At 46.5% G+C, this 57671-nt stretch carries 49 protein-coding genes and 1 pseudogene (1 of these 50 only partly in view); 38 read left to right on the top strand and 12 right to left on the bottom strand.

What is annotated here, in order from left to right:
- The first annotated feature begins 100 nt into the window (after nt 1–100).
- The 4 genes from QT987_RS06600 (at nt 101) to QT987_RS06615 (ending at nt 7455) form a co-directional block, all read left to right on the top strand.
- Complete coding sequence (locus tag QT987_RS06600; RefSeq protein WP_333238362.1) at nt 101–709, top strand: PadR family transcriptional regulator; 609 nt, start codon at nt 101–103, stop codon at nt 707–709.
- Between the two features lie 265 nt (nt 710–974).
- Entirely contained in the window at nt 975–2756 is a 1782-nt protein-coding gene (locus QT987_RS06605; protein ID WP_333238364.1) for an efflux RND transporter periplasmic adaptor subunit, read from the top strand.
- Between the two features lie 180 nt (nt 2757–2936).
- Nucleotides 2937–6140 (top strand): efflux RND transporter permease subunit, encoded by a 3204-nt coding sequence (locus QT987_RS06610; RefSeq protein ID WP_333238366.1) that lies wholly within the window; start codon nt 2937–2939, stop codon nt 6138–6140.
- A 286-nt stretch (nt 6141–6426) separates the two neighbouring features.
- On the top strand, nt 6427–7455 hold the full coding sequence (locus QT987_RS06615; RefSeq protein WP_333238368.1) for a hypothetical protein: 1029 nt from the start codon (nt 6427–6429) through the stop codon (nt 7453–7455).
- A gap of 781 nt (nt 7456–8236) precedes the next feature.
- Here QT987_RS06615 and QT987_RS06620 read toward each other — a convergent pair.
- Nucleotides 8237–9055 (bottom strand): carbohydrate ABC transporter permease, encoded by an 819-nt coding sequence (locus QT987_RS06620; RefSeq protein ID WP_333238370.1) that lies wholly within the window; start codon nt 9053–9055, stop codon nt 8237–8239.
- A 263-nt stretch (nt 9056–9318) separates the two neighbouring features.
- Entirely contained in the window at nt 9319–9486 is a 168-nt protein-coding gene (locus QT987_RS06625; RefSeq protein WP_333238373.1) for a hypothetical protein, read from the bottom strand.
- Nucleotides 9487–9550: 64 nt separating this feature from the next.
- Here QT987_RS06625 and QT987_RS06630 point away from each other — a divergent pair, with 64 nt between their 5' ends.
- The 8 genes from QT987_RS06630 to rdgB all read left to right on the top strand — a co-directional run bounded on the left by QT987_RS06630 (nt 9551) and on the right by rdgB (nt 17765).
- Complete coding sequence (locus QT987_RS06630; RefSeq protein WP_333051511.1) at nt 9551–10243, top strand: aldehyde oxygenase (deformylating); 693 nt, start codon at nt 9551–9553, stop codon at nt 10241–10243.
- 149 nt (nt 10244–10392) lie between these two features.
- Nucleotides 10393–11418, top strand: coding sequence for a long-chain acyl-[acyl-carrier-protein] reductase (locus QT987_RS06635; RefSeq protein ID WP_333051513.1), 1026 nt, complete (start codon nt 10393–10395; stop codon nt 11416–11418).
- A 269-nt stretch (nt 11419–11687) separates the two neighbouring features.
- A complete protein-coding gene (accA, locus tag QT987_RS06640; RefSeq protein ID WP_333238375.1) occupies nt 11688–12668 on the top strand; it encodes an acetyl-CoA carboxylase carboxyl transferase subunit alpha in 981 nt (326 codons plus the stop codon).
- A 241-nt stretch (nt 12669–12909) separates the two neighbouring features.
- Nucleotides 12910–13635 (top strand): SDR family oxidoreductase, encoded by a 726-nt coding sequence (locus QT987_RS06645; RefSeq protein WP_333238377.1) that lies wholly within the window; start codon nt 12910–12912, stop codon nt 13633–13635.
- A 218-nt stretch (nt 13636–13853) separates the two neighbouring features.
- Nucleotides 13854–14588, top strand: coding sequence for a GTP cyclohydrolase I FolE (gene folE, locus QT987_RS06650; RefSeq protein ID WP_333051519.1), 735 nt, complete (start codon nt 13854–13856; stop codon nt 14586–14588).
- Nucleotides 14589–14794: 206 nt separating this feature from the next.
- A complete protein-coding gene (locus QT987_RS06655; RefSeq protein ID WP_333238379.1) occupies nt 14795–16219 on the top strand; it encodes a phosphoglucomutase/phosphomannomutase family protein in 1425 nt (474 codons plus the stop codon).
- 322 nt (nt 16220–16541) lie between these two features.
- Complete coding sequence (locus tag QT987_RS06660; RefSeq protein ID WP_333238381.1) at nt 16542–17162, top strand: hypothetical protein; 621 nt, start codon at nt 16542–16544, stop codon at nt 17160–17162.
- A 15-nt stretch (nt 17163–17177) separates the two neighbouring features.
- Nucleotides 17178–17765, top strand: a complete 588-nt coding sequence (gene rdgB / locus QT987_RS06665; protein ID WP_333238383.1) for an RdgB/HAM1 family non-canonical purine NTP pyrophosphatase — start codon at nt 17178–17180, stop codon at nt 17763–17765.
- A gap of 141 nt (nt 17766–17906) precedes the next feature.
- Here rdgB and QT987_RS06670 read toward each other — a convergent pair whose 3' ends face one another.
- The gene (locus QT987_RS06670) at nt 17907–18245 is read right to left on the bottom strand and encodes a P-II family nitrogen regulator (RefSeq protein ID WP_006633346.1); all 339 of its coding nucleotides are present in this window, start codon (nt 18243–18245) and stop codon (nt 17907–17909) included.
- A gap of 350 nt (nt 18246–18595) precedes the next feature.
- Between QT987_RS06670 and QT987_RS06675 the strand changes: the two genes are divergently transcribed.
- The 9 genes and pseudogenes from QT987_RS06675 to QT987_RS06715 all read left to right on the top strand — a co-directional run bounded on the left by QT987_RS06675 (nt 18596) and on the right by QT987_RS06715 (nt 26917).
- Nucleotides 18596–19894 (top strand): MFS transporter, encoded by a 1299-nt coding sequence (locus tag QT987_RS06675; protein WP_333051525.1) that lies wholly within the window; start codon nt 18596–18598, stop codon nt 19892–19894.
- A 454-nt stretch (nt 19895–20348) separates the two neighbouring features.
- Nucleotides 20349–20525: pseudogene (locus QT987_RS06680) on the top strand (RNA-guided endonuclease TnpB family protein); the annotation flags it as partial.
- 72 nt (nt 20526–20597) lie between these two features.
- A complete protein-coding gene (gene ilvB / locus QT987_RS06685; RefSeq protein ID WP_333238385.1) occupies nt 20598–22433 on the top strand; it encodes a biosynthetic-type acetolactate synthase large subunit in 1836 nt (611 codons plus the stop codon).
- A gap of 338 nt (nt 22434–22771) precedes the next feature.
- Nucleotides 22772–24169 (top strand): serine/threonine-protein kinase, encoded by a 1398-nt coding sequence (locus QT987_RS06690; protein WP_333238388.1) that lies wholly within the window; start codon nt 22772–22774, stop codon nt 24167–24169.
- A 105-nt stretch (nt 24170–24274) separates the two neighbouring features.
- Entirely contained in the window at nt 24275–24529 is a 255-nt protein-coding gene (locus QT987_RS06695) for a type II toxin-antitoxin system HicA family toxin (RefSeq protein ID WP_333238390.1), read from the top strand.
- Nucleotides 24529–24738: a type II toxin-antitoxin system HicB family antitoxin gene (locus tag QT987_RS06700; protein ID WP_333238392.1), complete on the top strand. Its 210-nt coding sequence runs from the start codon at nt 24529–24531 to the stop codon at nt 24736–24738. Before QT987_RS06695 ends, QT987_RS06700 begins: the two co-directional genes overlap by 1 nt.
- Before the next feature lie 215 nt (nt 24739–24953).
- Nucleotides 24954–26270, top strand: a complete 1317-nt coding sequence (locus tag QT987_RS06705) for an FGGY-family carbohydrate kinase (RefSeq protein ID WP_333238394.1) — start codon at nt 24954–24956, stop codon at nt 26268–26270.
- Nucleotides 26271–26375: 105 nt separating this feature from the next.
- A complete protein-coding gene (locus QT987_RS06710; RefSeq protein WP_106146328.1) occupies nt 26376–26720 on the top strand; it encodes a hypothetical protein in 345 nt (114 codons plus the stop codon).
- Nucleotides 26717–26917: a hypothetical protein gene (locus QT987_RS06715; RefSeq protein ID WP_333238396.1), complete on the top strand. Its 201-nt coding sequence runs from the start codon at nt 26717–26719 to the stop codon at nt 26915–26917. The genes QT987_RS06710 and QT987_RS06715 overlap by 4 nt, the downstream gene beginning before the upstream one ends.
- A gap of 353 nt (nt 26918–27270) precedes the next feature.
- On the opposite strand, the gene pcrA is transcribed toward QT987_RS06715, so the two are convergent.
- Complete coding sequence (gene pcrA / locus QT987_RS06720; RefSeq protein ID WP_333238398.1) at nt 27271–29619, bottom strand: DNA helicase PcrA; 2349 nt, start codon at nt 29617–29619, stop codon at nt 27271–27273.
- A gap of 209 nt (nt 29620–29828) precedes the next feature.
- Nucleotides 29829–30212 carry a YkvA family protein gene (locus tag QT987_RS06725; RefSeq protein ID WP_333238400.1) on the bottom strand — a complete coding sequence of 128 codons (384 nt, stop codon included), beginning with the start codon at nt 30210–30212 and terminating at the stop codon, nt 29829–29831.
- Between the two features lie 125 nt (nt 30213–30337).
- On the opposite strand from QT987_RS06725, the gene QT987_RS06730 reads away from it, so the two are divergent.
- Entirely contained in the window at nt 30338–31078 is a 741-nt protein-coding gene (locus QT987_RS06730; protein WP_333238402.1) for an SIMPL domain-containing protein, read from the top strand.
- A 295-nt stretch (nt 31079–31373) separates the two neighbouring features.
- Here QT987_RS06730 and QT987_RS06735 read toward each other — a convergent pair whose 3' ends face one another.
- On the bottom strand, nt 31374–32633 hold the full coding sequence (locus QT987_RS06735) for a hypothetical protein (RefSeq protein ID WP_333238404.1): 1260 nt from the start codon (nt 32631–32633) through the stop codon (nt 31374–31376).
- A gap of 695 nt (nt 32634–33328) precedes the next feature.
- On the opposite strand from QT987_RS06735, the gene QT987_RS06740 reads away from it, so the two are divergent.
- The 7 genes from QT987_RS06740 (at nt 33329) to proB (ending at nt 41032) form a co-directional block, all read left to right on the top strand.
- Nucleotides 33329–34510: a F420-0:Gamma-glutamyl ligase gene (locus QT987_RS06740; RefSeq protein ID WP_333238406.1), complete on the top strand. Its 1182-nt coding sequence runs from the start codon at nt 33329–33331 to the stop codon at nt 34508–34510.
- A 191-nt stretch (nt 34511–34701) separates the two neighbouring features.
- Nucleotides 34702–36027 carry a GNAT family N-acetyltransferase gene (locus QT987_RS06745; protein WP_333238408.1) on the top strand — a complete coding sequence of 442 codons (1326 nt, stop codon included), beginning with the start codon at nt 34702–34704 and terminating at the stop codon, nt 36025–36027.
- 260 nt (nt 36028–36287) lie between these two features.
- On the top strand, nt 36288–36746 hold the full coding sequence (gene ruvX, locus QT987_RS06750; RefSeq protein WP_333238409.1) for a Holliday junction resolvase RuvX: 459 nt from the start codon (nt 36288–36290) through the stop codon (nt 36744–36746).
- Nucleotides 36747–37059: 313 nt separating this feature from the next.
- Entirely contained in the window at nt 37060–37638 is a 579-nt protein-coding gene (locus tag QT987_RS06755) for a DUF3727 domain-containing protein (RefSeq protein ID WP_333238411.1), read from the top strand.
- A gap of 247 nt (nt 37639–37885) precedes the next feature.
- Nucleotides 37886–39010, top strand: a complete 1125-nt coding sequence (mltG, locus tag QT987_RS06760; RefSeq protein ID WP_333238413.1) for an endolytic transglycosylase MltG — start codon at nt 37886–37888, stop codon at nt 39008–39010.
- A 149-nt stretch (nt 39011–39159) separates the two neighbouring features.
- Nucleotides 39160–39681, top strand: a complete 522-nt coding sequence (locus QT987_RS06765) for a YqeG family HAD IIIA-type phosphatase (protein WP_333035333.1) — start codon at nt 39160–39162, stop codon at nt 39679–39681.
- A gap of 241 nt (nt 39682–39922) precedes the next feature.
- Nucleotides 39923–41032: a glutamate 5-kinase gene (gene proB, locus QT987_RS06770; protein WP_333051567.1), complete on the top strand. Its 1110-nt coding sequence runs from the start codon at nt 39923–39925 to the stop codon at nt 41030–41032.
- Between the two features lies 1 nt (nt 41033).
- Here the strand turns inward: proB and QT987_RS06775 are convergent, their stop codons facing one another.
- Nucleotides 41034–41792 carry a hypothetical protein gene (locus QT987_RS06775; RefSeq protein ID WP_333238415.1) on the bottom strand — a complete coding sequence of 253 codons (759 nt, stop codon included), beginning with the start codon at nt 41790–41792 and terminating at the stop codon, nt 41034–41036.
- 740 nt (nt 41793–42532) lie between these two features.
- Here QT987_RS06775 and ndk point away from each other — a divergent pair.
- Nucleotides 42533–42982, top strand: a complete 450-nt coding sequence (ndk, locus tag QT987_RS06780; protein WP_333238417.1) for a nucleoside-diphosphate kinase — start codon at nt 42533–42535, stop codon at nt 42980–42982.
- 311 nt (nt 42983–43293) lie between these two features.
- Here ndk and QT987_RS06785 read toward each other — a convergent pair whose 3' ends face one another.
- Nucleotides 43294–44040: a creatininase family protein gene (locus tag QT987_RS06785; protein WP_333238419.1), complete on the bottom strand. Its 747-nt coding sequence runs from the start codon at nt 44038–44040 to the stop codon at nt 43294–43296.
- A gap of 534 nt (nt 44041–44574) precedes the next feature.
- On the opposite strand from QT987_RS06785, the gene QT987_RS06790 reads away from it, so the two are divergent.
- Complete coding sequence (locus QT987_RS06790; RefSeq protein WP_333238421.1) at nt 44575–45315, top strand: response regulator transcription factor; 741 nt, start codon at nt 44575–44577, stop codon at nt 45313–45315.
- Nucleotides 45316–45441: 126 nt separating this feature from the next.
- On the opposite strand, the gene QT987_RS06795 is transcribed toward QT987_RS06790, so the two are convergent.
- The 4 genes from QT987_RS06795 to QT987_RS06810 form a co-directional block, all read right to left on the bottom strand.
- Nucleotides 45442–45642, bottom strand: a complete 201-nt coding sequence (locus QT987_RS06795; protein ID WP_333238423.1) for a hypothetical protein — start codon at nt 45640–45642, stop codon at nt 45442–45444.
- Between the two features lie 52 nt (nt 45643–45694).
- Complete coding sequence (locus QT987_RS06800) at nt 45695–46450, bottom strand: 4'-phosphopantetheinyl transferase superfamily protein (RefSeq protein WP_333238425.1); 756 nt, start codon at nt 46448–46450, stop codon at nt 45695–45697.
- Between the two features lie 122 nt (nt 46451–46572).
- Entirely contained in the window at nt 46573–47886 is a 1314-nt protein-coding gene (locus QT987_RS06805) for a dihydroorotase (protein ID WP_333238427.1), read from the bottom strand.
- A 216-nt stretch (nt 47887–48102) separates the two neighbouring features.
- Nucleotides 48103–49464 (bottom strand): histidine phosphatase family protein, encoded by a 1362-nt coding sequence (locus QT987_RS06810; RefSeq protein WP_333238429.1) that lies wholly within the window; start codon nt 49462–49464, stop codon nt 48103–48105.
- A gap of 215 nt (nt 49465–49679) precedes the next feature.
- On the opposite strand from QT987_RS06810, the gene QT987_RS06815 reads away from it, so the two are divergent.
- The 7 genes from QT987_RS06815 to QT987_RS06845 form a co-directional block, all read left to right on the top strand.
- Nucleotides 49680–51272, top strand: a complete 1593-nt coding sequence (locus tag QT987_RS06815) for a CPBP family glutamic-type intramembrane protease (RefSeq protein WP_333238431.1) — start codon at nt 49680–49682, stop codon at nt 51270–51272.
- 352 nt (nt 51273–51624) lie between these two features.
- Nucleotides 51625–51837, top strand: coding sequence for a hypothetical protein (locus tag QT987_RS06820; RefSeq protein WP_333238433.1), 213 nt, complete (start codon nt 51625–51627; stop codon nt 51835–51837).
- Nucleotides 51838–51931: 94 nt separating this feature from the next.
- Nucleotides 51932–52279, top strand: coding sequence for an NINE protein (locus QT987_RS06825; RefSeq protein WP_333035309.1), 348 nt, complete (start codon nt 51932–51934; stop codon nt 52277–52279).
- Nucleotides 52280–52465: 186 nt separating this feature from the next.
- Nucleotides 52466–53206, top strand: a complete 741-nt coding sequence (locus tag QT987_RS06830) for a helix-hairpin-helix domain-containing protein (RefSeq protein WP_333238436.1) — start codon at nt 52466–52468, stop codon at nt 53204–53206.
- Nucleotides 53207–53342: 136 nt separating this feature from the next.
- Entirely contained in the window at nt 53343–53825 is a 483-nt protein-coding gene (locus QT987_RS06835) for a DUF29 domain-containing protein (protein WP_333051598.1), read from the top strand.
- A 294-nt stretch (nt 53826–54119) separates the two neighbouring features.
- Complete coding sequence (chlG, locus tag QT987_RS06840) at nt 54120–55130, top strand: chlorophyll synthase ChlG (RefSeq protein ID WP_333238438.1); 1011 nt, start codon at nt 54120–54122, stop codon at nt 55128–55130.
- A 239-nt stretch (nt 55131–55369) separates the two neighbouring features.
- Nucleotides 55370–57671 carry the 5' portion of a penicillin-binding protein 1A gene (locus QT987_RS06845; protein ID WP_333238439.1) on the top strand. 254 nt of this gene lie beyond the right edge of the window, so 2302 of the gene's 2556 nt are visible here — the first part of the coding sequence; it begins with the start codon at nt 55370–55372; its stop codon lies off the right edge, out of view.

A 57671-nucleotide genomic window follows, 5' to 3' on the forward strand; every position in this document is an offset into this window, starting at 1 on the left:
AATCGAAAATCGAAAATCTAAAATCTAAAATCGATTGACCCGATCGCGCTTGAGTCCGATATAGTGATATAATCCAGACTATAATATCAACTTGATATAAATGCTTGAATTATCAGCACTTGGACTGCTACAGTTGCAACCCATGCACGGCTATCGGCTAAAGCAAAAACTGGAGCTGTTTATGAGCAGTTGCATCAGCGTCAACTATGGAGCGATTTACCCACTCCTGAAGCGCTTGGAAGAGCGAGGCCAGATTGCGACAATTGCCGAAGAAGCCGGAGATGCGGGCTGTCAGCGCAAAATCTACGGAATTACCGCCCAAGGGCGCGAACTCTGGCGGCAAAAAATGCTCGAACACCCTCAAGAAAGCTGGGTTAACAGTGGTTCCCGGTTCCAAATTAAGTTTTTCTTTTTTGGCGACTTAGAACCAGCAGAACGGCTGAAGCTATTGGAACACCGCTTGCGAGCCTGTTACACCCGTCAAGACTACATCGAAAGCCTCAAGAGCGAATATCCACTAACGGACGACTATCAATTTGCTTCTCGCGATCGCTGCGAGTCAGTGCTGGCGTCAGAGATTGAGTGGTTAACCGAGCAACTAGCCAAGGAAAAAAGTGCGATCGCCCGAGTGCGTGACTCCCCAACCTCCGCTGAATCCGCTGAATCCAAGGGAAAATCCTTCCAACTCACCCACTCAGGTGACTCGTAAGAAGGATGTGCAATCATTCCTGCCATCGTAACTTTTGAGAAATAACAAGAAGCTTTCCTAAAAATAATCACCCCTAGGCTTGGCTAACTGTGATGAGACTAAAGCCCTGCACATACCCCAACCCCATTAAAAAGAGACTTTCCCGATTCCATCCTGTTTAAAATCCCTTGTCATTATTCCCCCTTGTTGGAGGGGAACGCCGGAGAATCAAAGATTTCGCCCAAGTCTCAGTCAGAAGTTAAAAAAAATCTAAGTGGTGCTGCCCATGAGTTATTCTAAATCCCCAGAATCCGTCGTTGAAACAGAAGAGCAAAAACCTGCCACACCCGAACTGCACCCAACCGATGCAGACAGCGATCTACCAGAGGATTTTCCCGCCGTTGTCGATCGCCCGGAACCTGTTGCTAAACCACGATCGCGCTGGCCTCTAATTGCCGCGATCGCGATCGCCACAGGCGCAGCAGGTTTCGGCTGGTACTCGTGGCAATCAGGCCAGACTCGCGCACCGCAACAGGCAGCCGCCGCCCAACCCCCAGGCATACCAGTCAAGATCGCAGCCGTACAAACCAGCTCAGTCGAAGATGCTTCCGAATTTGTTAGCAGCTTAGAAGCCAAGCGTTCGGTACAAATCAAACCCGAAGCAGAAGGGCTAGTCACGGAGATTTTTGTCAAAGCCGGCGACTTCATAAATCAAGGGCAAGCCATCGCCCGCATGAAAAGCGACAGCGCCCAAGCTGACTTGAGGCAATCCCAAGCCAACCTGATCCGCGCTCAATCCCACTTAGCCGAATTGCAAGCAGGAGCCAGGCCCGAAGAAATCGCCCAAGCTCAAGCCCAAGTCGCCCAAGCCCAAGCCAACCTCGCTCAACTGCGATCGGGCTCTCGGCCAGAAGAAATTGGTCAAGCCCAAGCCCGCGTTAGCCAAGCTGAAGCCGACCTCGCCGATGCCGAAACAGGTAGCCTCTTAGAAGAAATCGCCCAAGCAAGAGCGCAAATAGAAGCAAGCACAGCCGAAGCAAAGTTAGCCAGCCAGCAACTTGCCAGATATGAGGCCTTGGCAAAAGAAGGCGCCGAATCCGCGAACACCCTTGAGCAATACACCCAAAAAGAAGGCAGCGCCAAAGCCAATCTCCGAGAAGCTCAAAGGCGGTTTGAGCAGCGACAAAAGAACAGACAAGCCGAGATCGAGCGTCGCACAGCAGCCTTGCAACAGCAGCGGCAAGCTTTGCGACAATTGCAAAACGGTTCGCGCCCAGAGGAAATAGCCAAAGCCGAAGCAGAAGTCGCACAAGCCAAGAGTAGATTAGCCCAGTTAGCCAACGGCACTCGCCAAGAACAGCTCGATCAAGCTGAAGCGCAAGTTGCCCAGGCCGCCGCTCAAGTGCGCGGCTTTGAAGTACAACTACAAGAAACTGCGGTCACCGCGCCCTTCGCAGGAGTCATCGGCGACATACCAGTGAAAGTAGGTGATTACTTGCAAAAAGGCAACGCTATCGCCACCCTGACAGAGAACCAATTGCTAGACTTGCGGTTATCAATTCCTTTGGAACGGATGCCTCAATTACGCTTAGGGTTGCCAGTACAAATGCTCGATGCTCAAGGTAAGGCGATCGCCCAAGGTCAAATCAGCTTTATCTCCCCGAACGTCAGCGCCAATTCCCAAACAATTTTAGCTAAAGCCACCTTTCCCAACCCCACCGGCGAACTGCTTAATCTCCAGTTTGTAAAAGCTAAAGTCATCTGGAAACAGAACCCCGGAATTTTAGTTCCAGTAACAGCAGTTACTCGCTTAGGTGGGGAAACTTTTGTCTTCACAGCTCAAAAGCCGGAACAGCCAAAACCTGGAATGCCACCTTTAGTAGCGCGGCAAAAGCCCGTGAAATTGGGAGCCATTCAGGGGAATAATTATCAAGTTATCGAAGGTTTGAAAGCCGGCGAAAAAATTGTTACCGCAGGCATCCTTAACTTGACAGACGGCGCTCCCATTATGGCTCAAGAGGAAGGGAAAGGAGCAGGGGAAAAATTACCATTAGCAAGCCAAAAATAAGGTATGTTGTTGCGCTTTAGCGCTCTTAATAGGTAAATTAAGAGCGCTAAAGGGCAACTACGTACCTTACGTGAAACTACTTGATTGCTCCGCTCTAAAAAAGGGGGCTATTTTAATTTTTGACGCAAGTGCAATTAGGAATTAGCAATTATCAACTAACAACTACCCATTACCCAAATAATGTTTGCAGATTTCTTTATTAAACGACCAGTCTTTGCTAGCGTCTGCGCCTTAATTATTGTTTTGGTAGGCGCAATAAGCATTCCCACATTGCCGATCGAACGCTTCCCCGACATCAGCCCCACCCAAATCAACGTCACAGCCAACTATAGCGGTGCCAATGCTGAAGTTGTCGAAAATGCGGTAACAAACATCCTAGAAAGGCAAATCAACGGCATTGAAGGACTGAAATATCTAACTTCCAGTAGCACTAACAGTGGAACTAGCACCATTACAGCCACCTTTGATACTTCCCGCGACAAAGATATCGCCGCCGTCGATGTGCAAAATCGAGTTGCAGTCGCTCAGCCACAACTCCCCGATGCCGTACAACGCACAGGAGTTACAGTTACAAAACAATCTAACAGCCTACTGCTGGCTATAGGATTATTTACCGAAAATAAAGAATACGATACCATATTTTTAAGCAACTACGCCGATCTCTATTTAGCAGACACTTTAAAGAGAGTAAAAGGCGTGGGCGACGTGCGAATTTTTGGGGAAAGACGCTATGCTATGCGCCTGTGGATCGACCCCAATAAATTAGCGGCTCGTAATCTAACAATGCAAGATGTAACAAGAGCAATTAACGAACAAAACTTGCAAGTTGGAGTAGGAAGAATTGGTCAAGAACCCGCCCCAGAAGGGCAAATGTATCAGATTGATTTGAGTGCAGAAAGTCGTCTCAAAAGCCCCACAGAATTTGAAGACATAGTTATTAAAAGCGAAGCAAATGGAACTTTAGTTAAGTTAAAAGATGTCGGTAGAGCAGAATTAGGAGCAGAAAATTATAACTCTTTCCTGCGATTCCGAGGTAATGACGCGGTGGGTTTAGGGATTTACCAATTACCCGGAAGTAATGCTCTAAATGTTGCCCAAGCCGTCAAATCAAAAATGGAGAAATTAGCGAAAAACTTCCCTCCGGGGGTGATACATAGAACCGCACTAGATACGACTCAATTTGTCCAAGAGTCAATGGCAGAAGTAGTCAAAACTCTGTTTGAAGCAGTCTTGCTAGTGGTGATAGTTATTTTTGTTTTCCTGCAAGATTGGCGCACTACGATTATTCCCACCATCACAATTCCCATTTCCTTGATTGGGACATTTGCCTTTATCAAAGCTTTCGGATTTACGATTAACAGTTTGTCTCTATTTGGTCTTACCTTAGCAACAGGTTTAGTGGTTGATGACGCTATCATCGTAGTCGAAAATATTGACCGTCTAGTCCGCCAAGGTATGAATGCCCGCCAAGCAGCTTCCGAGTCAATGCGGGAACTTTTTAGTGCTGTAATAGCCACTTCCTTAGTATTGATGGCCGTGTTCATACCAGTGGCATTTTTCCCAGGGACAACGGGAGCACTCTATAAACAATTTGCTCTGACAATTGCTTTTTCAGTGCTCATTTCTACCTTTATGGCGGTTACTCTTACTCCCTCACTTGCCGCTATATTACTGCGCCCAGGTAAGAAGTTTGGTGGCCCGTTGGGTTGGGTGTTTAACCGCATTAACATTTTTCTTGATTGGATACAAAAGAAATATAGAGAGTCCTTAATATTCTTAACAAGATTTAAAACCCTTGTTACCCTGTTGTTTATTGCTTCTCTGGGATTCACCGCTTGGCTTTATTTAGCAGTACCCACCGCATTTATCCCAGAGGAAGACCAGGGCTATTTTCTGACAATTATTCAAGGGCCTCAAGGCGTTTCGCTGCAATACACTCAGAAAGTAATGGATCAAGTAGAACAAGAAATCCTCAAACTTCCTGAAGTTGTCGGGACTTTTTCAGTGGGTGGCTTTGGTTTTAGTGGTAATAGTTCCAATCAGGGGATTATATTTACTACCCTTAAACCCTGGAAAGAAAGGGAAGGTGAAGATCAAACTGTACAAGCGATTATTGGTAAATTGCAGGGTAAGTTTTTCTCGATTCCAGAAGCTAGAATTTTCCCTGTGAATCCGCCGGCTATTCAAGGTTTAGGTCAATTTGGAGGCTTCCAATTTCAATTGCAAGACCGCAAAGGTAACAGCGGTTTAGATTCTCTAGTTCAGGCGATGGGCGGGATTTTAAAGCAGGCGAATCAGACGCCCGGATTGCAGGCGGTATTTAGTACGTTTGCGGCGAATACGCCTCAGTTAGTTGTGGAAGTTGACCGGAATCGAGCTAAGGCTCTAGATATTCCGATTAATGATGTTTTCAGTACGTTACAAACGGCTCTGGGTTCTCAGTATGTGAATGATTTTAATCTGCAGCAGCGCAATTATCGGGTGTATGTTCAGGCGGATAAACAGTTTCGTGATAACCCTGAAGATATTAGTAAGTTGTATGTCCGCTCTGGAAAAAATGAAATGATTTCTTTGAGCAATTTGGTGAAAATAACCCCGGTGGTGGGAGCGCAAACTGTTAACCACTACAATTTATATAGGTCAATTGAAATTAGTGGCTCTCCGGCTCCGGGATCGAGTTCTGGACAGGCGATAAAATCGATGGAAAAGGTGTCGGCTCAAGTTTTGCCGTCGGGTTTTGGGTATGAATGGTCGGGGAGTTCTTTAGAAGAAATTGAGTCGGGGGGTCAAGCACCCATTATTTTTGGTTTGGGGCTGATTTTCGTGTTCTTGGTGTTGGCTGCTCAGTACGAAAATTATGTCGATCCTTTCATTATTTTGCTGTCGGTTCCTCTGGCGATTTTAGGTGCACTTTTAGCTCAGTCGTTGCGGGGGTTGGCGAATGATGTTTATTGCCAGATTGGTTTGGTGATGTTGATTGGATTGGCAAGTAAAAATGCGATTTTAATTGTGGAGTTTGCTAACCAGTTGCGGGAGCAGGGATATTCAATTACTAAGGCAGCAGTTGAGGCGTCTCAAGAGCGTTTACGGCCGATTTTGATGACTTCTTTATCATTTATTTTGGGGATTGCTCCCCTAATTAACCCGGAAGGTGCGGGGGCCGCAAGTCGTAGATCGCTAGGGAATGCGATCGCGGGGGGGATGGTTGTTTCTACTTTCTTGAGTTTGTTTATGGTGCCGGTGCTGTATGTGGTCATTGTCTCGACTCGCGATCGCTTTCGGAAGCGCGATCGATTAACAAATCTACCCGGTGATGGTACAACTTTGAACGGCAAAACGACTCCAGGCGAGGAGGTTGAACGCGATAAAGTATCGCCGCTGTAGTGGGTAATTAGTTCCTTTAACTATCCGGTTAGTGGTTCTTGTTGCAAAATATCCGACTATCTGTGCCACGGGCTTTTTGATTGTTGCGACGCTGTGCGGTCACTCTCGGAGAAGATTTTTTGTACAGGTAGCGATCGCCCCCCATCGTGCAATAATGATATGACTTGCACAAAAGCTCTATTAGTAGGTAAATCTTGCCTACCTTACCGCTACATATAGCGTCTCAACTGTCAACCCGTGCAAGTTCCAAATTAAACCGGCTGTTGCACTACACAATTTTTTCCTAATGGCTGAAGTCCCCCTAAATCCCGCAGAACTTGCAGAAGCCCTCAACGGCTTTACCGATATCAATTTCCAATTGCCAGACCCCGAAGACGAACAAATACCAGACTTTGATTTTGACAATCAGGTTGACAATGCCTGGAAAGTGTGCGATCGCTTCGACTTGCAAACCGACATTTGGCGGGGACGCATTCTCCGAACAGTTAGAGACAGAGAAAAAAAAGGTGGCGAAGGACGAGGCACTGGCTTTTTGAACTGGCTCAAAGAAAGAGAAATTGGCAAAAGTCAAGCCTATTCTTTGATAGAATTAGCTAATAGTGCCGACACTCTGATTCAGCAAGGAGATTTAGACCCAGATTCCATTAGAAACTTCAGCAAAAGAGCCTTTGTAGAAACCGCCAAAGCATCACCCGAAGTGCAGCAAATGGTAACAGATGCCGCAGCAAGTGGCGATCGCATCACCCGCCGCGAAGTCAAACAACTCTCCGACGAATGGATGGCAATGAACTCAGATTTATTGCCAGAAGAAGTCAAAGAAAAAGCATCTACCGGTTCTCTACCTTCCCGCTACCTCGCTCCTTTAGTGAAAGAAATGGAGAAACTCTCCCCCTCTCACCAAAGCGAAATTCAAAAAGAAGTAGCAGAAAATCCCGACGTAGATACTGTCAAACAGCTAACATCCGACGCCAAGAACTTATCAAAATATCTCGACGCCGCCGCCCAAGTGCAAGCTCTAAATCAGTCTCACTTAGATATGGAAATGGCCTTAGAAGAATCTTTGCGAGTAGGCTGTTTGGGAACCACCGCCGACGTTGTCAAACAAGCCGCACAGCTAGAACAAGCAGTAGTCAAACTCTACACAATATGGAAGCGTTTAGGCAGTTTGGCAGATAGATTGTACGTGGATACAGGAGCAAGCACACCCAATTTGCGGTTGCTTTTGGGATGCTTGGACAGTCTTTCGGGAGAAAAAATTGAAGTGGATTTCGGAGACGGAGAACGCTCTATTCGCTTGCAGATTTTCAGCGAATAGCTCAACTTTGACCGCAGATAAAAGCCAACATCACGGCTCATTATCTGCGTCGATTCCTGTTCATCTGCGGTTAAAATTTCTGAGTTTTTTTCCACAGATATCAGGGATACAAATAACGCCGATATTTGGTCAATAGTTCTTTCCCCAACAGCTAAAACTACAGATAAAGTAGTTTTTTGGGTAATGTCCAGCGGCAGGAATGGCACAACAAATAAGACTGCCAACCACGGTAGAAAAGATAGGATAAATAAAAATAAACCGAGTTTTTGCATAGATTCACATAATACAGCTTTGATATCACCTTTATCTGTTAGTCCGCTTAAAGTGAACTTCGTTTGTAGATAGCAATCCTTGGAAGAGTCGTAAATGTTTTACCCCACCCCAACCCTCCCCTTGGTAAGGGGAGGGAGTATGAAATTCACACATGATTTAGGATTGCTATATAGCAATCCTAAATCAGTTTCAATAACTGGTTAACTGGTTCCCAAGCTCTGCCTGGGAACCGATGTCACTCTTGCTCTGCCTCGGCTGCGACAATGGAGGCAGAGCCTCCGGATATGCGTTACCAGGCTCTGCCTGGTAACGAGTATAATCATTTAGGATTGCTATAGTAGCGATTTCAATCGCCGAGTGACTACAAACTCACATCTTTAACCAATGTCAGCAACAGGCAAAATGTCTGTTCCACAAATACTAAATGTTCTTGTGGAACAGGCATCTTGCCTGTTCTAGAGAATGGTTCAACAAATGACTACAAACTTAATTGCCAAGCATCTCCACCTCAATTCTTAATCCCCGTTGCCGCAATCCCTCGAATAAACTGTCGCTGACCGGCCAAAAACAGCAACACCACCGGTACAGTTCCAATTACCACCGCCGCCATCAACAACTGCCAACTGCTAGTAAACTGTTCCTGAAACTCAGCCAAAACCAACTGCACAGTCCGCAACTGGGGCCGCGTCGTAAACACCAGCGGCTTAAACAAATCATTCCACTCCCCGATAAACGTAAACAAAAACAGCGTCACCAAAGCAGGGCGGGCCAAAGGTAACATCACCTGCCACAAAACCTGCCAGCGGTTAGCCCCATCCAGCATTGCCGCCTCCTCTAACTCCGCGGGAATTGTCATAAAATACTGGCGCAGCAGAAAAATCCCAAAACCGTTAGCCGCCGTCGGCAAAATCAGCGCCCCGTAAGTATTCAGCAGATGGCCCCACTTCAAAACCAAGAAAATCGGAATCACCAAAAGCTGAAACGGAATTACCAGCGTCGCCAAAACCCCCAAAACTATGGCCTGTCGTCCCCGAAACTTCAGCCTGGCCAAGGCGTAACCGGCCAAAGCAGAAGTTACAACCTGAAAACCCGTCACTGCGATCGCCACTAGAGTAGAATTAAAGAATGCCAATAAAAAATTGCCCCGTCGCCAAGCCTCCTGATAGTTCGCAAAAGTCAGGCCTGTGGCCTTGACACCGACACCCGATGGTGATATTGAAACCAAGAATACAGCAGCCAGTGGCAGCAGCACCAGCGCAGCACCCGCCAGCAACAAAATAAAACTCAGCAGTTCCAGCGCATGAGACCTGTCAAAGGATTTACCCATAAATTTGTGAATTAACCTAAAATAATAAGCCTGTGACGTTCTCCAACCCGATCGCATCCCAGATTCCCATACAAGAACATAATAGTAGTAGAGGGAAAGAAGGAGTACCTAGGGAGGAAGTTGTGATTAGGATATAATGTTATAGATAGAGTTGGTACTGTAAAACCCTGAAAGGTGGAGACATAGACCGTATTTCTATCATCTATTTCCGGGCAAAAGATCGACTAACGACTAATTCAAGTAATTAGTAAATAGATAGCATTCTAGCGATAGTCTTTCTGGAGTGTTCGACGGCAAAAGTCCGGCAAACACGCACGCTTGACGCCAGTTTTTCCCGGAACGTCAAAGAAAAGTTCTTTGTCGAAAGCATCCTCAGCTATAATCTGTGATTTAGATGGGGTGCTTTCAAAATAGGTAAAGTGTACTGTCACTGACCCCCCATTTTAAAGGGGTTTCCCAACATCCCGCAAGCTTATATAAGGAGACTACATATCTATGCCCCAGCTTGAGGCCAGCCCAACAATTGACTTTCAAACCGAAACTTACAAAGATGCTTACAGCCGCATCAACGCCATTGTGATTGAAGGCGAACAAGAAGCTCACGATAATTACCTGACACTGGCCGAACTGTTGGCGGACAAAAAAGCAGAGTTAGTTGGCTTGTCCAAGATGGAGAACCGCCACATGAAAGGCTTCCAAGCTTGTGGCCGGAATCTTAAAGTCACGCCCGACATGGCATTTGCCAAGCAGTTCTTTTCGGAATTGCACAGAAACTTCCAAACGGCAGCGGCCGAAGGTCAGATTGTAACTTGCTTGTTGATTCAATCGCTAATTATCGAGTGTTTTGCGATCGCAGCTTACAACATCTACATCCCCGTCGCCGATGACTTTGCTCGCAAAATCACCGAAGGCGTCGTCAAAGAAGAATACAGCCACCTCAACTTTGGGGAAGTCTGGCTGCAAGCTCACTTTGAGGAATCCAAAGCCGAACTCGAAGCTGCCAACCGCCAAAACCTGCCCATCATCTGGAGACTGCTAAACTCTGTCGCAGACGATGCCCGCGTCTTGGGAATGGAAAAAGACGCTTTAATCGAAGACTTTATGATTGCCTACGGCGAAGCCCTAGGCAACATAGGCTTTAACAACCGCGATATCATGCGGATGTCAGCACAAGGCCTCGCAGCCTAGTTAACTTGGAAATAAGGAATGGGAAAAAAATTAAAAATTAAAAATTAAAAATGGGATAACTCATTTTAAAATATAAATTTTTAATCTTCCCATCTTCCATCTTCCATCTTCCATCTTCCACCTTCCATCTTCCTTCATTTGACAACTTAATGTTTGGTCTAATCGGTCACTTAACCAGCTTAGAACACGCCCAATCAGTAGCTAACGAGCTGGGCTATCCAGAATATGCCGATCAAGGTCTCGATTTTTGGTGCAGCGCACCGCCCCAAATAGTTGATCAGATCACGGTAACAAGCATCACTGGACAAAAAATAGAAGGTCGCTATGTCGAGTCCTGTTTTTTGCCAGAAATGCTAGCAACTCGCCGGATTAAAGCAGCTACTCGCAAAATCCTTAATGCGATGGCACACGCTCAAAAAAACGGGATTAACATCACTGCTTTGGGCGGCTTTTCTTCGATCATTTTTGAGACTTTCAACTTGCAGCAAATTAAGCAAATTCGCAATCTCAAGTTGGAGTTTGAACGCTTCACCACTGGTAACACTCACACAGCTTACATCCTCTGCCGCCAAGTAGAAGAAGCAGCCCCTAAATTGGGGATTGAACTTTCAAAAGCCACGGTAGCGGTTTGTGGTGCTACTGGCGATATTGGCAGTGCTGTGTGTCGCTGGCTCAATGTTAAAACAAATGTAGCAGAATTGTTGCTCATCGCCCGCGACAAAGAACGATTGCAAGATTTGCAATCAGAATTGGGTCGAGGGAAAATTATGGACTTGGAAGAAGCCCTGCCCCAAGCGGATATTGTAGTCTGGGTAGCCAGTATGCCCAAGGGAGTAGAAATTGACCCTAAGACATTGAAGCAACCATGTTTATTGATTGACGGTGGCTATCCGAAAAATTTGGCAACTCAGGTTCAGCATCCCGGAATTTACGTACTCAATGGCGGCATTGTGGAGCATTCCCTCGATATTGAGTGGAAAATCATGAAGATTGTCAATATGGATGTGCCGGGCCGACAGTTGTTTGCCTGTTTTGCTGAATCAATGCTACTGGAATTTGAAAAAATGTATACCAATTTTTCTTGGGGACGGAATCAAATTACTGTGGAAAAGATGGAGCAAATCGGTCATATTTCTGTCAAGCACGGTTTCAGACCTTTATTAATGTCAGTTTGATGTTAAAAGTCAACTGTTAAATTTGAAAATTTAATAGTTGACTTTTTCTTTGGCATCGGAATAATATTTTTCGGAGTGCAGCGCTAGCTTCCGGCTCGCGCTATATGATAATAATGATGATGTGACCAAATTTGATCTCATACAAAATTTAAAATTCAAAACTTCCAAATTTCCTCTCTTTTTCAGCATCCCCTGACAGGGTAGGATCTGGAAATAGTCGATCGACAAAACCTGACAAAACCTGACAAAACCTTATAGAAATTATCAGCGTGCCAAACCCAGACCGTAAACCCTTACTCTTAGATTTTGAAAAGCCCCTGGCCGAACTCGAAACCCGAATTCACCAGATTCGCGAACTCGCCGCCGAAAACAGCGTCGATGTCACCGACGAAATTCGCAAACTCGAAGCGCGTTCCGCCCAACTGCGACAAGAAATTTTCAGCAGCTTGTCCCCCATGCAGCGGCTGCAACTGGCCCGTCACCCGCGCCGCCCCAGCACCCTCGATTACATTCAGGCAATTAGCGACGAGTGGATCGAGCTTCACGGCGATCGGCGCGGCGGAGACGACCCGGCCCTCGTCGGCGGAATTGCCCGCATAGACGGGCGTCCCACAGTCATCATCGGCCATCAAAAAGGGCGCGACACTAAAGACAATATCGCCCGCAACTTCGGCATGGCGGCTCCCGGTGGCTATCGCAAAGCCCTGCGGTTGATGGAACACGCCGATCGCTTCGGAATGCCAATTTTCACGTTTATCGACACTCCGGGGGCTTGGGCGGGCTTAGAAGCAGAACAGCTTGGACAGGGAGAGGCGATCGCCTGTAACCTCCGCGAGATGTTTCGCCTCGACGTTCCCATTATTTGCACCGTCATCGGCGAAGGCGGATCCGGCGGCGCATTGGGTATCGGCGTCGGCGAGCGGCTGTTAATGTTAGAACATTCCGTCTACACCGTCGCCACCCCCGAAGCTTGCGCGGCGATTCTCTGGAAAGACTCCGGTAAAGCTAACTTGGCCGCAGAAGCTCTCAAAATCACTTCCTGGGATTTGAAAAACCTCGGCATTCTCGATCAAATAGTACCAGAGCCGATCGGCGGCGCTCACTCGAATCCCCTCAAAGCTGCGTCCATACTCAAACAAGCTTTGTTAGAAAACTTAGCAGAACTAACCCAGCTTACGGGTCAGCAGCGACGCGAACTCCGGTATCAAAAATTTCGCCACATCGGTGTATTCACTGAAATTGCGGCTTGAGCCGATCGATTCAGAGTTATCAGTTATGAGTTAAAAATTCTTAACTTTAAACTCATAACTCACAGCTCATTATTCTGCGGATCTGTCAGCAGTGTTATAATTTCTCAGGTGACACGGCTTAACAGTTCTTAATGTTTATCTCATAATTAACTGTGATCACCCGCAGCAGACAGTTGTCTAATTTGCCGATGAAGGCTGCAACGCTGTAGGGAGTTGCCGAGCGAAAGTATTAGGACACTGAATGAACCATCCAACAACAAAGCAGGCTCTGATTACCGGAGCCAGCAGCGGTATTGGCAAAGCGACGGCTCTAGCGTTCGCCGCCGAAGGCATAAATCTGGCCTTAGTTAGCCGAGAGTCGGAAAACTTAGAAGCCGTTGCCGCAGCAGCCCGAGAAGTCGGAGTGAAAGCAGAAGCTTATCCCTTAGACTTGGCAAAAATTGAGCAAGTGCAAAGCAGCATCAGCGCGATCGCAGCTCAATTGGGTTCCGTAGATATCCTGGTAAACAGCGCTGGCATGGGCTACACCGGCTCCTTGACGGAAACGTCCCTAGCCGACTGGCAGAGCGTTCTAGACCTCAATCTGACTAGCGTTTGGCAGTGCATTTTAGGAGTTTTGCCCTCCATGCGCGATCGCCGATCGGGAATCATCATCAACGTTTCCTCGATCGCCGGCACCCAAGCCTTCCCCAACTGGGGAGCCTACTGCGTTAGCAAATTTGGTCTCATGGCTTTGTCTAAAACCTTAGCCGCCGAAGAACGGGCTCACGGAATTCGCGTAACAGCAATCTGTCCCGGTTCTGTCAACACTCCCCTGTGGGACACAGACACCGTGGACGCCGACTTCGATCGCAGCGCCATGTTAACCCCAGAAATCGTCGCCCAATCAATTCTGCACGCAGTTCAGTTACCAGCGAGTGCAGTAATTGAAGAAATCACGCTCATGTCCAACGCAGGAGTTTTGTGAACTTGAGATTTTAGACTGCTGGATTTTTCTCGAATTCAACAATCTTTGAATCTCTAGCTATAGCGGTTCTCAGATAAATGAGGTATACAGAAACCCTGTAATGTCAAGCTTTCCAGGTCAAAATTCGTACCTCACATTTTTGAGAAAGGCTATATATCCCCCAATCGAAAATCTAAAATCGAAAATCGAAAATCGATTCACCCTCACACCAACTTGTTATGACAATTGCATCTTCCGCCGATTCCAATGGGTCGAACTCTCTCTCGACTGACAGCATGAAACTGTTACAAACCGCAGACAACAACACCCCGCGCATCCCAACTCGACCCGATCGCAATTCCTCCCACGGTCAAGAATCCAGCGTGCCCAAACCATCAGAAGTAGGCATGGAAGAAATGATGGAGGCCGTTCGCACAATGCTGCTGGGAGTAGGAGAAGATCCTGAACGGGAAGGATTGCTCAAAACCCCAAAACGGGTAGCAGAAGCAATGCGGTTTCTCACCAGCGGTTACAGTCAATCCCTAGAAGAACTCCTCAACGGCGCTATCTTTGACGAAGGCCACAACGAAATGGTACTGGTACGAGACATCAGCGTATTCAGTATGTGCGAACACCATATGCTGCCGTTTATGGGTAGAGTTCATGTCGCTTACATTCCCAACCAAAAAGTAGTGGGATTGAGTAAATTAGCCCGAATTGCTGAAATGTACAGCCGCCGATTGCAGGTGCAAGAACGTTTGACACGCCAGATTGCTGAAGCAGTTCAGACAATATTGGAACCGCAGGGAGTAGCTGTAGTAATGGAAGCCAGCCATATGTGCATGACGATGCGGGGTGTGCAAAAACCTGGTGCTTGGACGGTTACAAGTGCCATGTTGGGCGTGTTTCAAGAGGAACAGAAAACTCGCGAAGAATTCCTGAATTTGATCCGCCACCAACCGGCATTCTTTTAGTCATTAGTTATTAGTCATTAGTCATTAGTCATTAGTCATTAGCCAATCACTTTTTTCCTGGTGGCTAGCGATCGAGCAATTTGGTCACTAGCCCCCAGATTCATCCGCAGTCGCAATTCTTCAATCTAAAATCTAAAATCTAAAATCGGATGACGATCGACTGATAAACCCATAAAATAGACGGGTGACTCATGACTTGTGACTAAATGAATCCTATCAAATTCGGTACAGATGGCTGGCGCGGCATCATTGCTGACGATTTTACATTCGATCGCGTAGCGTTAGTCGCTCCCTTAGCGGCACAAGTTCTCGCACAAACCGGCAGCAGCGATGGCAGCAGCGGTACCGTAATTGTCGGTTACGACCGCCGATTTCTGGCTGAAGAATTTGCCTTCACAGCGGCTGTTGCCGTCCAAAACGCAGGATTTGACGTGCTGCTGAGCGAATCCTACGCCCCCACTCCAGCTTTCAGTTTAGCTGCCAAACAATTAAATGCTTTGGGTGCGATCGTCCTGACAGCCAGCCACAATCCCGGTGCATATTTAGGGTTAAAAGTCAAGGGCGGATTTGGCGGTTCAGTTTCGCCCGAAGTTACTCAACAGATAGAAGCAAAACTCGAAAATCCGGCGGCAATTTCAGCAACTCCCGGCAAATTAGAGAATTTCAATCCTTGGCCGGCTTACTGCAAAACCTTGCGGGAAATGGTAGATATTGAGGCGATTAAAGAAGCGATCGCCAGCGGCAAAATTACAGTATTTGTAGATGTAATGCACGGTGCCGCCGCCGGAGGATTAGCTCAAATTTTAGAAGAAACAGTGCACGAAGTCAACAGCGATCGAGATCCGCTGTTTGGCGGCGGTGCACCCGAACCTTTGCCGCGCTACCTGTCGCAGTTATTTCGGGTGATGCGTACTCACCAGCGAAAAAGTTCTGGTTTGTCCATCGGATTTGTATTTGACGGAGATAGCGATCGAATTGCAGCCGTTGACTCTAGCGGCAACTTTCTCAGTTCACAAATCTTAGTTCCCATCTTAATCGAACATTTAGCAAAACGGCGCGGGTTGACCGGGGAAGTCATTAAAACAGTCAGCGGTTCAGACATAATTCCCAAAATTGCCAAGCTGTACGACTTGCCATTATTTGAAACGCCGATCGGTTACAAGTATATAGCCGATCGAATGTTAACCACCCAAGTCTTAGTCGGAGGCGAAGAATCAGGAGGAATTGGCTACGGTACACACATACCCGAACGAGATGCTTTGCTGTCAGCGCTGTACTTATTAGAAGCCGTGGTCAAATCCGGGGAAGACTTAAGCGAAATTTACAGCCGACTGCAACAAGAAACAAGCTTTACTTCAGCGTATGACAGAATAGACTTGCACCTAGCAAACATGGAAGAAAGGTCGCGTTTGCTGTCCCTGCTGCAAAATCAACCCTTAACAGAAATCGCCGGCAAAGCAGTTGTAGATTGCAACAAAGTGGACGGATATAAATTTCGTTTAGCAGACGGAAGTTGGCTGTTAATTCGGTTTAGCGGAACCGAACCAGTGTTGCGGCTGTATTCAGAAGCAGCGACATTGAAAGAAGTCATGCAAAACTTAAACTGGGCGAAAAATTGGGCGCATAATTAATCGGACTTTTCCACCGCAGATCAACGCAGATGAACGCAGATGACTCGATATCAAATCTCTCTTTCTCTGCGTCCTCTGCGCCCTCTGCGGTAAAAAAAATCTTACTCACCAATGAAATACTATTGCTATATAGCAATCCTAAATGATTATACTCGTTACCAGGCTCTGCCTGGTAACGCATATCCGGAGGCTCTGCCTCCATAGTCTCCGCCGAGGCAGAGCCTCTGGACATCGGTTCCCAGGCAGAGCTTGGGAACCAGTTAACCAGTTATTGAAACTGATTTAGGATTGCTATATCAGATAAATTTTAGGATAAAAGCAAATGGCTTACAGCGATTTCAGTCTGGCGAGAGTCAAAAAAGATTTTGGATTAACCTTAGATGAAACTCGCAATTTATTTGCCGACACAAAACCAGTTTCACCATCAGAAATTTTAACAACAATCCTGATTGATTATGTACCGCTAGCAACTTTTATTTCCACACAAAAAGCTCGATCGGAATTTTTGATTGCCCCGATTTTAGCCGAAGTTAGGCGATTGTTAAACAAACGAGTTTCTCTTTTTTCCGGTAAGGATTTTACTGTCGATCCAGAAAGAGGCTTGCAAGGATTTTGCGATTATATTATTAGCGGTTCTTCAGAACAATTGTTTATCAGTGCTCCGGTTATAACAATTTTTGAGGCAAAAAAGGAAGATATCATTGGGGGTTTGGGTCAATGCGTAGCGGCAATGGTAGCGGCCCAATGTTTCAATCAAAACCAAGATAGTGAGGTCGATCGCATTTACGGCGCGGTGACGACGGGAACTAACTGGAAATTCTTGATTTTGGAGGAAACTACTGTTTATATCGATCCGATTGAATACTATATTCAAGATGTTGATAAGATTTTGGGAATTTTGTTGCAACCATTTTTCCAATCTTTTGTTAATATAGAGCCGTAAGTTTTAATAGAAATAATGACCGATCGCAAATTGCTAGTTGTCGCTACGGGCAATCCGGGTAAACTCAAGGAAATGCAAGTTTATCTTCAGGATTTGGGATGGAAATTGGAGCTCAAACCGGAAGAGTTGGACATCGAGGAAACAGGCGAAACTTTTATTGCTAATGCTTGCTTGAAGGCGTCTGAAGTCGCAAAAGCAACGGGCAAATGGTCGATCGCCGATGATTCTGGTTTAATGGTAGATGCACTCAACGGCCAACCTGGGATTTACTCCGCGCGCTACGGGAAAACCGATGCTGACAGGATATCTCGACTTCTCAAAGAAATGGGAAGCGAACAAAACCGGGAAGCACAATTTGTTTGCGCGATCGCGATCGCTCGTCCCGACGGTACAATTGCCTTGCAAGTAGAAGGAATTTGTCGGGGCGAAATCCTGCACACTCCTCGCGGTACGGGAGGTTTCGGATATGACCCCATTTTCTACGTACCCACACAGCAACAGACTTTTGCCGAAATGACACCGGATATCAAGCGATCGCACTCTCACCGCGGCCGAGCCTTCCACGCTCTAATACCACAAATGGCGAACCTTGTCAACCCCTAATGAGTAAAAAAGCCAAAACAGTCGGTCACTGTGGCATTGGATATTGAGACTTAGGTATCAGAACTAAACAGGAAATAGGTTTTTCCTGGGCAAAGACCAGTTACCAAATACCAATGCCCAATGCCCAATGCCCCCAGTATCTTAGATTGCCTCCAAGTTCTTTTCCCCAGTCCGAATCCGAATAATTTGTTCTACAGGAGAGATGAAAATCTTGCCGTCGCCAATCTCGCCCGTGCGGGAAGCCGCGATAATTTTATCAACCACCATGTCAACCTGATCGTTTTCCACAACAATCTCGACCTTGAGCTTTTGCAAGAACTCAACGGTGTACTCAGAACCGCGATAGCGTTCTGTCATGCCCTTCTGACGGCCAAAACCTCTAACTTCAGAAACAGTCATCCCCACAATACCAGCATTGACGAGTGCGATTTTCACTTCGTCTAGTTTAAAGGGGCGAATAATAGCTTCAACCTTTTTCAAGTTTTTCACTCCTAACAGTTAGTACCTTCGTTATATTACTTAAATCGCGTGACATCTTTTAATATCACTGCTAGTATTAAGTATTTTGTAAAATATACTACCTTATTTTGTACTCGCGATGAGAGGCACGCCAATCTTTAACAATATTCTCCCATTGGCCCGAGGCGCGGGCTCTCCGCTCCGATAGATCGCGGTAGAGTGAAAAAGACCCAAGCCCTCCGCCACGGATCTGCTAAAACAGAAAAAGAACCCAGGAGACAGGAGTTTTCCGAGTTTCCGCTTTGCTATGTCAGATTTGCACATATTGCTGAAAACTATAATTGCCAGAGGCGGTCAGTTAAACTATTCTTATGCACCCAGCCAGCCCTCCCCCTGACCGCAGCGGGCTTGATGCCCTACTGAGAAATCGCCCCTTCCTCGCCTTGTGGACGGGCCAGTTATTGGCCCAAGTGGCGGATAAAATCTTTTACGTATTGCTGATTATTCTGCTGAAAACCGGCGACTACCGACCCTGGCCGGTTTCTTGGCAACATTCGGAAAATTCTATGCTGTCAGCGGTGATGATCGCCTACACCGTGCCAGCGATCGTCTTTGGTTCCGTAGCCGGTATCGTGGTAGACCGCTTTTCCAAAAAGCAAATGCTGGTCGCCTGCAACGTGATTCGAGCCGGGTTGATTGTAGCTTTGCCGTTTTTGCCCAAAGCTTTTGTGGTTTTGTTGACGATGACGTTTTTAATCTCTACCGTAACGCAATTTTTTGCTCCTGCAGAAGCGGCCGCCGTCCCCCTGGCCGTGGGGCGAGAGGGACTGATGTCAGCAAATGCTCTGTTCGCCTCGTCCACAATGGGCGGGATCATTATTGGGATGACGATCGGCGAACCGCTGTTTAGTTGGGTCAAACACAGCTTCGGCTCAGCTTCTCAAGAGTTTTTGCTGGGCGGGTTGTACCTGATATCAGCAGGTTTGATCTATGCCATGCAGATCAAAGAAGGTCATGTCGGCAGCAGTGGCAAAAACGTCCATCCTTGGCAAGACCTCAAGGAAGGTTTGCGGTATGTGAAACACAATCACCTTGTCAGCAACGCGATGGTGCAGTTGACCATTTTGTATTCCGTGTTTGCGGCGCTTCAGGTGCTGGCGATCGCGCTTTCAGGCAAAATAGGTCTCAAAGAAACTCAATTTGGCTTTTTGCTCGCTGCTGCGGGAATTGGAATGGTCTTCGGCGCAGCCTTTTTGGGACACTGGGGTCATCGAATGCACCACAAACCTCTGCCTTTAATCGGTTTCTTGATGATGGGTTTTGTATTAGCAATGTTTGCCTTTGCCAGACACCTTTGGGTGGGATTCGGATTGAGCGCTCTGTTCGGTTTTGGTGCTTCCTTAATTAACGGCCCGATGCAGGCTCTGATTCAAGAAAAAACTCCAGAATCTATGCGGGGTAAAGTCTTTGGATTTGAAAACAATGCGATTAATATTGCTCTGAGCCTGCCTTTAGCACTGACTGGCCCGCTAACGGATGCTGTCAGTAATGCCGTCGGCGACGATGACTTGGGCTTGCGGATCGTGTTGCTGGGTTTGGGCTTTTTGGTCTCGGTGATGGGCATGGCAGCTTGGAAACATACTCGCAAAGTCTTGCAGGATGTTCTCTGAACTTTGCCAAGAAGGAAGAAGCAAGAGGGCTTGGTTTTCGCGATCGATCCATAACATAGCAACCGCCCTGATGATTAGGACGTTCTTAATTGCTCAAACGATTAGTTTTTCTTGTCGAATGCCGAATCAAGAATGCTATACAAGCGTCATATCACGGTAAACCGGCATAGAAACCGCGATTTCCTCTGTTTCTTTTGAGCCTCTGCTGTTCCACAATTTCGCGATCGGACACCGCCCGATCGCCAAACTTTTTGTAAAATATCAGCAGTCAAATTTTCAGAGTTTGACTATTGAGATTAAAGTATAGCCTTTCGATCTCTCATATGAGGTACTCATGGGCATAGGGCATAGGGCATAGGGCATAGGGCATAGGGCATACCTCACCACGCTTGAGAACCGCTATAGTATTATAAAACATCATTAAGATTGTAAACATCAATAGACAATGGTAGTATCATATAGCCAGATGATTAATGCCGATGCTAACGGGTCTTATAATAGTATTTTGAGAAAAGCAATCCCAAATGCGTTTAGCGATGGGATAGGGAGCTGCGTAGTTCAGCCGAGGCGGGTTAATCCGCTCAAAGTAAAAGCGAAAGGGGAGGGACTTCATGCCTCCCACGTCATGTAATAGATGACTATAGTTTTACAAGCTATAAAAGCTTTCATTAAAAAACATAATTAGTTTAAGGAAGGAAATACTGTGCAACTAAAAACTAAAGTGACAATCAGGCGTGCAACTGGTGGATTTGCTCTGATTGACAGCTTGATCCGCCACGGTGTCAAGCATATTTTTGGTTATCCCGGCGGCGCAATTCTGCCGCTTTACGACGAACTCTACCGCGCTGAAGAAACTGGCGCTATCAAACATATTCTGGTGCGCCACGAACAAGGCGCTGCTCACGCGGCTGACGGATACGCCCGCGCTACGGGCAAAGTTGGGGTTTGTTTTGCTACTTCGGGCCCGGGCGCAACTAATTTAGTGACGGGGATTGCGACGGCCCACATGGATTCGATCCCCATGGTAATTATTACTGGTCAGGTGCCCCGTGCGGCGATCGGCACTGATGCGTTTCAGGAAACAGATATTTACGGGATTACCCTGCCAATTGTCAAGCATTCCTATGTAGTACGCGACCCGAGAGATATGGCGCGAATTGTGGCAGAAGCTTTCCACATCGCCAGTACAGGGCGGCCGGGGCCAGTCTTGGTTGATGTGCCCAAGGATGTGGGCTTAGAAGAATTTGACTATCTGCCCGTGGAACCCGGCTCGGTGAGAATTCCTGGCTACCGGCCCACGGTGAAGGGAAATCCTCGGCAAATTAATCAAGCAATCTATTTGCTGCAGGAAGCAAAGCGTCCTTTGCTTTATGTGGGCGGCGGGGCGATCGCAGCGGGGGCCCACGAGGAAATTAAGGAACTGGCCGAACTTTTCCAATTGCCGGTGACGACAACGCTGATGGGCAAAGGTGCCTTTGACGAACACCATCCTTTGTCGGTGAAAATGCTGGGGATGCACGGCACTGCTTACGCTAATTTTGCCGTTACCGAGTGCGATTTGCTGATTGCTGTAGGGGCTCGGTTTGACGATCGGGTGACGGGAAAACTAGACGAGTTTGCAGCGCGCGCGAAGGTGATTCACATCGATATCGACCCGGCGGAAGTAGGCAAAAATCGCGGCCCTGACGTGCCGATTGTCGGAGATGTCCGCCAAGTTTTGCTCGATTTGCTGCGTCGCTGTCGGGAAACTGGAGTTTCGGGGAAAACCGGACAGACTGGGGAATGGCTGCACAGGATCGATCAGTGGAAACAGGACTATCCGTTAGTGGTGCCTCATTACCCAGACATTTTGTCTCCGCAAGAGGTGATTTCGGAGTTGGCTACTCAAGCGCCGGATGCTTACTACACAACAGATGTCGGTCAACATCAAATGTGGTCGGCTCAATTCTTGAACAACGGGCCGCGTCGCTGGATTTCGAGCGCTGGTTTGGGCACGATGGGTTTCGGGGTGCCGGCGGCGATGGGCGCGAAAATGGCGCTACCCAATGAGCAAGTGATTTGTATTGCTGGCGATGCTAGCGTGCAAATGAATATTCAAGAATTGGGAACATTAGCACAATACGGCATTAATGTCAAGATTGTGATTGTAAATAACGGCTGGCAAGGCATGGTGCGGCAGTGGCAGCAGGCGTTCTATGGGGAGCGTTATTCGTCGTCGAATATGACTGTGGGGATGCCGGATTTTGTGATGCTGGCTGAAGCTTATGGCGTGAAGGGGATGCTGGTTTCGCAGCCGGAGGAACTCAAAGATGCGATCGGTCAAATGCTCGCTCACGAGGGCCCGGTGCTGATGAACGTCAAGGTGACGAGGGACGAAAACTGCTATCCGATGGTAGTTCCAGGTAAGAGCAACGCTCAAATGGTTGGTTTGCCCGAACGTAGCAAGTTGCAATCTGCGGAGTTGGTTTATTGTCCGAGTTGCGGCGCGAAGAATGTTTCGAGCAATAAGTTTTGTCCTGAGTGCGGGACAAAAGTTTAACGAGTTTTGAGTGGGGACTTAGGCAGTGCCTATTAGTCTCAACTTAAGGTCAAACGTAGTCATAGACTGCTGTTTATCATCGAGGCCAGATCCCCCCTAGCCCCCCTTAAGAAGGGGGGGACAAGAGTCCGATCAAAGTCAACCCCTACTCCCCTTTTTAAGGGGGATTTAGGGGGATCTGGCCTCGGATAAAAGCGAGAGATACAAAGGTTTCAGACTTAAGTTGACACGATGAAAGGCAATGCGATGTCCTTACCCGGCTCTGCTGTTTCACGTTTAATACCATATCCGCTGGCATCGCATCGAGAGCTTTAATCTCTAATCTCTAAGCATATTTTATGAGCCAGTGTCTCAACCCTGATTGCCTATTCCAAAATCCGTCTGGCTATACAAAATTCTGTCAAAAATGTGGGAATAAACTGCTATTGGGCGATCGCTACGGAGCCAAAAAAATTATTGGACAAGGGGGATTTGGGCGCACTTTTCTAGCTATTGACGAGTATAAACCATCAAAACCTCCCTGCGTTATTAAACAATTTTACCCCCAACTTCAAGGCACTTCTAGTATCCAGAAAGCTGCTGAGTTATTTGAGCTTGAAGCAGTACGCCTAGAACAGTTGGGTAAACATTCTCAAATTCCCGACTTATTAGCATATTTTAGTCAAGATGGACGGCAGTATTTAGTCCAAGAATTCATCGACGGTGAAAATTTAGCCCAAACACTAGAATCTAAGGGATATTTTAGCGAAACCCAGATTCGCGACTTGCTTAATAATTTATTGCCAGTATTCGAGTTCATTCACTCCCGCCAAGTCATTCACCGGGATATCAAGCCAGACAATATTATTCTTAGGCAAGATGGGCAACTGGTTTTAGTTGACTTTGGAGCCGCGAAATATGCGACACAAACGGCTCTAGCGGTAACGGGAACGAGGATCGGGACGGCTGGATATACGGCACCAGAACAAGCCAACGGTAAACCGATTCATGCTAGTGATATTTATAGTCTGGGTGTCACTTGTCTGTGTCTGTTAACTGAGGTTGAGCCGATTGATTTATTCGATGATAGCGAGTTTGAGTGGGTGTGGCGAGAACACTTAAAAACATCTGTCAGTTCGGAACTGGGTCAGATTTTAGATAAAATGATACAACCTGCTATTAAAAAACGTTATCAATCTGCTACTGAAGTTTTGCAGGATATTGGTACTCGATCGCCTCAATTATCAGCTCAAACACCTCCACCGCCACCAGACTCGCTTAAATCAGCGCAGGGTGTTGACTATACTCGTCTGCGGGATTTATTGGCGGCGGGGAAATGGAAAGAGGCGGATCAGGAAACAATAAAGGTAATGCTGAAAGCTGCTAGACGGGAGAAGGAAGGTTGGTTAAGTAACAACGACATTGAGAAGTTTCCTTGCGATGATTTACGCACGATTGACCAGTTGTGGGTAAAATATAGTCAGGGTCGCTTTGGCTTTAGCGTCCAGAAAGAAATTTGGCTGTCAGTTGGTGGGAAAGTGGATTGGGAGACTGAAAAGAAACTAGGCGATCGCGTAGGTTGGCGAAACAGCCGAAAAAGTTGGTTGAACTACGATGACCTAACCTTTAATTTGCAAGCACCATCAGGCCACCTCCCGTGGGTTCGTTGTTGCGTGCGGGTTGAGTTTGGTTTTGTGAGTTGGTGGGGTTGGTGGGGTTTGGTTTTTTTCTCTCGCATCGAGAACTGTAAGCTGTAATCTCTAACGATTTCAGCCCCTTGTCAAGTCTTTTTTCTCGAACCTTTTTTTACGAAGTTATCGGCTTTTTGTCATTTCAATACCTGCTACTTACGTAAATAATAAATGCCAACAAAAGTCAGGGATATCATTAAACAACTAGAGGCAGACGGTTGGTATCTCGCTAGAACACGAGGGAGTCACCGCCAGTACAAACATCCTACCAAATCCGGTTTAGTTACAGTTCCCGGTAAACTCTCTGAGGATTTGGCTCCGGGTACATTCAATAATATTCTCAAACAAGCTCTCTTGAGAGAAGTCAAAGAGCAACAAGAACCTAACGAAGTCGAAACAAATCATCAAGATGAGGATCTCAACTAATGCGTTATGCGATTGTCATTGAAAAAACACCGAATAACTATTCAGCTTACGCACCCGATTTACCCGGATGTGCAGCCACAGGCGCAACCCTTGCAGAAGTACAGCAGCAAATTAAAGAAGCGATAGAATTTCACTTAGAAGGATTGCGAGAAGAAGGTTTACCGATTCCCGAACCAACTACGCTTTGTGAATATGTCGAAGCACGATAATCTCAGAAACCCGGTTTCTTTCTATATTTCTCGTCACTCAACGCAAAACTCGTAGAAACCGGGTTTCTAGCCCCCATGCTTAAGCCATGAACTTACGCACTAATGCCAAAGAAACCGGGTTTTTTACCTAATCTGTGGGATCTGTGGGTGACAACGAAAGATTTTCGTAAAAAAACCCGGTTTCTGAGATATAGGAAAATTCGCGGGAGTAACACATGAATCTTTATTTGGGAATAGATTTCGGCACCACGGGCGCGCGATCGACTGTCATCGACTCCCAGGGTACAATCCATTGCGAGACAGAATATACTTTTGCCAACAACGGGCAACAACAGCCTGAATTGCCCTCGGTGTGGGAAAATGCACTGTGGGCTGTAATTGAGCAAATTCCCCCAACAATCCGCAATCAGGTAAGGGCGATCGCCCTTGACGGCACATCCTCCACTGTCATGCTGTGCAATACCGACGGTATACCAGTATGCGAGCCGATTTTATACAATGATGCGCGCGGTGCAGCAGTGACAGAAAGGCTGCGGGCGATCGCCCCTGCCAACCACACAGTATTGAGCGCTACATCCAGTCTGGCAAAACTCCTGTGGTGGCAGGAGGGCGGGCACGGGGGCACCGCCCCTACCGTTTTCCTGCATCAAGCTGACTGGCTGGCATTTCTGCTGCACGGAAAATTAGGAATTAGCGACTATCACAATGCTTTAAAACTCGGTTTTGATGTTGATACTTTGTGCTATCCGAATTGGCTGACACAGGGAATTGCGGGCGCTGGAACTCCTGAATTGCCGCTAGTTGTCGCACCGGGCACGCCTGTGGGGGAAGTGAGATCTCAAGTGGGCGATCGCTTCGGATTTCCCCGCGATTGTATGATTTGTGCTGGTACAACCGATAGCATTGCCGCATTTTTAGCAAGCGGTGTTAATTTACCAGGGGAAGCAGTAACTTCTCTCGGTTCTACACTAGCAGTCAAACTGTTAAGTCATACCCGCGTAGACGATTCTAGATACGGGATTTACAGTCATCGTTTCCCCCCCTTTTGTAGGGGCGGTGCCCCCGTGCCCGCCCTGGCAGGCGATTTGTGGTTAGTTGGAGGTGCTTCTAATACTGGAGGTGCAGTGCTGCGACACTTTTTTACTGATGCTGAGTTGGATAATTATAGCACACAAATTGCTCCAGAACAAGAGAGTTTGCTGGATTATTACCCATTGTTGAAAAAGGGCGATCGCTTTCCGATTAATGACCCAAATTTGCCGCCCCGACTCGAACCGCGTCCCACTGATTCAGTGGAATTTCTGCACGGTTTGCTAGAAAGCATAGCGCGGATTGAAGCGCGGGGATATCAATTATTGCAAGAATTGGGTGCAACTCCTTTAACAAAGGTTTATACTGCTGGCGGCGGGGCAAAAAATGCGGTTTGGAGTGCGATTAGAAAGCGTTATTTAAAAGTGCCTGTAGTAACGCCAATTCATACTGCGGCTGCTTATGGAAGTGCATTATTGGCGAAGCAGGGAACGCAAATTTAAAGGTGGTAAATTTGGACTGATATCGCTATCGATTAAAACTAAAATGAGAGGAAGCAAACATTCTGATATATTGTTTTAAGTTGTTATTCCTAAAAATTAAGGACAATGGCAAAGCTACCTGATGACATCCTGAACACAATTTTCACATTGCAGCGGCGGCTAGTGGAAATCCTCAACGAAACAACCGCCACAGAATATATATTCATGCAGCAGTTTGGCGAGACAGAAGCGACACTCCCCGAACTAGAATCCCTGGATAATATTAAGGAAAGGTTGAGAACCTCTTACAATCGTTTGTACAGGCTTTTGCAGCAGGTGGCAGAATCTCAACCCGCTGCGACTGCGGATACGTTAAACTTTCTGTATGGAACGATAGAAGACGGAGAGGCAATTGTCGATGCCTCAGCAGCAAGCATTCAAGAAATCAAAATGGATTGGAACTTACGATGAATCAACAACCTAGAATCCCCGACGCTGAAACCAGAAAGCGACACGTTGAAAAGATGCGTGAAGTCTGCCGACAGTTGGACGCTTTCAATTTGAAGTTAGATGAAGCGATTGCCATATTTGAAGCTGACAACCGTCGCCAACGTCGAGAACGTTTGGCGGGTAAATACAGGCGTGTGGAATCTCAGGTAGCCGAATAAGATATGAGATGTGGCATCATTGTTAATAAGTCTTTTATGAACAGGCAAGATGCCTGTTCCACAAAGAGTGAATTTTCTTGTGGAACAGGCATCTTGCGATGTTGCATTATTGTTAATAAGTCTTTTATGAACAGGCAAGATGCCTGTTCCACAAAAAGTGAATTTTCTTGTGGAACAGGCATCTTGCCTGTTCTTGAAAATGGTGCAAGATGTGAGATAAGATCGATCGAGGGGCGATTCTCTGCGGGAGAGTCTTGAATCATTTCTTTTGTGTCCCCTGAAGTTCGGACGCAAGGTTGTGTAGTAACCGTTTTAACCGCCGACTCCTATCGGGAGTTTTCAACACTTCTTTATTAAACTCGCTGCAACTTAGCTGTTCTCGGATCGATGATTTTTCGGCCCAAACCCGAAAACTTAATTGCCAGATTAGTTTTATCGCCTTCTCCCAAAACGTGGGTAATTTCTCCAACTCCAAAAGCATGATGAAAAACCCGATCGCCCGTTTTCCACTCTGCCGATTGAGAATTCCCAGAATTAGCTGCTGAATTATTAGTTTTTCCCTTGGAAACAGCCGTTTTAGCTGTCTTAGTTTTCTTCGCACTTCCAGCCAGCAAATGTGTCGGCAATTCCCCTAAGAATAGCGAAGGGGTGCAGTGTTCCCGGTAGCCTCCCCAGAGGCGGCGTTCGCGAGTGTGGGTGAGAAATAGCAATTCCTGGGCGCGAGTGATGCCCACGTAGCACAAACGGCGTTCTTCTTCGATCGCTTTCGGGTCGTCCAAACTGCGAAAATTAGGAAATAAACCTTGTTCCATTCCGACTAAAAATACTACGGGAAATTCTAACCCTTTTGCGGAGTGCAGCGTCATTAGCGATACGCGGGAATCTTCTTCCTGCAAGTCATCTAAATCGGATGCTAAAGATGCTTTTGCTAAAAATGATGTCAGCGTTGGTTCTTCGTTTTGTTCTTCAAATTGCAGGACAGCATTGTACAATTCTCTGACGTTTTCTATCCGATTTTCGGCTTCCTCGGTTCCTTGATTTTTCAAATCGTCAATGTAGCCTGAATCTTCGATAATTCCTTGGACAATTTGCGAAGCCGGCAGGGTTTCAACTTGCGATTGCCAACGACCAATCATTGCCGCAAACTTAATAATAGCTTTTGCCGATCGCCCTGCGAGAGTATTGACAGAAGATTCATCGCTGAGGATTTCCCACAACGGAATACTCAATTGAGTTGCAGCGTCTTCGATTTTGGAAAATGTGGTATCACCAATGCCACGGCGGGGAGTATTGATGATGCGTTTGAGGCTCACGCTATCGTCGGGATTGGCAAGCGCCCGCAGGTATGCTAAGATATCTTTGATTTCTTTGCGATCGTAAAACTTCAGGCCACCGACAATATTGTAGGCAATGTCTAAACGCATTAATGCTTCTTCAAAGGAGCGAGATTGAGCGTTTGTGCGGTAGAGAATCGCAAAGTTACTACCGTTTTCGTATTCGGAGTTTTGGCGCTTCAAAGAATGAATTTGACCTGCTACAAATTCCGCTTCATCTAATTCGTTGTCGGCGCGCCAGACAACAATCGGAGCTCCCGGTTCGCGAGTCGGGCGCAGAATTTTCTCGATCCGTTCGGTATTGTGTTCGATCAAGTGGTTCGCCACTTGCAGGATGTTTTCGCGCGATCGATAATTTTCCTCTAATTTTACCATTGTCCGAGTTTTTTCGTCAGATAAACCATCTCCGAAATCCTCTTGAAATTCCAGCAAGATGGTATAATCTGCCATCCGAAAGCTGTAAATTGATTGATCGACATCGCCCACGACAAAAATCGAGCGGTTTTGCCATTTCTCGAAGCTTTTCGGGTCGGCGTTATTTGTCACTAACATCCGAATCAAATCGTATTGAGTGCGGTTGGTATCTTGGTATTCATCAACTAAAATATGGCAAAACTTTTTATGCCAGTAACTTAATACTTGCTCATTTTGGCTCAAAAGTTTAACGGGAACAAGGATTAAATCGTCAAAATCTAGGGCATTGTTGGCGGCTAAAGCATCTTGGTAGCGACTGTAGACATCGGCAATCACACGACCTCGATAATCCGGTTCTGCAGCTTGGTATTCTTGAGGCGACCAACCTTTATTTTTAGCGTTGCTGATGACATAGCGGACTTTTCGCGGGTCAAATTTCTTGTCGTCGAGGTTCAGGATTTTGGTGACGATTTGTTTGACGAGACTTTGAGCATCTGACTCATCAAAAATCGAAAAGTTTTTCTTCCACTGGCGGCCTTTTTCGTCTTGGTATTTTTCAATATCGTAACGGAGAATGCGGCCGCACAAAGAGTGAAAAGTTCCCATCCAAATGTGTTTGGTAATTCTTTGGTAAATTTGCGATCGCAATTTCGTCTGCACATCCGGGGCTAAGTCTACCAAAGGTTTGCCATATTCCGCTTCAGCTTGCTGAGTTGCCAGCAATTTCTCAATTCTTTCTTTCATCTCCCTGGCGGCTTTATTTGTAAATGTCACCGCCAGAATATTTTCAGGATCGACTCTATGGGTGCGAACTAAGTTAGCAACTCGATAAGTTAGAGCTCTGGTTTTGCCGGAACCAGCGCCCGCTACTACTAACAGCGGCCCGTTATAATGGGCGACTGCTTGGCGCTGAGATGGGTTGAGGTGGCTGAGGAAATCAGTGGTTTGAGTCATAGCTAGAAAGTTAGTTTAATTTTTTAAGGGGTAAATAATACTTGGTATGCGATACCGCGAGTTTTTTTAACGTAAGGTGTGCCTAGCGCACCCTATATTATAACTAGAACGGTGATTTTTTAAACTTTAAATATTTTTGGGTCACGCGAGTTGTTTAAGGTAAGGTTCTCGGCGCGCACCCTACACTATAAATAGATAGGTAATTTTTTTTAACCTTTAAATATCCGTGTCAGCCAAATTGCTGCTAATATTCCCAAGCCAATCCAGATGGCAATAATCACAGCAGCGGCAGCCCTATTTATCGGTTTTCCTCGCTCTATTTCTGCGGCTGCTTTTTCCCGACACTCTGCTAAAACCTGTGGCGGAATCATCTTCAGTACCAGCCAAATTCCCAAGGGTACAATTATCAAATCGTCCAAGTAGCCGAGAATCGGTATGAAGTCAGGAATTAAGTCGATCGGGCTAAAAGCATAGGCAACCGTAAGCCCTGCTAAAATTCTGGCGTACCAAGGTACTCTCTGGTCTGTACTGGCTAAATAAACCGCGTAAGTCTCTTTTTTGAGTCGGCGGGCAGCTTGTTTTAACCATTGCATATAATGACTAATGACTAAGGACTAATACTTTTTTTAGTTACTAAAAATGTAACAACCCGGATATTTAGCACTTTCAGTGGGAAGGTAAAGTATAGCATCTGTTGTATGTGAGGAGAATCAAGTTTATGAATTCAAATTTGCAACGTCGCGATCGCATTAATTTCCGTAGTCTGGTAACAGCGTTATGTTTAACCTTAACTCTCGTTAGTTTTGTGAGATTAGATCCGGCGGTGGCCCAAGAACAGCGGATCAGAACGTTGACTGTTACTGGGCGGGGTGTGGAAGCGATTCCTACCACCCAAACGCAAGTGCGGCTGGGGGTTGAGGTGCAGGGGAAAACGGCGGCCGAGGTGCAGCAGGAAGCGGCGAGACGATCGTCCGCTGTGGTAGAGTTGCTGCGATCGCGCCAAGTCGAAAAACTCGAAACTGCCGGCATCACCCTCAATCCCATTTATAACTTCGACAACAACCAACAACGCTTGACGGGCTATACGGCGACGAATACCGTCAGTTTTCGGATTAATACTGCATCTGCAGGCACTTTGCTCGACGATGCGGTGAATGCCGGAGCCACACGCATCGACGGTGTGAGTTTTGCCGCCGCCGAAAGTGCGATCGAATCTGCTCGAAAACAAGCACTCAAAAAAGCCACTCAAGATGCTCAAGCCCAAGCGGATGCTGTCTTGAGCGCCCTCAACCTGAAGCGGGGAGAGATTCTGGGCATTCAAGTCAACGGTGCGATCGCGCCGCCTCCTATGTACCGGCAATTGGCTGGTGCTCGCATGGCTGCTGCTGACGCTACAACGCCTGTGGTGGGGGGGGAACAGCAGGTAGAAGCTTCTGTGACTTTGCAATTTGGATATTAATAATATAGTTAGGGGTTGAACTGGCCACATCAGCTTGACCCTAACTATTTCTCGATTTATCAAGCAGCTTTTTCTACAAAAAACTTTAGCCGTTTTAACCACTTCTGCCAGTAGTCTAGAAACGAAATCTCTCCTTGTTCAGGGGGAGAGTTCCTCAATAAATAGACTCTCTGTTAAACCGTAGGCGATCGCATTTCTCATACACAGAAAAGAGTGGACTCTTTTCTCAGATCCACTCTCTGTTAAACTCTCTTAGCCCTAGCTTTAACAAGCTAGAGTTAAGTCCTTACTTTACCTAGTCCTTAATGATTCTCTTGTCATGAATGACCACTTTGTCCTTGAGTTCAGGATTGCCGGAGATGTGAATATCGCTATCCTTATTTCCCTCTGCGTCGGATTCGGCTAGATATTGGGCAGATGACTTAAAATCGTGCGCTGCACGTTTAGCAGATTCTGCTGCATTTTGGGCCGATGATTTTAAATCATGCGCTGCACCTTGAGGAGATGGGGTTGCATTTGGGGCAGAGGACCTAAAATCAGGCACTGGAGGTTTAGCAGATTCGGCTGCATTTTGGGCAGATGATTTAAAATCATGCCCTGCACCTTGATGAGATGGAGTTGCATTTTGGGCAGATGACTTAACATCCTGCTTAACATCCTGCGCTGCACCTTTAGCAGATTCGGCTGCATTTTGGGCAGATGACTTAACATCCTGCGCTGCACCTTTAGCGGATTCAGCGGCGCTTTGAGCAGATGATTTCATTGATTCGGCTGCACTCTTACCAGATGACTTAAGCGATTCGGCTGCGCTTTTTATAGATGGCTCAACTGCTTTCGCTGTATCTTTTACACTCGATCTCAGATCCTTAGTTGCCCCCTCAATTTCCTGAGCTACAGCTTTGGCAGAAGGCTTAATTTCATCAGCCGTACTCTTAATAGAGTCCGCTGCACTTTGTACAGAAGGCTTGACACCTTCGACTGTCTGCTTGACTGACTCTTTTACTTCTCTAATGGTAGGTTTGACTTCCTCGGATGCACTCTTGACTGCATCTACTACAGAAGGCTTGGCTTCCTTAACTGTCTCATTGACAGATTCGGCTATACCTTTAATCGAAGGCTTGGTTTCCTCAACAGTCTGCTTGACTGCTTCTGCTGTAGCTGTGATAGATGGTTTAACTTCCTCAGCAGTTTCCTTTACTACCGTCCCTAGGTCTTCTACAGTGTGTGTAATACCGTCTGCTACAGCGTGTGCTGCATCCCCTAAATTATCTACAGCACGGTTAACAGTATCAGCAGTACCTTTACCAATCATCGCGCCAGCAACTGAGCCTGCTACAGCACCAACAATGCCTCCAGAGCGAGCACCGAGTATTCCACCGACTGCTGCTCCAGCTATCCTAGCACCAATGCCTGAGCCTGATGATTGATCTTCCTTTGATTCTGCATTTTCGTTAGTCTGAGCCTGAAGCTGCGCGTTTTCGCTATTGTCAACATTCTTTTCCTGGAAGTCAGGATTGGCTTCAGGTTGGTTAAAAGGCTGCTTATTATCAGTCATAGATATCCTTGGGTATTACTGTTACATTTACTAGGCTAACTATATACTTCTCAGAAAATCTACTGCCTAAGAACTAGATTTGGACTGTTACTTAAGAAGTAGATTCTCAAAAATACTTACCGCTACCGCGCTAGGGACTCGCTGTTCATTCGACCTTGAAGAAGCTGGAGGCGCGCGATCGCACATCGGGAACAGTCTTAGCTTAGCAATCTTAAAATAACTGCTTTATCCCGACTTGTTAACCGATTAAAATTAATAAACATTCTAAACTAATGTGAATTTCCACTTTATAATTTAACGCTTAAAAGCGATATTGTATAGAGTTGTAAAACCAAATAAACTATTAAATTATTGAATTAAGTGATTTGTTTTGTGGACGTTGCTGATTTACGCTAGGAAAGGTTAAATATGCAAGTCAGAGAAACCAGTATCCACAAAGATTCGGGATTTTCAACTGATTTTTTTCATGCCCTGATTAAGCAAGGCCAGATTTTGGAGTGATCTAACTCACGAGGAGAGCTCTTTGAACAGCAACTTGCCCGCTTTAGCCACCAGAGGCGATCGCACTTACGTGTAATTGGGCTAAGCTCGATCGCCCCCAACAAACTCAGCACAATCCAATTACTACCGGATCAGCGCTCAAAGTACCCGATATCGACTACAGTAAACACAAAATATTATTGGCGGTGATTTGAGTGATTGAGACTTTAGCAACAGGAATCGCAGCAGCCGGTTCGCTGCTAGCATTGGGCGGATTGGGCCTAGAGTTGAACTATCGCCGGACTGGAAGTGCAAATAAATTAGAACTAACAGCCGGAGAATGGCACTTAGCCATCTCGGAACCCAACCGCTATCTTTTAGTCGGGGAAATGGAGTTCCGCAACCTGACACAGCGGTTTGAGATTATGTTGCCGGAAGTGCGGGCACAAGTGAAACTGCTGTCAGACGGAAGTTTGGATGGCGTTACCTCCGAGACAAAGGTGATTCCTTGCCACAAAGACGCAGCAGCCAGAGCAGACGATTACTGGTTCGGCTATATTGTTAAAGCCCAAAAAAACACGAAAATTAAAGTTTCTGTAGACATTCAAGGGCAAGATTTAACCAAATTGCAGTCGGCTTGGGTGCAAGTACATTTCGTCACCTACGGCCCGGGCGGCCGCATCCCCAAAGTCCGTAACGTAGTAGTTCCCCTGCAATTTCCCAACTCGGAGACAGTACCTAATGCCCGAAATGTCGGAGTTGCCGAAGTTTTGCCGATTCGCACCCACATCCTGACGGAATTGGACAATCCCGTCGAAATTGTCAAGCGGTACGTGCTGCCGCGCGCCCAGAAAGGCGATATTGTCGCCCTCGCAGAGACTCCCTTGGCTTTGATGCAGGGACGCTATCGCCATCCCAGCGAAGTCAAACCAGGATGGGCGGCAAAGCGAGTGTGCTTGTTTTTCTTGCCGATGTCGAGTTTGGCCACGGCTTGCGGGATGCAGACGTTGGTTGATGTAGTCGGCCCTTGGCGCGTAGTCGCAGCATTTGCGATCGGCGCTGTGGCTAAAATATTCGGTAAACCGGGAGTCTTTTACCAACTTGCAGGGGAACAAGCCAGACTGATTGACGACGTTACCGGGACTTTGCCTCCCTTCGACCAATTTATTGTCCTAGGCCCGGACAATCCCCAGCAAGTTGTAGAAGAAATTCAACGAGAAACCGGACTTGCGGCGGCGATCGTAGACGCTAATGACTTGAAAGCAGTTAAGATATTAGCAGCGACCTCCGATTTATCGGTAACATTCTTAGAGCAAGCCTTGCGAAGCAACCCCGCCGGGAATGCTGATGAGCGAACACCGGTCGTTGTAATTCGACCTCTGCCACAAAAATCTTGAGTTGAAAACAGAAAATTAAAAATTCAAAAAGATGATTTGCAATTTTTAATTTTCGATCGCGCAAGAAAGGGAGAAGAATAAAAAGTTATAAGTTTTGAACTCAAAATTTACCCATTCAGAACTCAAAACTTCTCTAACTCTTCCCCTTTCTGAATTTTTATTTTTAAATTTCCATTATCCACTTTTATGCTATGACTTCATTTCCCTCCCAAAACCAAAACCAGGTTGTGATTCGCCCGTTTCAGTATCGCGACATCGAGGTGATGGAACAACTGTGCGCGGAAACAGCCGAAGAGCCAGAAAACAGCAAGGGCGGAAGCTGCGACGTGGTACTAGGTAGAAAGTTGCAGCAGATTCGCCGCTGGTACGGACTACTAAAGATTGTTAGCTTGTTTCCCAACCCCTGTCAGTCCCTGTTCCGGGCCCACGTTGCCGAAGAAGAGGGGAAAGTTAAGGGCATAATTCAGATTTCTCCTTTCAACCGCACCCGCAGCACTTGGCGGATCGATCGCATAGGAGTAGACCCGGAAGCCCGCAGCAAAGGAATTGGTTCCATGCTGCTGCGGTACTGCTTTGAGGCAGTCTGGGAGGCGCGGACATGGCTGTTGGAAGTGAATGTCGGCGACAAAACTTCCTTGGCTTTGTATCGGCAAAACGGGTTTCAGCCTTTGGCCCAGATGACTTACTGGACGATCGCCCCAGAACGCCTGCAAGAAATGGCTTCCTCGACGCCAGATTTGCCCAACCTGCTGCCGGTTAGCAACGCAGACGCTCAGTTACTATACCAACTGGATACCGCGTCTATGCCCCCCCTGGTGCGCCAAGTATTCGATCGCCACATTCAAGATTTCAAAACCAGTTTTTTCGGCGCTTTAGTCGAAGGTGTCAGACAGTGGCTGGCCAAAACAGAGGTAGTCAGCGGTTACGTGTTTGAACCGCAGCGCAAAGCCGCGATCGGCTATTTTCAGGTGCAGCTATCCCGCAACGGCCAGCAACCGCACGTCGCCCAGTTGACTGTACACCCGGCCTACACTTGGCTTTACCCGGAACTGCTGTCCCAGATGGCGCGCCTTGTTCAAGATTTCCCGATTCAAAGCCTGCAACTGGCTTCCGCTGACTATCAGCCGGAACGGGAAGCTTATTTAGAGCAATTTGGAGCAGTGCGCTTGGAACACAGTTTGCTGATGTCTCGATCGGTGTGGCACAAATTGCGCGAGTCCAAGTTGGTCTCTCTCGAAGGACTCCAGCTATCAGAAATGCTGCAAAGCTTCCAGCCAACTCGCAAACCCGTACCGGGCCGGATGTCCTGGCTCGGCCCGATGGCTGGGGAAGCAGCAGCAGGGCCCGCGTCGTCTGAGATAAAACCTCTGTTGGCTGACTCAGGAAACAGCCAAACGAATCAAGTTAACCCCTTGAACTTCCAGAATTCCGAATCATCGGCAACAGATAGCAGCAGCATTTTGCCTCTAAAATTGCCCGAATTGCCTCTAGACGAAGGCTCCCAAGACAAAAGTTAATACTTAATAGTTAAAAGCAGAAGGTAAAAGGTAGAAGGCCGAAAAAAATAGAATTAATCATCCAAAAAATTTCTTTTTTCTGCCCTAATCCCAAAATATTCCTTCTGCTTTTGATTGATATCAACTTAAGATTACCTATTTTCTTCTAACTTTCTTCTCTTATTCCTTCGCGTCCTTCGCGTCTTCGCGGTTCGTTAAATAAGATTATTTCCGCAAAAAAATAGTAAATCTAAAATCTAAAATCTAAAATCTAAAATTGAATGTCCAACGATAAATTATGGATTTCAGCACTGGGATTAGATATCGGCCTTAAACGAGTCGGCATCGCCGGGTGTGACGGCACGGGTTTAATAGCTACGGGCATTACAACACTGGTACGATCGTCCTTCGATCGAGACGTAGCTTATCTCCGAGAACTCGTGCGAGAGCGGAGAGTGCAAATTTTGGTTGCAGGCTTGCCCTACTCCCTGAGCGGAGAATTGGGCGCTCAAGCCCGACAGGTGCAGAAATATGCCAATCGCATCGCCTCCGCCTTAGAGCTCCCCCTAGAGTACGTGGACGAGCGCCTGACTTCGGTTGAGGCAGAGGAATTGATGAAAACACAAGGGATTTCGGTGTCGCAAAATAAGGGTGCGATCGATCGCAAAGCCGCAGCCCTGATTTTGCAGCAGTGGCTAGACGAGCGGAGGCAAAATATCTGTGCCCTTCCCAATCCTTGATAGCTTGTAACAGAGGCGTGATATCCTGGTTGTGCAAGTTTGCTACGCACACCTGTAACCCTTGACAAACTGGAGAAAATTCTGCTGTACCCTCGGTACTGAAGAAGCACAAAATCGTGATTTGTCCTCAGTGTCGGTTGCTGACTCGACTGAGATTTAAACGCTGCACTCCTCGCCTGTGGAAAAGGCCGCGAGTCTCGCGGTTTAAGCTGGTGGACTGGCGATCGCCCATTTAGCCAGAATATCGCCACGAAAATTCCCAATTGTCAAGCAAACGTTACTGAATTATTGACGGAAAACTAAGATACACGCGATGTCCTCATCCCCATACCGCAAAAAAGAGAATGGCAATTCCAACGAAGAGTCCGTCACCCTGACGGATGAAGTTGGGCGATCGCTGACTTGCAACATAGAATATTCTATGAATCTCGAAGGTCAAGAATACGCTTTGCTGCTTCCGATTGACTCACCCGTAGAAATTTTTACTTGGCAGGGAGACGAGACGGACGAAGCAGCAATTCCTGTAGAAGACGAGACGGAAATTGACAAAATTTTTGAGACTGCTAAAGTTGTCCTGCAAGAGCAGAACTTGACGCTCCGGCGCACGGCGGTGACGCTGACTGTGGTTGGCGAATTGCCGGAATTTCCCGAAGAGGATATGGCATCCGATGTCGATCCCGATGAGGAGTCGGATTTCGAGGAGCTGATGTGGCTGACCAGTTTCTACCACGAAGAACAGGAATATGCGATTTATACGCCTCTAGACCCGTTCTTTATCTTGGCTAGAATGGATGATGACGGCAAGCCAGAATTGCTCTCGGAAGAGGAGTTCCAAAGGCTGGAACCGATGTTACCTATGCTGGAAGACCAGTTTTTTGACGAGCTTGATTAGATATTAATTGCAGGCAAAAAACCTGATGGCAAAAAGCAGAATTTTTTACTATTTTATAAAACAGTAAACTGCTAGCCCGATCGAACTTTCTCGAGGTGGCCGCTTCTGCCTTCGCGATCGGGCTTTTGAATTGGGCCGCGTGAATTGGGTCTTTTAAAGGGCTTGTATTCGTAACTTTTCGGTCATCAATCGCAGGTCATCAGTCATTAGTCGCTAGTTACCCGCCGCTTATCCAGGACAACGGACTATGAATAAAGAACAAATGACAAAAGGCAGCGCGCGCGAGAGCCGAAAAGGAACTCCGCAAGTCTCTAAATGGTTGTTTTATCTGGCTTTGCTGCCGGTAATCTGGGGAGTTTGCGCTTGGCAAGGCTGGGCTTGGTGGAGCTGGGCTTCGGCGCCTCCTAAAATAGCTGAAACGTCAACTTCCACGCCAGAGGAGGATGCTGTTTCTATCCAAATCCCGGAGGGTACTCCTAGTCAAAAAATTGGCCGGGATTTAGAGGCCGCGGGGTTGATTCGATCGAGCTCGGCATGGAATATGTGGGCCCGCTGGATGACTCTGCAAAACCGCGAGGGAGGTTTTCAAGCAGGAACTTACCAACTGTCGCCGACTCAGCCTCTGAGTGCAGTTGCTGACAAAATTTGGAAGGGCGAAGTCGCACAGCAGAGTTTCACGATTCCCGAAGGGTGGTCGCTGCAACAAATGAGCACTTATTTTGAAGCGCAAGGCTTTTTTCCGGCTAAGGAGTTTATGGCGGTCGCGAGTCAAATTCCTTACGCTCAATACCCTTGGCTGCCGAGCGGATTGCCTCATTTGGAAGGTTTTTTGTACCCGGATACTTATCAGCTAGACGGCGATAGAATTACTCCTCAAGCTGCGATCGCACAAATGCTCACCCGTTTCGAGCAGACAGCTTTGCCGGTATATCAAAAAAATCAGAATAATACAACGCTATCTCTCAAAGAATGGGTGACTTTGGCCAGTATTGTAGAAAAAGAAGCTGTGGTTGCTTCCGAGCGGAACCGCATTTCTGGAGTGTTCAACAACCGTCTGAAAAAGGGTATGGCGTTGGGATCTGACCCGACAGTTGAATACGCTCTCGGTATCAGGCAAACTAAGGAAAAGCCTCTGACTTTTAAGCAAGTAGAAACGCCTTCTCCTTACAATACTTATATAAATCCAGGACTACCCCCAACTCCGATCGCATCTCCGGGAATAGCAAGTTTGGAGGCGACTCTGACTCCAGAAAATACAGAATACCTGTATTTTATGGCGCGGTACGACGGCACTCACATTTTCAGTCGCACTCTGGCCGAACACAATGCTGCTGTGGCTCAAGTTGACCAAAAAGTGCGATCGGGTCAATAGATGGGCAATGACTAATAAAAAAGTAAAAAGTCAAAAGTAACCCAGGAAAAGCAATAATTATTCACTTTTGATTTTTTACTTTTTCAATCTTTAACTCCCAATTTCTTATTTCTCAATCTAAAATCTAAAATCTAAAATCTAAAATCATTATGACTTGGGGTAAATTACTACAGCCTGACTTAGTTCTAGGCGATTCAGTCATGAAGTTAACGGCTGATATTCTGCAGAAATATCAGATAAAAGGATTAGTATTGGATGTGGACGAAACTCTGGTTCCCATTACGGCAATGAATGCTTCTCCTGAACTCAGCTTGTGGGTACAAGAAATTAAACCGGTGGTATCCCTATGGTTGGCGAGCAATAATTTAAGTCAAAATCGGATCGGTAGAATTGCTGATTCTTTGAATCTACCTTACATCACGGGTGCGGCTAAACCGTCCCGCCGCAAGTTGCGAACAGCAGTGACGGCGATGAATTTGCCGGTGGAACAGGTGGCGATGGTGGGCGATCGACTTTTTACGGATGTTTTAGCAGGCAATCGTTTGGGTATGTTCACTATTTTAGTGGAACCAATGGTTGATGCTGGGTATGCGCTTCGCAAGTATCCGGTGCGCTCTTTTGAAGTTTGGGTTTCTCAAGCTTTGGGGGCATCTCTGAAAATTAAAGATTAGTCATTAGTCATTAATGCGGAGGGCGGGTTTATAAATATCCAGGACGTGAATCATAGAAGTTGGTGAACCCGCCCCTACAGTATTTGTTATAATCAACTAGACATTTCCCGAAAAGCCAGCTTTGAACAGGCAGGATGCCTGTTCCACAATAATAATTATTGGAGATGTCTACTGGAAATGATATTATCACTAATAACTAATAACTACTGACTGCTGACTACTGACTATTGACTACTGACTAATGACTAAAACTATTGTTGTTAAAATTGGAACTTCGACTCTGACTCGATCGACTACCGGAAATTTAGCTCTTTCAACTATTGCTGCATTGGTCGAAATTTTAGCTGATTTGCGGCAGCAAGGCCATCGAGTAGTTTTGGTTTCTTCTGGTGCGGTTGGGGTGGGCTGCGCGCGCTTGGGTTTGACGGAACGCCCGCGAAATATTGCTATGAAACAGGCTGTGGCGGCTGTGGGCCAAGGGCGGCTGATGCGTGTGTATGATGACTTGTTTACTACTCTACAACAGCCGATCGCTCAAGTATTGCTCACCAGGGGTGATTTAGTGCAGCGTAATGGTTATGTTAACGCTTGCAATACTTTTCAACAACTGCTCAGATTGGGCGTGATTCCGATCGTCAATGAAAACGATACAGTAGCGGTAGACGAACTCAAATTTGGGGATAACGACACGCTATCAGCGCTAGTAGCGAGTTTGGTAGAAGCAGATTGGTTGTTTGTACTCACAGATGTCGATCGGCTGTATTCCGCCGATCCGCGCAGCAATCCCGACGCACAGCCGATCGCCCTAGTCCAAAGTATGGCACAGCTCACGGAATTTCAGGTGCAAACAGGAGATTCCCGCAGCGGTTGGGGAACCGGCGGTATGGTGACAAAAATTGAAGCAGCCAGAATAGCAACTGCATCGGGAGTACGGACTGTCATCACTGACGGCTGCTTTCCTGGTAATATCGAGAAAATACTTAACGGAGAGTCGATCGGCACTCAATTTGAGCCTCAACCGCGCCCTGTAAACGCTCGCAAACACTGGATAGCTAACGTGCTAATTCCGGCCGGAAAACTATATTTAGATGCGGGTGCTGTCAAAGCAATTTCCCACGGCGGAAAATCGCTTTTAGCTGCGGGTATTGCTCAAGTAGAAGGAGAATTTCAAGCTGATGATTCCGTGCAGTTGTGCGATGCAGCCGGCAAGCAAATTGCTAGAGGACTTGTGAATTATAGCAGTTTAGAATTGAGACAAATCCAGGGGTGCAAGTCCGAGAAAATTGCTGAGATTTTAGGTTATGCAGGCGTAGAAACGGCGGTACACCGAGATAATTTAGTGATTGTTTAAACTACCCAATATCGAGACAGTCGATCGGGCAATGAGCAAAGGCAGAAATTGAGGATATTTGCAGCACAGTCTTGCAATAATTTGTTTGGCTGTGTCGGAACAGCTCGTTCATCGCTTCTGTAAACAGTTGAAATACATTTTGTGCTAATTCTAAAGCTGCTTGGTATTCCGAATCTGTAAGTTTGATCTCTGCTAAAAGTTGCAACATCTCTGGCGTGTTTAAAAGGTGATAATTTTCTAAACCTCCATAAGATCCTCCAAAATCAACAGATTCTTTTTGGTTAATTTGCTGTAATTCCATTACCACTGCTAGCGCCGCCTCAAAAAAAACTTGGGCCGTTCCTTCGAGGGCTTCTACTAACACGAGTTTCTGAAGGGGAGAAGCTTTCCAAGCGTAGCGTTCGATCACTGAACAAAGCGATCGAGTTTTTTTAGTTTCTTCACCCCAAAGCAGTCTGAAATCGCCGTAACTCATTAATTGGTTTAAGCCAAGTTCCTCTAGGTATTCTAGATAGTCATGCCAGTAATAGTTTTTTTTATAAGTATATTTATTAATTAGTTCCTGAACTTTGCTATTACTAGAAGAGTCTCGCAATACATATTTATTTAAGTCGCTCAATCCCACAGCCAAAGGAGCGAGTACAGGTGCAAAAATTAGTCGTTGATTCGCGTGAATGTGTTTATTGGCTAGAAAGTCAAACAAGGGCAATTTGGCAAACTCTTGCTTTTTGGGTTCAATGAATGCTACAATGGCTTTCATACTTTTTTCGCCTAAATGGTTGCTGTCAAGATAATCTTCATACCTCCGTTAATTATCTATATTGTCGAGCATAAATAATTGTGTTTATTATCATACATATTTGTATTTTAGATCATAGGTAAGAGTGTTGGCAGTCACAGGAAATTGTGACTTGTATCATATTGTGCCCGAAGTTCGAGCATCGGGTTCGCTAGAGATAAAATGTTCTACATTTAGATTGCATATTTCAGGCTTTGCTCAAAGCGACCCCACAAAAGTTGGATTATTTTTTTACAGGCAATTTAAAAGCTGATTAGCTTACAGCAATCCTTGCAGGAGTCGTAAATTTTTGACTCCACCCCAACCCTCCCCTTATCAAGGGGAGGGAGTAAGAAATTCACAAATGATGCGAGGATGGCTATATATAGGCAAGTGAGCATTCTGCTCGAACTGCTAAAAAATGGTGTTTACAAAATCGGGATGCTGCCTGCAAATCAGTCCTAGACGCATAGGATTCTCGAAACCAGGTTTGTTTGCAAATTCATCGCTGCTCAACAAAGATTTTTCTAAGAAACCCCGTTTCTTTAACCCTTGCTTTTATTGCTTCTTCCCTCTTTTCTCTTCCCTCTTCTTATTCCTTATTCCTTCTTCCGGCGGCCATAAGTCTCCAAATGACCATTTCCAATTCTCAGAATTGCCTTTAGGTGCGTTGTGAGTTACTCTATCTTTTGGATCAGTTAACACAATTATAGGAGTTAATCTTGGAACGGACTTTTTTAGCGATTAAGCCCGACGGCGTACAGCGCGGACTCGTCGGCGAAATTATCGGTCGTTTTGAAGCCAAGGGCTTTAAGCTAGTTGGTATGAAGCTAATGACGGCGAGTCGCGAACTAGCGGAACAACATTATGATGTTCACAAAGAAAAAGCCTTCTTTGCTGGATTGGTAAACTTTATCACTTCAGGCCCTGTAGTGGCTATGGTGTGGGAAGGCGACGGCGTTGTGGCATCGGCGAGAAAAATCATTGGCGCCACAAATCCTCTGAATGCAGAACCTGCGACAATTCGGGGAGATTTTGCCGTCAATGTCGGCCGTAATCTCATTCACGGTTCTGATGCTGTCGAGACGGCCCGTGCGGAAATTAGCCTTTGGTTCAAGGAAGAAGAATTGAGTGCTTGGACACCTTGTTTAACTCCTTGGATTGTGGAATAGTTTTGATATTCTCCCGATGGTTAATCGGGAGATATAGCCTTTCTCCGATAGATGATATCGATTCCGGTTGCAGCGTCCGTAATTGTTGACTGTTGACTCGATGTTAAAAAAATGAAAATTGCGCGAATTATTTATTGGCAGCTTGATTAGACTTTACGCCCGACGATGAAGCGCGGATTTGATATCATTCCGAGGTAGCCGGAATAGATATGAAATATCATGTCGCGGACTCACTCATAACTGTAAAATATAGAATAGTTTGAGATTTTTTCTCGTTACCAGGATCTTCCTCGTAACGAGAAGAAAAAACGTTAATCGGAACTTAAAAAGTCCAAATAATTATTAGTCAATTCTTTGACTGCTAATTCGTAAAACTGCTGACCTTGTTCGGGGGTTGCCAATGCCGGATTTGAACCCATTCTCCCGTCGGGAAATCGGCGGCGGAAGTCAGCGGCACCGTAAATTTTGTGCCCGGAAGCGACTTCTTCCGAAAGCGGAGCTTGCTTGATTGCTTCTGGATAAAGGTACTGGGTTAAGGCAATTTCGCTGGGGGTGGCGTGGGAACCTTCTTGGTTTCCGTACAATTCTTTTGCTAGTTTGTAGACTGAGCCGCACATGAACCAGTTGCCGATTTGACACTGGATTTTATCGGCATTCGGTAAATTCAAGTCCGATAAATGCGCGTAAGTCTCGGAAAATGCTGCTTTCATGGTGGCAATGTTGCCGCCGTGACCGTTGATGAAGAAATATTTCTCAAATCCCGCTTTTGCCAAAGATGTGATGTAATCCCTGATTACCAGTATCAGCGTCTGCGGTCGGAGGCTGATTGTGCCGGGAAAGCTGGTGTGGTGCAAGGCCATCCCGACATTAATTGTCGGGCCGATTAAGGCATTGGCAGCTTCGCCGACACCGTGGGTGATCGCCTTGGCAGCAATGGCGTCAGTGCCGATCAAGCCGGTGGGCCCGTGCTGTTCGGTGGAGCCGATCGGGATAATTATGCCTCGCGAGCTTTCGAGATAAGCTTCTACTTCGGGCCAGGTACTCAAATGCAGCAACATGATAGGCAGTCTACAGAATTTTTACTTGCTATCGTCGATCGTAGCCGGCACGGGAAGAATAAGGAATTTGGAGCAACTTATTATTGTATTCTTAAAAAAAGCTCTTAAAGTGCGATCGCTACTTTACTGTTATATTACTTAACGTTAATAATTTAACCAATTGATTACCAAAATTTTACCTTTTAATAACCTTTTAACAGTAGTATAACAAGCATATCCCTCTAGATTGGGTGTTACGTGGTCAATTAACAGCGGGCAATGTTTTATGAAATTAACACCGACCCCGAAAAATGACCAGACTTCTGTGGCCTGGACGCAGGCAGACAGCGCGGTTCCGGCAACTGCTCTACGGCTGTATTCCTTACACGAGCAAGTAGCAAAGGTCGAGCGCGTGTCTGTGGGGTGGACTGGCGAAGGATTCTAAGCGATCGAACAAATGGCGATCGTACAAGCGATCGCAGCGCGAGAGTGCCTCAGCTACTGAAGAAGGTACCTCGCGCTAGCCACATACAAACATCACTCCCACTGATATTTATGTCTTCTGCTGAATTAAGCGAAAGTCCTTCAAGGTTGGCTGTTGGACAAGCCGGCCGTATCTTGTTATTGGAAGGTGAAGACCTGTTGCGGGAAATGCTAGCTTTAGCCCTTAAAGAACAGGGCTATGAGGTGGTGGTTACTAGCGACGGGCGCAACGCCCTGCCTTCTGTACAGGCTTCTTCGTCATACCACGGTGAGGTTGCCTTCAACCTGTTAATCATGGATTCTATTAACGGTTTGGATCTGTGTCGAATGTTACGGCATCAAGGAAATCCCGTCCCTATTTTGATTATCGGTGCTAGAGGAAGTGCCAACAATTGCGCTTTTTACCTAGAAGCCGGATCGGATGATTATCTGACTAAGCCTTTTGGAATGCGGGAGTTTATCGCTCGCTGTCGGGCGCTGATGCGACGCCAGCGCCTCGGTCAGTTGCGACAACCGATGATGCTGCAATATAAGAGCATAACTCTGTATCCTGAAGAGTGCCGCGTGTTGGTTCGTGGTCTGGAAGTGAAATTTTCTCCTAAACAGTTTCGCTTACTAGAACTATTTATGAGTAATCCCCGGCGAGTTTGGTCTCGCGATCAGTTGCTGGAAAAAATTTGGGGTCAAGATTTTATCGGAGACAGCAAAACAGTTGATGTTCACATCCGCTGGCTGCGCGAAAAGTTGGAAATAGATCCGGGTCAACCAGAATATATCATTACGGTACGCGGGTTTGGCTATCGATTTGGTTAAATTATTAAATCAGTTGTAGGGTGGTAAATTGCAGTCGAATAGACAAATAAGGACACAACATTTTTGTGTCCTTATTTGTCTATGGAGGGTGGGCTATACAATAGCTTGGAGGTGCAAGCAGTAGAGCTATTCCAGCGACTGTTGCTGTTCTCTTTTACTCGCTCGCGATCGGTATAAACTCACATATTGCACCATTTTCAAGAACAGGCAAGATGCCTGTTCCACAAAGAGTGAATTTTCTTTCTTGTGGAACAGGCATCTTGCCTGTTGCTGATGCAAGATGCCTGTTCCACAAAGAGTGAATTTTCTTTCTTGTGGAACAGGCATCTTGCCTGTTCATAAAAAGCTTATTGAGAATGCTGCAACATCTCAGCATAAATCAAAACTCCCTTGTCCACTGCCAACAATCAAGTTTCGAGCAATCTCCTGCAACCGCAACAGCCGCCACCATATCTGAACTGGGAATTAATTCAATTAAAGACCATCTCGATGCTTCTTCGGGGTTGTCTTCAACATTTAACAGCGCTGCAGGTTCTCCTGGTGCGAGGCTGACATCAAACTGATTCAGGGGAATAGAAAGTCCTTTACCAACTGCTTTGATATAGGCTTCTTTGCGAGTCCAGCAGGTGAAAAAAGCTCTGGGTTGGAGATGTTCTGGGAGCGAAAGCAACACAGAATATTCTAAGGGTGAAAAAAACTTTTCAGCAATCTCCTGACAAGGAAAGTTGGGATTTATGCTTTCAATATCGACACCAATATCTCGATTTTTGGTAATCGCAATTAGAGCCATGTTTCCTGAGTGAGACAAATTGAAACGCAGGGTGTTTCCACCTTGGGCGACGATGAGAGAAGGCTTGCCGTAGGGATTGTACTCAAAGCGTAAAATGTGAGAACTTATGTTAAGATAGCGACTCAGAATTGCTCTGAGTGCGCCACGACTCACAATAAATTGCGATCGACCTTTGGGAAAGTGAAAACCCTCGGCTTTTTTCCGCTCATCGGTAGAGAGAGTCTGTTGTAAACTCTCCAAGCAAGATTCTGTTTGAACAAGAGACACGCGCCAAACGTGAATTTCGCCCAGATCCAATGTCAAGTCTAGCGGGGGGGAATTCCACGAATCAAAAGCAGCAATCATGTATTTATCTTCTTTTCTTAGTCACCTCATCCAGCATTCCCAGAAACAGGCATCTTGTCTGTTCTACTTTTAGAAACAGGCAAGATGCCTGTTCTACAACAGATGAATTTCAATCGCAAGAATTAATAAATCCAGCTTTGTACAACTTTTCCCGTTAATTGCTGTCCCAACCAAGGCGTATTTGCCGATCGCGACTTCAGACTTGACCCGTCAACAGTCCAACTCATTTCCGGGTCGAACAAAATCAACTCAGCAGAGACTCCCGGTGCAACCGTGAGGGGGGTTTGTCCGATACAAACAGCCGGCCGGGTACTCAACACTCGCCACAGTTGCAAAGCCGAAAATTCGCCCGTTTCTACGAGTCCGTGCCACAGTAAAGGCAAAGCCAATTCCAAGCCGATCGCCCCAGGCGGACTATCAGCAAAAGCCACAGTTTTCTCCTCATAAGTATGCGGATTGTGGTCGATCGCGATCGCATCAATTACGCCATCTTTCACAGCTTGAATCAGCGCTAATTGGTCGCTGAGATTGCCCAACGGCGGTTCTAGGCGTAAATTCGGATCATAGGGCAACGAAGCAGTCAGAGCATTTTTCCCGCCGGAATCTTGAGAGTTGCCTGAAATTGCCCCGACATTCAACAGCAAGTGCATCCAAGTCACACTCGCAGTCACCGGCAAACCCCGCGCCTTGGCATCTCGAATCAATTCCACACTGCGCGCCGTAGAAACGCGCATAATGTGAACCGGAGTTCCCGCAGATGCCACCAACTCAAGCAAACCCGCCAAAGCCGAAGTTTCCGCACTCGCCGGAATTCCTGGTAAACCCAAGCGCACCGACAGCGCACCCTCTCTCACCGCGCCATTTCCTGCCAAAGTTCGATCGCACGGCCACAAAGCCACAGACTTGCCCAAAGGCTTGATATACTCCAGCAAACGCCTCACCAGAGCCGGATTAGACAGCGGCAAACCGTCCGCAAAACCCACCACCGCAGAGGAGCCCAGCTCGCCCAACTCGGCCATCTGCTGCCCTTTAACGCCCGCTGTCAGCGCCCCCCAAAAATACAAGCGGGGCAGCCCGATCGACAAATTGCGGATATGTTGCTGCAACAAAGCTAAACCGGCCAAATTGTCAACAGGTGGCGACGTATCCGGCAAAATCGCCAGCCGCGTAAAACCGCCAGCCGCCGCAGCCTGCATCAAAGATTCCAGGGTTTCCCGATCCTCAAAACCCGGTTCTCCGCTGTGACTGTAGATATCAGTTAACCCCGGCCCCAAAATCAGTCCCTGGCAATCCCGCACTTGGGTGTCAGCGGGAAACTCAGAAATTTTTTCTTCGACTGCTTTGATATTACCTTCAGCTATCAGAATATCAGCGATGCGATCGCTCCCTGAAACTGGATCTAGCACTCGTACATTTTGTAGCAGTTCGCGGCTCATATAACAGAAGGAAGAAGGAAGTTCGGCAACGGATTATGTAAGGGATGTAACGGATGGATGGAAGATGGAAGAAGCAATCCACGGCATTAGTTTCAGGAATTAAGAACTTCCTAAGCGTCGGGCGCGGTTGTTATCGAAATTCAAACATTTTTCAGGCGCGAACCCGTAGCGGTGGGCGTTCCTTCCGCTACGGGTTCGCGCTCAGCAATTTACGGATTAAAGTGCTCCGGCTGCTGTTTTGTCAAAAACGCCGCCGCTCAAATGAGTTGTGACATTCATCGCCTGCAATACTGGCAAACCATCGGGGCCGTGGGGATAATCAATCACGCTAACGGCTCCGTTTCCTTGTTTGAACTTCCAGAAATGTTCGGGTTCTAAACCGAATAGGTGGCAGAGAATTGCTTTGTTAATGGCATCGTGAGCAACGACAATCCCAGTACCAGAAACTGATTGTACAATTTCGCGCCAAGCTGCGATCGCCCTCTGCCAAACTTGCTGCAAATTCTCTCCTTCGGGCATTTGGACTGTTTCAGGAGATGTTTTCCATTCTTCTAGCAAACCCGGATAGGATTGTTCGATTTCTGATTCAAACTTTCCTTCCCAAAGTCCGTGGCTGATTTCTCTCAAGTCATCGCGCAGTTCCAGTTGCAAACCGCCGTGATACTTGAGAATAATTTCCGCAGTTTCTTTCGGGCGCAGCATCGAACTGCTAATCGCAAAATCTAATTTTACATTCTTGAGAAATTCTGCTGCCCGCCGGGATTGTTCGCGGCCGTTATCGTTGAGAGGTACGTCTATTTGCCCCTGAAATTTACCTGCTTTATTCCAGTCGGTTTCGCCGTGACGCACCAGCAACAATCGCGGGCCTTGGTGTCCGTCCCTCGGTTTGGGAAAAATTTCCCCGGTATGGGAAGTTAAATTCACTGACTCTAATTGAACTGGAACTTTCTTTTTTGGCTCTCCTGGCTCGTCGTTGGTAACAGGGGAAGTTCCAAAATTAATTACGCTAATTCCGCAATTTGACTGTTGGATTGATTGATAGTAATCAGGGGTAATTTCCGAGGCGGTGGCGATGAGAGCGCGGTTGATTCCGTTGTGACCTACTACTAGAATTGTGCCGTCTTGGTGACGCGATAAAAGTTCTTGCCAAAAATGACGGGCGTTAGCAAAAACGGCTAATACGGGAAAGTGTTCGATTTCTCCGTCAGCAGATGGCAGTTTCATGGAAAATTTGTCTGGCTGTTTTTGCCACTGCTGATATGCTTCGGGGAATTTGTCGATCGCATCTTGCCGCAGCATTCCTTCCCACAGAGGCAAATCGATTTCCATCAAATTATCAGTTGGCTGGAGTTGTGGCGGATTTGTCAAGCGCGACAGGATGATTTCCGCTGTTTCTTTGGCTCGTTGCAGGGGACTGGTATAGGCGGCATCAAAGGCGATACTGCTGAGTGTGTCGCCTACTTGCAGGGCGGCGCTGCGGCCTGCTTCTGTCAAAATTGATTTATCGAGGCGGCCTTGGATGCGGCGTTCTTGATTGTATGTGCTTTTGCCGTGACGGACTAAGATAATGCGAGTCATTCGATTTTAGATTTTAGATTTTAGATTTTAGATTTAGCCTGTTACTGCGCTTCGGGTGCGGGGTGCACGCCTTACCCAGTATTCGGGTGCGAGGCGAGTCAAAAAGATGAGCCAGTGAAATTTTACCAGTTGTCGGGATACTCTCGTCTGCAACGACCTATGATTAAAGACGGAAAAGATTTAGCCACGGATTCGCGCGGGACGGAAAAGCAGGAATGACACTGAAGCGGGTTATTTTAGGTATTTTAACGGCGATCGCGATCGCCCTGGTCGGTTTATCTTTACTTGCTAGTTGGAATCAGCCGCAAATTCAAAGCCGGCTGGAACTCTACCAGACAAATTTGCTGCTGCACGCCTCGGAGTGGCAAGGAGAAAATAATCAGAGTGCTAATTTAAGTTCGGCGCGCAACAATATTGTCGGTGCAGATCCTTTAAATACGGCTTTGACGCAATATCAAGAAGCGCGAGACTCGACTCGCAAAACTCTCGAAACATCTCAAGCACAAGTTAAAGAAATTCAGTCGGCAATTGCCTCTAAGTCTGAGGATAATACTCTGAATTTGGCTCAAAATAAGGCAGCGTCCGAGTCGATCAAGCAACAGTCAGTGCTGCTAAACGAACTTGACTTGCGATTGGGAATTTTGCAGGCAAGCAGTGGTAAAACTGAGGCGGCGATCCAAACTTGGAAAGATTTAGTTGAGCGGTACAACACTCAAATTGATTACGATCCTGCGGCGGTAACTGCTAAAGTTTTAACTGGAATTTGGAGCAATCCGGCTCAACTGCTGCCGGATGCCGAGCAGAACATTCAAAAGTCTTTGGATGGCTGGTTTCGCTATCGCGCTCTCGCTCAACTTTACAAGCTGCAAGAACGTTCTAAAGAGCTGGTGGCGCTGCAAGCAGCAGAGCAAGTAACAGCCCAGCAAGCTGTAGAAAAGTTGGCAATTATTGTCGGCGTTCCGGCTATTTCGCTTTGTCTTGGCACGGTTTTGCTGGTTGGTTTGAGCCTGCAGTGGCTGTTGCAGCGGCAGCAGTTAGATACAGCAGGTTCCGGCCCGGTGTTGGCGCGAAATGCAAGCTTGACTTGGGATGTGCCTTGGGATGGCGAGATTGTTTGGCAGGTGCTGGTGGTCGGCTTTTTCTTTGTCGGGCAAATCTTGATTCCCTATTTGCTGCTGCCTGTTTCTCTGGCTGTTTTAAAACTGAATCCTGCTACTTTTGACCCGCGCGAGAAGGCTTTTTATATCTTTGCTACTTATTTGTTGCTGTCGGCGGGGGGGCTTTCGGTACTGTATTTTTCGGTGAAGTCTTTTTTGCCTTTGCCTGATGGTTGGTTTCGGATTAATTTGCGGGGAAATTGGTTTTTGTGGGGTTTTGGCGGCTATTTTGCGGCTTTGCCTTTGGTGGTTTTGGTGTCGCTGATCAATCAGCAGTTATGGCAGGGACAAGGCGGCAGTAATCCGATTTTGCCGATCGTTCTCGAAGGTAGGGATAACGTGGCTTTGGCGGTGTTTTTCGGCACTGCTGCGATCGCGGCTCCGGTTTTTGAGGAAATTGTGTTTCGGGGCTTTCTACTGCCTTCTCTGACTCGCTATTTGCCTGTTTGGGGGGCGATCGCAGCTTCTGCTTTCTTGTTTGCTGTGGCTCACTTGAGTGTGTCTGAGATTCTGCCTTTGGCGACTTTGGGTGCGGTTTTGGGGTTTGTGTACACGCGATCGCGAAATCTCCTGGCTCCTATGCTTCTCCACAGTCTTTGGAATAGCGGTACTCTCTTGAGTCTGTTTCTTTTGGGCGGCGGCGCGAGTTAATTGGGGCGGTTGTTAATAATTGTGAATTAACCGAGTTTTTTTGACAGTTTTCGTGCGGGCGATCGACTCTTGCCAAAAACAGCAGTAGGCTGTTCGCTGCGCCCCTGATATCTAGGCCGGTACAATAACCGGAACTCCCATAGGGGCGGGTTCACATTAATCTGTAATATTAGCCACAGATCCAGATAGACCCGCCCCGGTTCCTTACTTTAGCGGAAAAACAGGGTTTAAGATGGAAGTAATATCTTGTCGGCTGTTGATTGAGAGACTCACGCGGGCGATCGCACCCAGCGGAAGTTGACAATCCGGCTAATTTATAGCTAAATTTTAATTTAGGATGAGGCTTAAACCCATGAGCAATTTGAACAGCCGCAACTTAGAGGGAACGCCGAGTTGGATGCGTTTCGCACCCTACGCAGCCTTGGGTCTGTTAATATTTTCTTTCAATTCAGGCAGCGAACTCAATTATTTCTTGAGAGGCTACTTGGTCATTCTACAAGCTCAAGCCGGTATTGTTCTGCTGTATTTTGCGATGTCTAAGTTTCGCAAAAACCCAAATAAATGAGTAAAAATTAGTACCATTACTTAGCTCGATCGTTCAAGGTCGTGCATTCAAAGTCGATGGCGGAAGTTAAAATAAAAAACTGGGGAAAGTAAAAATGGTAAAAGATAAAACCGTAGCAGTTCTGTTAGCTTTCTTTGTAGGAGGTTTCGGAATTCACAAATTTTATTTGGGCAATAACTTAGCAGGGGTATTATACTTGCTATTTTCTGGGACATTAATTCCGTTCGTGATCGCATTTTTCGATTTTCTTGGACTGCTGCTGATGTCGGAACAAGCTTTTCAGGTTCAGTACAATGGCGGCACGTTGCCATCTGGGTATGTCCTCAGAGCGGCAAAAGATGTAACCGGGGCGATCGGCGAATTGAAAAAACTTTACGATATGGGCGCAATTACCGCCGAAGAATATGAAGAAAAACGCCAAAAACTGTTGCGAGAATTGTAATTTGCGAAGGAAGTTCGGCAACGGATTATGTAACGAATGTAACGGATGGAAGGAAGAAGGAAGAAGGAAGTTCGGCAACGGATTTTGTAACGGATGTAACGGATGTAAAGGATAGAAGGAAGAAGGAAGAAGGTAGAAGGTAGAAGAAAGCCCACTATTAAAAAAGTGGGAGTGAAATAAGTAAGTGTGAGATCACAACTATTATTTAAGGATAAAATTAAAGTGTCTCAAGATTTATACTGGCTGCGTCAAACTCCCAACTGGGTGTGGTATGCTTTTATTCCCTACTTCGGCGGATTGGCGATCGCCTATGCCGGCCAAAAATCAAATATTCGTAGTTGGATGGGATGGGGTGTTGGCATTACTTTAGCAGCACTCGCGGTATCTTCTTCAACTAATTTGGGTACGATCGTGTGGATTGCTCAAATTGTTACTGCTTTTAGTTTGAAAAAGCGCTATCTCATCAAAACCGCACCCAGAGGTTTACTGGTTCCGGCGAGTGCGACGAATGCCGAAGAATTGGCAAACGTGCGCGGCAAAATAGATATTAATGAGTGTACCAAAGACGATATGGTCAGAATCTTGGGTTTGCCGATCGTCTACGCCAACGATATTGAATCTCTGCAAAACGAAGGCTACATTTTTACCTACGCCGAAGAGTTATCAGAAATAGCAGGAGTTCCCGAAAGTCACGTCAGACGCATCGCCCCGATGATTTGCTTCAGCTACAATTATCAAAAAGAATCGCAGTTTACTTGGAAACGGTTAAATATTCTTTCGCCGGAAGAGTTAATCGCCAGCGGTTTAGATCGATATGTTGCGGAAAAAATAGTTAGAGAAAGGCAGAGAAAAGGCGCTTACAAATCAGTTGTCGAAGTCAAGCGGCGGACGGGACTGCCTTTTGATTCATACCGCCATATTTGTTAATTTACAGTTGTTAAGTAAGTCCAAAGCCAAAAAAACAATAATATGCGATCGAACCTTGTAGGGCCGGGTTTGACCAACAATAATTGCCTAAAACCAATCATCTCGTAAACCCGCCCCCGCCCAACTAAAAAGTATTATGACGACAAAATTAGAAGTAGAACGACAAAAATTGTATGATACAGATTACCTGAGATGGATTGAAACTACTGTGGAAAAGTTGCGGGATCGCGACTATTCAAACATCGACTGGGAAAATCTGATTGCAGAAATAGAAGACATGGGGCGAAGTGAACGCCGGAGTTTAGAGAGTAATCTGGTGGTAATTCTCCTGCACTTGCTTAAGTGGCAATTTCAACCGGATCAAAGAAGCGGTAGTTGGAAAGGCAGCATTGCCGAACATCGCAGACGCATTCGCAAAGCTATCAAAGATTCCCCCAGTCTCAAACCATATCTTGAAGAGGTATTGACTGAATGCTATGCGGATGCAGCAGAACAAGCAATTGCTGAAACTGGATTGCCTGTAGAAACGTTTCCGCAATTATGTATCTACACTTGGGTCGAGGTTCTAGATTCTGAATTTTTGCCAGATTTTCTGGCAGATGAGATGATTCAAGGGTAGTATGGCAAAAAACTCGATCGCCTCCTGGTAATTGACATTCAATGCACCGGCTGGCAAAAATCTCCCCAAGCAGGCGGGCCCAGCAAAATTATTAAAAAAAGTATTTATCCTCTTGACATTTACACAGAATAATGATATTAAAATAAGTTGATGAAACCCGTACTTTTCCCTAGCATTAACTCCAAGACGGGGTAAGTTTTCAAGACGATGCCTTAAATATCAGTGGTATCCTATCAGAATTATTATTGAAACGCAGAACGACACAATAGTAGCAGTACCGCTAACATCACACTTATGTCTGACTCTCCTCCCTCCCCAATCTCCCCAGAATCTGCACCGGAAAGTGCTGCTACCGAAAACCGCAGTTCCAAAACTCGGCAACTGTTGGGCATGAAAGGGGCCGCTAGCGGGGAAACTTCCATCTGGAAGATTCGCTTGCAATTGATGAAACCGATTACCTGGATTCCCCTGATTTGGGGCGTGGTGTGCGGGGCGGCCTCTTCTGGAAACTATGTTTGGAACCTAGAGAATTTCTCGATCGCAGCAGCTTGTATGTTGATGTCAGGGCCGTTGCTGACCGGGTACACTCAAACTTTGAACGATTTTTACGATCGCGACATCGACGCCATTAACGAGCCCTACCGTCCAATTCCCTCCGGGATTATCTCGATTCCCCAAGTAGTAACGCAAATTTTGGTATTATTAGCCGCTGGTATTGGGGTGGCTTATGCTCTAGACTTGTGGGCGGGTCATGAATTCCCGATAATGACTGTTTTGACTCTCGGCGGCGCGTTTCTAGCTTATATCTACTCTGCGCCCCCGCTGAAACTCAAGCAGAATGGCTGGTTGGGAAATTATGCCCTGGGTGCTAGCTACATTGCCCTGCCTTGGTGGGCGGGTCAAGCTTTGTTTGGTACACTAGATCCCACGATTATGATTTTGACCCTGTTTTACAGTTTGGCTGGGCTGGGAATTGCGATCGTTAATGATTTCAAAAGTGTTGAGGGCGATCGGCAATTAGGGTTAAAATCTTTACCAGTGATGTTTGGCATCAGCACCGCAGCTTGGATTTGCGTTTTGATGATCGACATCTTTCAAGCTGGGATTGCAGGCTATCTGATCAGCATCCACCAAAACCTTTACGCTGTCATTCTGCTGCTGCTGATAATTCCCCAAATTACTTTTCAGGATATGTACTTTTTGCGTAATCCCCTGGAAAATGATGTTAAATATCAGGCAAGTGCTCAGCCTTTCCTGGTTTTGGGTATGCTGGTAGCAGCCTTGGCACTAGGTCATGCGAATTAAGCAGAGTTTTGAGTTTTGAGTTAAAAAATTTTGAATTAAAAAAATCTAATTCACTTCTCAAAAAAATACCAAGTTCTGCAGCGTTAAGAAAAGTTTTGAATTTTGAGTTTTGAATTAAAAAGTTTTTAATTCAAAAAAACTAATTCAAGGCAGCGTGTTATTCAAGAAAAAATGTCGAATTAAAAATTAAGAATTGAAGAAGGCTAGCTTTTTTAATTTTTAATTTTTAATCGGACTTGATGAGGTTTGAAGGTCTGATCGTGGCAGAATTTTTCTCAAATATCAAAGATACATTGAGCAAAGTCACTAACGCAATAAGCGGTAATTCCGATCGAGAACCGCCGAAGGCAGCGAAGGGCAATAAGCTCAACTCGCCGGAATCCGAGGCGGAATTTTCTACACGGACAAGGGATGAGCGCTCCGAGTATGTGGTATCAGAAGATGCTGCATCTCTAGAAGAGTCAGAATATTTAGACTCAGAATATTTAGACTCAGAATATTTAGAGTCAGAATATTTAGAGCCAGAATACGCTCGATATCCAATAGTCAAACGCAATTGGCAAGGGTTGAAGCGCTTAATTGCTTGGTTGGAAATTGAACCTCAAGTTACCAGCTTGCAAACCAAGGGAAAAGAATTGTTGGGGCCGGGATTAAGTTTGCTGGGAACTAAATCACCCCAAAAATCGGATAGTAGCGAATTGCCGGAAAATAGCGAATCGCAGAACACCCAACTGCAGAGACATACGGAACTACAGGAAATTAGCACACCGCAGGAAAATAGCGCACCGCAGGAAAAAACTAAAAAACGGATCTCCCGCCGCCCTAGATTTTGGATAAGTTTAGGTGTGGTAAGTATAGGCGGGGGCGCTTTAATCTACGGTTTATGGATTTTGTACACCTTAGACAAAGGTTTGCCAGATGTTAACGATTTGTCAGCGTTTAACCGCGACGGAACGCTGACAATTAAGGCAGCAGATAATACGATTTTGTTGCAGTCGGGGCCTGCAACTAGAGATAAACTGAAACTTAAAGAAATTCCCGAACTCTTGGTTCAAGCTTTTATTGCCATAGAAGACCGCCGTTTTTATCAACATCGCGGGGTGGATTATCAAGGTATTGTGCGATCGATTGTTTCTAATTTGATCGCGCGAGATTTAGTGCAGGGCGGCAGTACAATTACGCAACAATTGGCTCGCGTTGTTTTTCTCAATCAGGAAAGAAGTATTAGGCGGAAAGTTCGAGAAGCTCTTTTAGCTCAAAAAATTGAGCGGGAGTTGAGTAAAGAGCAAGTTTTAGAAAGATATTTAAATCTGGTTTATTTGGGTTCAGATGCCTACGGAGTGGCAGATGCAGCGTTGGTTTTCTTTAGCAAAACAGTCGATAAATTAACTTTGGCAGAGATGGCAACTTTAGCGGGTTTGCCCCCGGCACCGAGCGAATATTCGCCTTTGGTTAATCCCGATATTGCTAAGCAACGCCGCAATCTTGTGCTGCAACAAATGCAGGAAGCGAAGGTAATTACAGAGGCTGAGGCGAAGGAGGCGATGGCGGAACCAATCGCCGTTAAACCAAGTCCGCCGAAGCGATTTAAAGTGGTCGCGCCTTATTTTGCTAGTTACATTCGGAAGGAATTGCCGCGCTATGTTTCTCAGGATGCTTTGGAAGCTGGCGGTTTGACTGTCGAGACGACGGTGGATTTGAAGTGGCAGAAAATAGCGGAAGAGGTTGTTAAAAATGCGATCGAAGTTGATGGCCGCCGTCAGGGTTTTGAACAGGCCGCTTTAGTTTCACTGGACACTAAGACTGGTGAAGTTAAGGCCCTGGTAGGAGGTGGAAATTTTAAGGAAAGTGAATTTAATCGCGCTACGCAGGCTTTGCGGCAGCCCGGATCGACGTTTAAAGGGTTGGTTTATGCCGCGGCGATGGCGGCTGGTTTTTCTCCCTATGACGGTTACGAAGACGAACCAATTATTATCGACGGCTATCAACCGAATAATTATGGCAAAAAATTTAGCGGTTGGCGATCGATCTCTGATGCTTTGACGCGTTCGGTGAATGTCGTAGCTGTGAAGGTGTTGATGGATGTGGGGTTTGAACCGGCGATCAAAGTAGCCAACGATATGGGAATTAAGTCGAAATTGAGTCCGATTTATTCCCTGGCTTTGGGTTCTTCGGAGGTGAACTTGCTGGAGTTAACCAATGCTTACGGTACTTTAGCAGCGCAAGGGAATTTTATTGAAGCCCACGGAATTAAGCGGGTGATTAATCAGCGGGGAGATGTAATTTATCAGGCTAATTTTAAACCGAAGCGGGTTTTGGATAAGGATAGTGCTGCGATTACTACTTGGATGTTGGAGGGTGTTGTGCAAGACGGTACGGGGGGGCCTGCTGCTTTAAACGATCGCGCTGTAGCAGGCAAAACTGGTACTTCGGAAAATGTCCGGGATTTGTGGTTTATTGGTTACATTCCACAGGTTGTGACTGGAGTTTGGCTAGGAAATGATGATAATTATCCCACCTGGGGAACTAGCGGTACGGCGG

The sequence above is a fragment of the Microcoleus sp. SVA1B4 genome, from assembly GCF_036700545.1.
Lineage (GTDB): Bacteria > Cyanobacteriota > Cyanobacteriia > Cyanobacteriales > Microcoleaceae > Microcoleus.

Coding starts and splice junctions, on each gene's coding strand:
- QT987_RS06600 (WP_333238362.1), top strand. CDS start 101: ATGCTTGAATTATCAGCACTTGGACTGCTACAGTTGCAACCCATGCAC.
- QT987_RS06605 (WP_333238364.1), top strand. CDS start 975: ATGAGTTATTCTAAATCCCCAGAATCCGTCGTTGAAACAGAAGAGCAA.
- QT987_RS06610 (WP_333238366.1), top strand. CDS start 2,937: ATGTTTGCAGATTTCTTTATTAAACGACCAGTCTTTGCTAGCGTCTGC.
- QT987_RS06615 (WP_333238368.1), top strand. CDS start 6,427: ATGGCTGAAGTCCCCCTAAATCCCGCAGAACTTGCAGAAGCCCTCAAC.
- QT987_RS06620 (WP_333238370.1), bottom strand. CDS start 9,055: ATGGGTAAATCCTTTGACAGGTCTCATGCGCTGGAACTGCTGAGTTTT.
- QT987_RS06630 (WP_333051511.1), top strand. CDS start 9,551: ATGCCCCAGCTTGAGGCCAGCCCAACAATTGACTTTCAAACCGAAACT.
- QT987_RS06635 (WP_333051513.1), top strand. CDS start 10,393: ATGTTTGGTCTAATCGGTCACTTAACCAGCTTAGAACACGCCCAATCA.
- QT987_RS06645 (WP_333238377.1), top strand. CDS start 12,910: ATGAACCATCCAACAACAAAGCAGGCTCTGATTACCGGAGCCAGCAGC.
- folE (WP_333051519.1), top strand. CDS start 13,854: ATGACAATTGCATCTTCCGCCGATTCCAATGGGTCGAACTCTCTCTCG.
- QT987_RS06655 (WP_333238379.1), top strand. CDS start 14,795: ATGAATCCTATCAAATTCGGTACAGATGGCTGGCGCGGCATCATTGCT.
- QT987_RS06660 (WP_333238381.1), top strand. CDS start 16,542: ATGGCTTACAGCGATTTCAGTCTGGCGAGAGTCAAAAAAGATTTTGGA.
- rdgB (WP_333238383.1), top strand. CDS start 17,178: ATGACCGATCGCAAATTGCTAGTTGTCGCTACGGGCAATCCGGGTAAA.
- QT987_RS06675 (WP_333051525.1), top strand. CDS start 18,596: ATGCACCCAGCCAGCCCTCCCCCTGACCGCAGCGGGCTTGATGCCCTA.
- QT987_RS06690 (WP_333238388.1), top strand. CDS start 22,772: ATGAGCCAGTGTCTCAACCCTGATTGCCTATTCCAAAATCCGTCTGGC.
- QT987_RS06695 (WP_333238390.1), top strand. CDS start 24,275: ATGCCAACAAAAGTCAGGGATATCATTAAACAACTAGAGGCAGACGGT.
- QT987_RS06700 (WP_333238392.1), top strand. CDS start 24,529: ATGCGTTATGCGATTGTCATTGAAAAAACACCGAATAACTATTCAGCT.
- QT987_RS06705 (WP_333238394.1), top strand. CDS start 24,954: ATGAATCTTTATTTGGGAATAGATTTCGGCACCACGGGCGCGCGATCG.
- QT987_RS06710 (WP_106146328.1), top strand. CDS start 26,376: ATGGCAAAGCTACCTGATGACATCCTGAACACAATTTTCACATTGCAG.
- QT987_RS06715 (WP_333238396.1), top strand. CDS start 26,717: ATGAATCAACAACCTAGAATCCCCGACGCTGAAACCAGAAAGCGACAC.
- pcrA (WP_333238398.1), bottom strand. CDS start 29,619: ATGACTCAAACCACTGATTTCCTCAGCCACCTCAACCCATCTCAGCGC.
- QT987_RS06725 (WP_333238400.1), bottom strand. CDS start 30,212: ATGCAATGGTTAAAACAAGCTGCCCGCCGACTCAAAAAAGAGACTTAC.
- QT987_RS06730 (WP_333238402.1), top strand. CDS start 30,338: ATGAATTCAAATTTGCAACGTCGCGATCGCATTAATTTCCGTAGTCTG.
- QT987_RS06735 (WP_333238404.1), bottom strand. CDS start 32,633: ATGACTGATAATAAGCAGCCTTTTAACCAACCTGAAGCCAATCCTGAC.
- QT987_RS06745 (WP_333238408.1), top strand. CDS start 34,702: ATGACTTCATTTCCCTCCCAAAACCAAAACCAGGTTGTGATTCGCCCG.
- ruvX (WP_333238409.1), top strand. CDS start 36,288: ATGTCCAACGATAAATTATGGATTTCAGCACTGGGATTAGATATCGGC.
- QT987_RS06755 (WP_333238411.1), top strand. CDS start 37,060: ATGTCCTCATCCCCATACCGCAAAAAAGAGAATGGCAATTCCAACGAA.
- mltG (WP_333238413.1), top strand. CDS start 37,886: ATGAATAAAGAACAAATGACAAAAGGCAGCGCGCGCGAGAGCCGAAAA.
- QT987_RS06765 (WP_333035333.1), top strand. CDS start 39,160: ATGACTTGGGGTAAATTACTACAGCCTGACTTAGTTCTAGGCGATTCA.
- proB (WP_333051567.1), top strand. CDS start 39,923: ATGACTAAAACTATTGTTGTTAAAATTGGAACTTCGACTCTGACTCGA.
- QT987_RS06775 (WP_333238415.1), bottom strand. CDS start 41,792: ATGAAAGCCATTGTAGCATTCATTGAACCCAAAAAGCAAGAGTTTGCC.
- QT987_RS06785 (WP_333238419.1), bottom strand. CDS start 44,040: ATGTTGCTGCATTTGAGTACCTGGCCCGAAGTAGAAGCTTATCTCGAA.
- QT987_RS06790 (WP_333238421.1), top strand. CDS start 44,575: ATGTCTTCTGCTGAATTAAGCGAAAGTCCTTCAAGGTTGGCTGTTGGA.
- QT987_RS06795 (WP_333238423.1), bottom strand. CDS start 45,642: ATGCCTGTTCCACAAGAAAGAAAATTCACTCTTTGTGGAACAGGCATC.
- QT987_RS06800 (WP_333238425.1), bottom strand. CDS start 46,450: ATGATTGCTGCTTTTGATTCGTGGAATTCCCCCCCGCTAGACTTGACA.
- QT987_RS06805 (WP_333238427.1), bottom strand. CDS start 47,886: ATGAGCCGCGAACTGCTACAAAATGTACGAGTGCTAGATCCAGTTTCA.
- QT987_RS06810 (WP_333238429.1), bottom strand. CDS start 49,464: ATGACTCGCATTATCTTAGTCCGTCACGGCAAAAGCACATACAATCAA.
- QT987_RS06815 (WP_333238431.1), top strand. CDS start 49,680: ATGACACTGAAGCGGGTTATTTTAGGTATTTTAACGGCGATCGCGATC.
- QT987_RS06820 (WP_333238433.1), top strand. CDS start 51,625: ATGAGCAATTTGAACAGCCGCAACTTAGAGGGAACGCCGAGTTGGATG.
- QT987_RS06825 (WP_333035309.1), top strand. CDS start 51,932: ATGGTAAAAGATAAAACCGTAGCAGTTCTGTTAGCTTTCTTTGTAGGA.
- QT987_RS06835 (WP_333051598.1), top strand. CDS start 53,343: ATGACGACAAAATTAGAAGTAGAACGACAAAAATTGTATGATACAGAT.
- chlG (WP_333238438.1), top strand. CDS start 54,120: ATGTCTGACTCTCCTCCCTCCCCAATCTCCCCAGAATCTGCACCGGAA.